The sequence below is a fragment of the Hallella faecis genome, from assembly GCF_018789675.1.
GTDB lineage: Bacteria > Bacteroidota > Bacteroidia > Bacteroidales > Bacteroidaceae > Prevotella > Prevotella faecis.
In genome coordinates, this window is record NZ_JAHKBE010000020.1 from 1 (window position 1) to 48651 (window position 48651).

25 protein-coding genes are annotated in these 48651 nt (G+C 52.4%); 23 read left to right on the forward strand and 2 right to left on the reverse strand.

All coding sequences use genetic code 11. The features are described from left to right. Nucleotides 1–225 precede the first annotated feature (225 nt). The 10 genes from KM934_RS06330 to KM934_RS06375 all read left to right on the forward strand — a co-directional run bounded on the left by KM934_RS06330 (nucleotide 226) and on the right by KM934_RS06375 (nucleotide 12576). Complete coding sequence (locus KM934_RS06330) at nucleotides 226–795, forward strand: hypothetical protein (protein WP_215759782.1); 570 nt, start codon at nucleotides 226–228, stop codon at nucleotides 793–795. Nucleotides 796–1029: 234 nt separating this feature from the next. Next, a complete protein-coding gene (locus tag KM934_RS06335; protein ID WP_215759783.1) occupies nucleotides 1030–1251 on the forward strand; it encodes a DUF2795 domain-containing protein in 222 nt (73 codons plus the stop codon). Between the two features lie 126 nt (nucleotides 1252–1377). Continuing rightward, a complete protein-coding gene (locus KM934_RS06340) occupies nucleotides 1378–2331 on the forward strand; it encodes a PorP/SprF family type IX secretion system membrane protein (RefSeq protein ID WP_215759784.1) in 954 nt (317 codons plus the stop codon). A 70-nt stretch (nucleotides 2332–2401) separates the two neighbouring features. Then, a complete protein-coding gene (gene porK / locus KM934_RS06345) occupies nucleotides 2402–3847 on the forward strand; it encodes a T9SS ring complex lipoprotein PorK/GldK (protein ID WP_215759785.1) in 1446 nt (481 codons plus the stop codon). A 5-nt stretch (nucleotides 3848–3852) separates the two neighbouring features. After that, on the forward strand, nucleotides 3853–4788 hold the full coding sequence (gene porL, locus KM934_RS06350) for a type IX secretion system motor protein PorL/GldL (protein ID WP_215759786.1): 936 nt from the start codon (nucleotides 3853–3855) through the stop codon (nucleotides 4786–4788). 58 nt (nucleotides 4789–4846) lie between these two features. Beyond that, a complete protein-coding gene (gene porM / locus KM934_RS06355; protein ID WP_215759787.1) occupies nucleotides 4847–6403 on the forward strand; it encodes a type IX secretion system motor protein PorM/GldM in 1557 nt (518 codons plus the stop codon). Nucleotides 6404–6467: 64 nt separating this feature from the next. Next, nucleotides 6468–7520, forward strand: a complete 1053-nt coding sequence (porN, locus tag KM934_RS06360) for a type IX secretion system ring subunit PorN/GldN (protein WP_215759788.1) — start codon at nucleotides 6468–6470, stop codon at nucleotides 7518–7520. Nucleotides 7521–7567: 47 nt separating this feature from the next. Next, entirely contained in the window at nucleotides 7568–8194 is a 627-nt protein-coding gene (locus KM934_RS06365) for a porin family protein (protein ID WP_215759789.1), read from the forward strand. Nucleotides 8195–8506: 312 nt separating this feature from the next. After that, nucleotides 8507–10759 carry a replication restart helicase PriA gene (gene priA / locus KM934_RS06370; RefSeq protein ID WP_215759790.1) on the forward strand — a complete coding sequence of 751 codons (2253 nt, stop codon included), beginning with the start codon at nucleotides 8507–8509 and terminating at the stop codon, nucleotides 10757–10759. Between the two features lie 140 nt (nucleotides 10760–10899). Continuing rightward, complete coding sequence (locus tag KM934_RS06375) at nucleotides 10900–12576, forward strand: OmpP1/FadL family transporter (RefSeq protein WP_252344919.1); 1677 nt, start codon at nucleotides 10900–10902, stop codon at nucleotides 12574–12576. Between the two features lie 153 nt (nucleotides 12577–12729). Here the strand turns inward: KM934_RS06375 and KM934_RS06380 are convergent, their stop codons facing one another. Both KM934_RS06380 and KM934_RS06385 read right to left on the reverse strand, forming a co-directional pair. Then, nucleotides 12730–13632, reverse strand: a complete 903-nt coding sequence (locus KM934_RS06380; RefSeq protein WP_215759791.1) for a DUF5030 domain-containing protein — start codon at nucleotides 13630–13632, stop codon at nucleotides 12730–12732. A gap of 1 nt (nucleotide 13633) precedes the next feature. Next, nucleotides 13634–14542 carry a DUF5030 domain-containing protein gene (locus KM934_RS06385; RefSeq protein WP_215759792.1) on the reverse strand — a complete coding sequence of 303 codons (909 nt, stop codon included), beginning with the start codon at nucleotides 14540–14542 and terminating at the stop codon, nucleotides 13634–13636. 851 nt (nucleotides 14543–15393) lie between these two features. Between KM934_RS06385 and KM934_RS06390 the strand changes: the two genes are divergently transcribed. From KM934_RS06390 to KM934_RS06450, 13 genes are all read left to right on the forward strand, one after another. Further along, a complete protein-coding gene (locus tag KM934_RS06390) occupies nucleotides 15394–16236 on the forward strand; it encodes a DUF3737 family protein (RefSeq protein WP_215759793.1) in 843 nt (280 codons plus the stop codon). Next, a complete protein-coding gene (locus KM934_RS06395; RefSeq protein WP_215759794.1) occupies nucleotides 16236–17405 on the forward strand; it encodes a MalY/PatB family protein in 1170 nt (389 codons plus the stop codon). Before KM934_RS06390 ends, KM934_RS06395 begins: the two co-directional genes overlap by 1 nt. Nucleotides 17406–18073: 668 nt before the next feature. Then, a complete protein-coding gene (locus KM934_RS06400; RefSeq protein WP_215759795.1) occupies nucleotides 18074–20962 on the forward strand; it encodes a fasciclin domain-containing protein in 2889 nt (962 codons plus the stop codon). Nucleotides 20963–20977: 15 nt separating this feature from the next. Next, a complete protein-coding gene (locus tag KM934_RS06405; protein ID WP_215759796.1) occupies nucleotides 20978–24385 on the forward strand; it encodes a SusC/RagA family TonB-linked outer membrane protein in 3408 nt (1135 codons plus the stop codon). 15 nt (nucleotides 24386–24400) lie between these two features. Further along, complete coding sequence (locus KM934_RS06410; protein ID WP_215759797.1) at nucleotides 24401–26155, forward strand: RagB/SusD family nutrient uptake outer membrane protein; 1755 nt, start codon at nucleotides 24401–24403, stop codon at nucleotides 26153–26155. A 5-nt stretch (nucleotides 26156–26160) separates the two neighbouring features. Next, on the forward strand, nucleotides 26161–28248 hold the full coding sequence (locus KM934_RS06415) for a fasciclin domain-containing protein (protein WP_215759798.1): 2088 nt from the start codon (nucleotides 26161–26163) through the stop codon (nucleotides 28246–28248). A gap of 21 nt (nucleotides 28249–28269) precedes the next feature. Further along, nucleotides 28270–30039, forward strand: a complete 1770-nt coding sequence (locus KM934_RS06420; protein WP_215759799.1) for a fasciclin domain-containing protein — start codon at nucleotides 28270–28272, stop codon at nucleotides 30037–30039. 25 nt (nucleotides 30040–30064) lie between these two features. Beyond that, entirely contained in the window at nucleotides 30065–33361 is a 3297-nt protein-coding gene (locus KM934_RS06425; protein ID WP_215759800.1) for a SusC/RagA family TonB-linked outer membrane protein, read from the forward strand. 30 nt (nucleotides 33362–33391) lie between these two features. After that, a complete protein-coding gene (locus tag KM934_RS06430) occupies nucleotides 33392–35326 on the forward strand; it encodes a RagB/SusD family nutrient uptake outer membrane protein (RefSeq protein WP_215759801.1) in 1935 nt (644 codons plus the stop codon). 358 nt (nucleotides 35327–35684) lie between these two features. Continuing rightward, a complete protein-coding gene (locus KM934_RS06435) occupies nucleotides 35685–39212 on the forward strand; it encodes a family 20 glycosylhydrolase (RefSeq protein ID WP_215759802.1) in 3528 nt (1175 codons plus the stop codon). Between the two features lie 389 nt (nucleotides 39213–39601). Further along, nucleotides 39602–43141 (forward strand): RICIN domain-containing protein, encoded by a 3540-nt coding sequence (locus KM934_RS06440; protein WP_215759803.1) that lies wholly within the window; start codon nucleotides 39602–39604, stop codon nucleotides 43139–43141. Between the two features lie 260 nt (nucleotides 43142–43401). Then, nucleotides 43402–43905 (forward strand): RNA polymerase sigma factor, encoded by a 504-nt coding sequence (locus tag KM934_RS06445; RefSeq protein WP_215759804.1) that lies wholly within the window; start codon nucleotides 43402–43404, stop codon nucleotides 43903–43905. Nucleotides 43906–44100: 195 nt separating this feature from the next. After that, entirely contained in the window at nucleotides 44101–47595 is a 3495-nt protein-coding gene (locus tag KM934_RS06450) for a hypothetical protein (RefSeq protein WP_215759805.1), read from the forward strand. The last annotated feature ends 1056 nt before the right edge of the window (nucleotides 47596–48651 follow it).

Sequence of the window (48651 nt, forward strand, 5' to 3'; positions counted from 1 at the left end):
CGAGGATTCTAACGAGTCTTCGGGCTTTTTGCTTGTTGTAGGACGTAGGGCTCTTTTCTCTTTGTGTGGTATTTGGCCTTATGCTTGTTTCAAGGTGTAGTGACTATTATCGATACAGGATTCTCGTGGTGGCTCCTTCACCTTTTCGTTGGGATTCACGCTTCTCTTACTTAATTGTTAATAGGCCCTTGTCAGGGCTATCTCTACCTCACTTAGTTCTTACTTATGAAACTGTTTTCAAGCATCAAACGATCTATTTGTCGTATCCTTAGGAAGCCAAGAACTTATGGTTTTGGCGTTCAGTCGCCTTTTGCCTATAATTTTGTTAGGAATGTTGCTGATGGTAAGGACGCTTTCTTGCTTGATGACTTTATATCTAAAGATGGTTTAGCATTAGAGCAATATCCTTTGCGCTTGTATTCTTTGCTCGCTCGTCTTTCTGCATATATTTGTTCTGAGCGATGCTATGTGGCCTGTGATTTGCTTTCTGAGACAATTGAGGTCGTTTTGCAGGCTGGTTATCATCAGGTGAAATGCGAACATGAGCTTGGTGATGCTAATCGTTTTTGCCTTGTCTCAGCCCAGTTCACTGATTGGGATAGATTGCTAAACCACATGGCTGATGATGGGATGCTGGTAGTTGTGGGGCTGCGTAGCAATCGTCAATGTTATGAGGGCTGGAAAGCGTTACTTGCTGATGATCGTACTTGTGTTTCGTTTGACCTTTACGATGCGGGCGTTGTGTTTTTTGACCATAAGATGTTTAAGCGTTCCTATCGCTGCAATTATCGCTGATCGTTTTGCTCATTGGACTATTGAGAGGGCTTGCCTTATATCTAATCATTTGTTGAGTTGGCTTGCTTTTGGGGCGTGTTTTGTGTCAATTTGCCTGTATTTAAGTTGCGTTTCCTTAAAAAGTAATTCATTATCCGTGATATTATGAAAATTCACATCGAATTATTTGGTTTTCAGCAAAAATTGCTTATTTTTGCGTTCATAAATTAAGAATGACGTAAAAACTTTTAGAACATGTATTGGACACTCGACTTGGCCTCGAAGCTTGAAGATGCTCCCTGGCCTGCTACAAAAGAAGAACTCATTGACTATGCCACGCGTTCAGGCGCCCCTGCTGAGGTGCTGGAGAATCTGCAGGAGATTGAGGACGAGGGTGATGTTTATGAGAGTATCGAAGATATTTGGCCCGATTATCCTACAAAGGACGATTTCCTTTGGAACGAGGATGAATATTGATGTTGGCTGATGGTTTCGCTTTGCGAATCATGCTAATCTCATGTTTCCTCTGATTCATACGATTTAGCGATAAAGCCGTTCCTCTTTTGGGAAGAACGGCTTTATCGTACAATAAACGATTCACTTTTGCGTTATCTGATTGTGTTTAAACGCTTTTTTATAGTCATCATCGCACTGACCTTTGGCGCTGTTCAGCTGAAGGCGCAATACGATCCGTCTTTCAGTCATTATTTTGATATGGAGACGTCGTTTAACCCAGGTGCTGCGGGTAAGCAACCGAAACTCAATGTTACGGCTGCTTATGCCCTCGATATGGTCGGTTTTGAGCATAACCCGCAAACGGCTTATGCTTCGGCAGACATGCCTTTCTATGCGATGAAAACCTATCATGGTGCCGGTTTGGTGTTTATGAACGATAAGCTCGGATTGTTTACACATCAGAAGTTGGCGCTTCAGTACGCTCTAAAGTTTAAGTTGTTGGGCGGGCAGATGAGCATGGGTGTGCAGGCTGGTTTCCTTAATGAATCGTTTGATGGAAGTAAGATTGACGTTGAGGACTCGAGCGACCCGGCTTTTACCACGTCGGAAGTGTCGGGCAATGCGCTCGATTTGGGCTTCGGTCTTTATTATATAAATAAGGATTGGTACGCTGGCTTATCAGCCCAACATCTCACGGCTCCCCTTGTCACACTTGGTGAGACCAACGAATTTCAGATTGATCGCACGTATTATTTGACGGGTGGATACAATATTCGGTTAAGGAATCCGTTTTTAACAATAAAGCCATCAGTGTTTGTCAGAACGGACACAAAGGCCTTACGGGCCGATGTGACAGGGCGTCTGGTCTATCATTACGATCAGAAAATGATGTATGGAGGACTGAGTTACAGTCCGTCCAATTCAGTTACCCTATTGGTTGGCGGTAGTTTTCATGGCATAGTCTTGGGCTATAGTTACGAGTTCTATACGTCGGCCATCAATCCGGGCAATGGAAGTCATGAGTTGTTCGTAGGTTATCAGCACGACATTAACCTGACAAAGAAAGGCCGCAACCTGCACAAGAGCATCCGTATTCTGTAAGATGCAACAGAGCATGGGAGGATGGTTCTCTGGTGGACATTAATCATTGAAGAAGGAACAATAAGTCAAGATGAGAAAACATATCATTATCGCATTGAGCTTGTTGGCGGGAGTGTTCGCGCTGACAGGCTGTTTCAGTGCCAAGACGGCTTCGACGTCTGGACGAGGTGGTGAGGTGGTCGGCGTTGCTGGAAAGGCCTTTACCGAGCCCACGCCTTATGGCATGACGCGCATCAATCGTGGCTTCCTGAAGATGGGACTGGACAAGCAGGATAGTCTGTGGGGAAAGTCAACGCCTCGTAAGGACATCTCTGTGGATGGTTTCTGGATGGACGAGACGGAGGTCACCAATTCACAATACAAGCAGTTTGTCATGTGGGTTCGCGACAGCATCCTCCGCACCCGTTTGGCCGATCCTTCATATGGTGGCGACGAGAGTTACATGATTACGGAAGACAAGAATGGCGACCCTGTCACTCCTCATCTCAACTGGAACAAACGCTTGCCGCGTAAGCCCAGTGAGGACGAGTTGCGTGCCATCGAGAGCCTCTATGTCACCAATCCTGTGACGGGCGAGAAACTGCTCGATTGGAGCCAAATGAACTATAAGTACGAGGTGTACGACTATGTAACCGCTGCTTTGCGCCGTAATCGCATGAACCCAGAGCAGCGCAACCTCAACACTGATGTGGTGGTCGATCCCAACGAGACGGTCATGATCAGTAAGGACACCGCTTATGTGGACGACGAGGGACGCATTGTGCGTGAAACCATCAATCGACCCTTGTCGGGACCATGGGACTTCCTCAACACTTACATCGTCAACATTTATCCTGATACCACATGTTGGGTCAACGATTTCAAGAATTCAGAAAACGAGACCTACCTTCGCAATTACTTCTCCAACCCAGCCTACAACGACTATCCTGTTGTGGGTGTTACGTGGGAGCAGGCCAATGCTTTCTGCGCCTGGCGTACCGATTACCTGTTGAAGGGACTCGGTCCTGAGGCGCGTTACATCCAGCGTTATCGCTTGCCGACCGAGGCCGAGTGGGAGTATGCCGCACGCGGTCGAGAGCAGACGGAGTTCCCTTGGGAGAACACCGACGTGGCCAATGGCAATGGTTGCTTCTACGCCAACTTCAAGCCCGACCGTGGCAACTATACCAAGGATGGCAACCTCATCACAAGTAAGGTTGGGGCTTACTCGGCCAATTCCAATGGCCTTTACGACATGGCGGGCAACGTGGCCGAATGGACCAGCACCGTCTATACCGAGGCTGGCGTGGACGCCATGAACGACCTCAACCCGCAGTTGGAGTATAAGGCTGCCAAGGAAGACCCTTACAAGTTGAAGAAGAAGAGTGTGCGTGGCGGATCATGGAAAGATCCAGAGAGTTACATCCGCAGTGCATGGCGCACTTGGGAATATCAGAACCAACCCCGTAGCTACATCGGTTTCCGTTGTGTACGCTCGTTGGCTAATTCAACAACAGGAAAACAGAAAAAGAGATAATCATTATGGCTAATCATAGTAAATACAATCTGGTGTATCGTTTGCAGAAGTGGATTGATACCGTTGATGGTCAAACCTTTCTCAACTACGCCTATAGCTGGGGTGCCTCTGTCGTTATCCTTGGAGCCCTTTTTAAGTTGACGCACCTTCCCCTTGCCAATATCATGCTGTTCATCGGTATGGGCACTGAGGTGTTTGTGTTCTTCATCTCTGCCTTCGACCGTCCGTTCGACAAGACAGCCGACGGCCGTGATCTGCCCACCCATATGACGGAAGAGTATCTTGCCAGTGGCAAGGTCACCTATAGCCGTGGCGAGCAGCAGGCCGCTGAGGAGTTGGCGGAGGAGCAATCTCGCATGGACGGAGCCGCTGTGGCGAGTGCCCAAGGTGGTTCCACCGTTATCTTTGCGGGCGGATCCGCTGGCCAGTCGTCACAGGCCGCATCAGCGTCGGTCGCAGGCCAACCCTTGGACGAGGAGCAATTGCAAGCAGTCCAGGCTGCCGCGGCAGGAGTGGCAGGCGCTACTGTTGTTGGCACTCCCAACTACGTGCCGCAGATGTCGGCCGAGGATGCAGAGAAACTCAATGAGGCTCAGAGTAGCTATGTGGATGAGTTGAAGGAGCTTGTCGAGACCTTGAAGAAGGTCAACGAGCAGAGTGCCCGTCTCACCCGCGACAGCGAGGAAATGGAGAATCTCAACCGTACGCTTACTGGCATTAGCAGAGTCTATGAGATGCAGCTTAAGGGCGCCAGCCAGCAGATTGGCACCATCGACCAGATTAACGACCAGACACGCCGCATGGCTCAGCAGATCGAGCAGCTCAACCAGATCTATGCTCGTATGATTGAGGCCATGACGGTTAACATGCGCGCTGCCGCCCCGGGAGCATCTGTTGCAGGAGCCCCTTCCTCAGTCTCGTCACCGTCCAGCCAGCTCTAAGCTCTGCTACCAACGGTAGCGATGCCTTGCAGGCTGATTCCTATTAAAACAATAAAACATGGCAATAAAGAAAAGACCGGTCACTCCCCGCCAGAAGATGATTAACTTGATGTATATCGTCTTGATGGCCATGCTTGCTTTGAACATCTCAACCGAGGTGCTCAACGGCTTTTCCATCGTGGAGGAGAGCTTGAACCGCACCACAGCCAATACCTCTTCTGAGAACGAGGCCATCTATGGCGATTTCAAAGACCAGATGGCGGCCAACCCAGAGAAGGTGCGCGCTTGGTTTGAGAAGGCCACTGAGGTTAAACGCATGAGCGACTCGCTTTACAACTTCGCGCAGGAGTTGAAGGTGGCTATCGTCAAGGAGGCCGATGGTCCCAAGGGCGACGTGCTCCATATAGAGAACACCGACAATCTCGATGCTGCGGGCACCGTTATGCTGGCTCCCATCACAGGTAAGGGTCAGAAGTTGTACGATGCCATCAACTCTTACCGTGAGCGCATCCTTACCTATATCGCCGATCCTCAGCAACGTAAGATCATCTCAAGCAACCTGTCAACTGCCGTTCCGAAGCGCCCCAACACATTGGGCAAGAACTGGCAGGAATATATGTTCGAGAATATGCCTGTGGCGGCAGCTGTCACCCTTCTGTCTAAGTTGCAGAATGATGTGCGCTACGCCGAGGGCGACGTGCTCCACACCTTGGTGTCGAATGTCGACTTGAAGGATATTCGCGTCAACAAGTTGGAAGCGTTTGTCGTTCCCGAGAAAACGACGCTCTATCCGGGTGAGCGCTTTATGGCCAACATCGTCATGGCCGCCATCGACTCCACCCAACATCCTGAGATTTATGTCAACGGCAGCCGGGTCAACTCTCCCAATGGCCAATACTCGTTCACCGCGGGCGGTGTAGGCGAGCACCAGTTTAGTGGTTACATCCTGATGCGCAACGCCGCTGGCGACATCCTTCGCCGCAACTTCCTGCAGAAGTACAACGTTATCCCCGTTCCCGGTGGTGCCACGGTGGCTGCCGACCTGATGAACGTGCTCTATGCGGGCTACGATAACCCGATGAGCGTTAGTGTTCCTGGCGTCCCCCAGAACTCCGTCTCTATGACCATGACCGGTGGTCGCCTGGTGTCGAAGGGAGCTGGTAAGTATGTTGCCATTCCCACGGCTGTGGGTCACGATGTTACGTTCCACATCACCGCCCGTGATGGCGGTAAGGTTCGCACGTTCCCTGCGTTCACGTTCAAGGTTCGTAAGTTGCCCGATCCTACGCCTTACATCGCTTTGGGCACCGACCGTTTCAAGGGCGGCAACCTTTCGAAGGCCAGTCTGATAGGCTCCTCACACCTGAGCGCCGCCATGGACGACGGCATTCTCGACATCCAGTTCCACGTGCTTGGCTTCTCGGTTGTTTTCTACGACAACATGGGCAACGCCGTTCAGATGGCCTCGCAGGGCAATAACTTCACTGACCGCATGCGAGAGCAGTTCCGCCGCCTGAGCCGCAACAAGCGTTTCTACATCACCGAAATCAAGGCCAAAGGTCCCGACGGCATCACCCGTTCACTGCCTGGTGCCATGGAGGTGAAGGTTAAGTAAACGCCTGCTTCTTTCGAACCCATAACCCATATCATACGAACATTCAAATCAGACCATACAAACCATGAGAAGACTGATATTCATCATCATGATAGGATGCTTCTGCATGGCCGCCCAGGCGCAGCCCGAAGCGCGTCGGCAGCAGCAACAGGCACAGGCCGCCAAGAAGTCTAATGCCAACAAAATGACCACTCGTGCCCAGATATCCTTCCCCACGGAGGCCAAGATGGCGGAGGATGTGGTGTGGCGACGCGACGTTTATCGTGAACTTGACCTCAACGACGACGCCAATGCCGGACTTTATTACCCCACAGAGCCTGTGGGCACCCAGATGAACCTGTTCACCTACCTCTTCAAGCTCATCATGGCTGGTCCGCGCCATGGTGGAATAGCCGCCTACAGCTACGATGTGAACAGCGGCAATGAGCGGTTCGATGAGAGCCTACGCATCCAGCCTTTGAAGTTCCTCGACGATTACCACATCTTCTACGAGCGTGGCGATCGCGGCGTTCATATTGACGATAGCGATATTCCCTCTGCCGAGGTCAAGGGCTATTTCATCAAGGAGAGCGCTTACTTCGACCAGGTGTCGGCCACCTTCCACACCAAGGTGCAAGCTATCTGCCCTGTGATGTACCGCGAGGATGACTTTGGCGATGGCGTTACCAAGTACCCGCTCTTTTGGGTGAAGTACGACGACTTGGCGCCGTTCCTCTCCAAGCAGACCATCATGACGAGCAACCTGAACAACGCCGCCACCATGTCGCTCGACGACTACTTCACCACCAATGCCTATCGTGGTAAGATTTACAAGACCACCAACATGCTCGGCAAGACACTGGCGCAAGTGGCTGGAGGCGACACAGCCAAGTTGTCGCGTGAGCAGAGTCGTATAGAGAAAGAGATTGAGCGCTTTGAGCAAAACGTGTGGGGCGACAAGGCCCGCAAGGACTCGGTCGATTCCATTGCCAAACTCGACAAGAAGCAACTGAAGGCTGTTAAGAACAAGAGCAAGAACCGCCGCACCACGCAGACCACAGTGAAGCGCACCCGTCGTTCTTCATCGCCGTCAACGTCCAGTGCCGCCCGCGTCACCGTGCGCCGTCAGCGCCATTGATGCTTATCACCCATCGTTACAACCAATAATCATCAATAATCCGATTTATGAAAAAGATTTTCGCAACCCTCGTGCTGTCTGCGCTCATGGCTCTTCCGCTGAGCGCCCAGGTGAAGTTTGGTCTCAAGGGAGGCCTTAACGTGACCGATATGTCGCTTTCGAGCGAGGTGTTCGACGCCTCTAACCGCACAGGTTTCTTCATTGGTCCGACCGTGAAGGTTTCTTTGCCGCTCACAGGTCTTGCCATCGACGGTTCGTTGCTTTACGACTTCCGTTCAGCCAAGGTAGACAATGAGTTGAACGAGACCAAGACCATCAAGCAGCAGCAATTGGCTATCCCCATCAACCTGCGTTATGGCGTGGGTCTTGGCAGCGTTGCCAGCGTGTTCCTCTTCGCCGGTCCTCAGGTAGGCTTCAATGTCGGTGAGACCGATTTCAACTGGAAGGACACCAGCAACTATTCGTTGAAGAAGTCAAACTTCAGTGTCAACGTAGGTATGGGTGTCTCTCTGCTCACACACCTGCAGCTCACCGCCAACTACAACATTGCTTGTGGCAAGACCGCCGACGTCACATTGGTCAAGGCAGCTTCCGACGCTTTGGGTCAGGTGGCTGGCACCCAGTCACGAAGCCGCAACAACTCTTGGCAGGTTGGCTTGGCTTATTTCTTCTAATCCAAGCAGCCAACTCATAACGACTGGTCTCCGCATCTGGTAACCGGCCGTCCCTATCGCCTCCTTCCTGCTGTGGAAGGAGGCTTTTTCGTTTATGGTGTAGGGCGAGTGTTTTTTTTCTCGTATGCTTTTGTTTCGGTCGGTCATGGGCATTGGGGTTAGTATCGAAAGTTCTATTTGTGGTTAATAAATGTTCAAAAGCATAGCGTTTCCTTGTTGTTGAGCGATAATTCCATTATCTTTGCGCATCCAAGGCCCATCAAGCATATTCTTTTCCATTTGATGGGCCATGGGCCTTTAATCATCGGAACCATGCATTACGTAGATGTCATCCTTCCTGTGCCGCTCGACGGCACGTTCACTTATACCATCGACGACGCCCAAGCGCTTCGTTGTGGGGTTGGCATGCGCGTATTGGTTCCCTTTGGCGCCAGCAAGACCTATGCGGGAGTGGTGACACGTGTCCATGACGAGGCCCCCGACCTCCCTCCTGAGAAGGTGAAGGGCGTGTTGGCGCTCATGGATGATACGCCCGTGGTGCTGCCCTTGCAACTTCGCTTATGGCGCTGGATAGCTGATTATTATATGTGCACGCTTGGCGATGTGTATGGCGCGGCTCTTCCCGCAGGACTGAAGGCCGACTCGCAGTATCGCCCGAAGATGGAGACCTGCGTGGCCTTGGCCAAGCAGTTTGCCTCGCCTGAAGGCCAAAAGGTGGCGCTTGAGATGTTGCGCCGCTCCTCCAAGCAACTTGAGGTTTACCAGACCTACCTCCAGTTGGCGGCCGCCGATCCATCGGCCTTGCTCACTCGCGAGGCTTTGTTGAATGTCGCCCACGCCACCTCGGCTATCTTTTCCAATCTCGTCAAGCGTGGCATCTTCACCACGTTTGAGCACGAGGTGGGGCGACTCAACCATGCCCTTGAGCCCCATCTTGAGCGTGCCGCCCAACTCAGTGCCGCCCAGGGCGACGCTTACAACCAGATACGCATGCAGTGGATGCAACATCCCGTGGTGCTGCTTCACGGCGTTACGTCGAGTGGCAAGACCGAGGTCTACATCCATCTCATCCTGCAGGCCCTCGCTGAGGGCAAGCAGGTGCTCTACCTCCTTCCTGAGATAGCCCTTACGGTGCAGATCACCCAGCGCCTGCAGCGCATCTTTGGCAACCGCCTGGGCATCTACCACTCGCGTTATAGCGATGCCGAGCGTGTGGAGATATGGCGCAAGCAACTCTCCGCCGATCCTTACGACATCATCCTGGGAGCCCGCAGTGCCGTGTTCCTGCCTTTCCAACGCTTAGGCTTGGTCATCGTCGACGAGGAACACGAGAACTCCTATAAGCAGCAAGACCCAGCCCCACGCTACCATGCCCGCTCGGCTGCCATCGTCCTGGCGCACATGTGTGGGGCCAAGACGCTTCTGGGTACGGCCACCCCGTCGGCCGAGAGCTACCACAATGCTCTCACGGGGAAGTATGGCATGGTTCGCCTCACCACCCGTTTCCGTGATGTACAGTTGCCCGAGATCCATGTGGTCGACGTCAAGGACCTACGCCATCGCAAGATGATGCGCGGCCCGTTCTCGCCCACGCTTCTGGCAGCCATGCGCGATGCGCTCTCCGCCGGTCGTCAGGTTATCCTCTTCCAGAACCGTCGCGGCTTTGCGCCCATGCTCGAGTGTCGGGTGTGTGGGTGGGTGCCCAAGTGTAAGAACTGCGACGTGTCGCTCACGTTCCACAAGCGTCTCAACCTCCTGACGTGCCATTACTGTGGCGCCACCTATGCCGTGCCCCCCATCTGTCCCAATTGCGAGAACCCGCACATCAGTGGTCGTGGTTATGGCACCGAGAACATTGAGGACCAGATACGCGACATCTTCCCCGAGGCACGGGTGGCACGCATGGACCTCGACACCACCCATACGCGCAACGCCTACGAGCGGCTCATCACCGATTTCTCCATGGGCAAGACCGATGTGCTCATTGGTACGCAGATGGTGTCGAAGGGCCTCGACTTCGGCAGGGTGAGTGTGGTGGGCATCCTCGACGCCGACTCGATGCTCAACTATCCTGATTTCCGCGCTTACGAGCATGCTTTCATGATGATGAGTCAGGTGAGTGGGCGTGCTGGGCGCCGTGGCGACCGTGGTCTGGTCATCCTTCAGACCCGCAGTCCGCAGTTGCCGGTGGTCCAACAGGTGGTTTCCAACGATTGCGACACGTTCTACCACGACCTCTTTGTTGAGCGTGAGTTGTTCCATTATCCGCCGTTCACCCATTTGGTTTATGTCTTCTTGCGCCACAAGCAGGAGGCGGTGGTAGAGGCGGCGGCCCTCGAGATGGGGGCACTATTGCGCCGTTCGCTGGCCGATCGTGTGCTGGGCCCCGACAAACCCTCAGTGGCGCGTGTGAAGCAACTCTGCATCCGCAAGCTCGTTATCAAACTTGGTCAAGACGTCGACCTCCGACAGGTGCGCCTCTTCTTGCAACAAACACGTCAGCAACTGCTCTCGCTAAAGAGCTATTCCACCGTGCAAATATTCTTCGACGTAGACCCCCAATAATGTTCGTTTTCCTGCACAAATCAAATTCTTTGTGCAGGAAAGTTTGTCTAAAGTGTTAATACATCTTAATAATCCTTCCTCGTAAGTCTCTATATTGCACAATTGAAATAACTTTGCGCAAAATTTTTAAGGAATTTAAGATGAATAAGTTAAAATTGGCAATTGCCGCGATGGCAATGTTGACCATTCAGAATGCGCACGCTGGTGGCATTCTTACCAACACCAACCAGAGCATTCAGTTTCTTCGCAACCCCGCTCGCGATGCCGCCATTGGCATCGACGGTGTGTATTTTAACCCCGCCGGTGTTGCGTTTCTCAGCGAAGGACTCCATTTATCACTCAACCTGCAGAACGCCACTCAGACGCGTTCTGTGACAGGCATCTTCGCCCCGTTTGTCTTTGGCGCCAAGAACGAGAGCACCACGAAGACTTTCAAGGGTGAGGCCAACGCTCCTGTCCTTCCCACCATCCAGGCAGCTTACAACAAGGACAACTGGAGCTTCCAGTTTGGCTTTGGCATTTTGGGCGGCGGTGGCAAGTGTATCTTCAAGAACGGCTTGCCTTCGTTCGAGAGCACTGTGGCCATGTTGCCCCTGCTGTCGCAGAACCTCGACGCCGTCACCAATAAGTTGGGCCTGGGCTCGCTGGGTCTTCCTGCCGTCGACTCTTACGACATGGACACCTACATGCGTGGTCGCCAGTATTACTTCGGCTTCACGTTTGGTGCCGCATATAAGTTCAATGAGCACTGGTCGGCCTATGGTGGCTTGCGCATGCTCTATGGCAACAGCAACTATTATGGCTACGTTAGCAATATCAAGGCTCGTTTCGCTGGCTCTAACGAGTATGTGAACGCTTCCGAGACTTTCCTCGGTCAGTCGTCGCAGGCTTATGAGGCCGTGGGTCGTTACACCGCCGCCGCTCAGTATGCCGCCCAGAAAGGCGATATGGCAGGAGCCCAGGCCGCTCAGGCCAAGGCTCAGGAGTATGCCGTGAAGGCCGCCATGCTCGGTGCGCTGGGCAATGCCACACAGGATGTTCGCCTTAACTGCGACCAGACTGGCTGGGGTGTGGCACCGATCTTGGGTGTCGACTATAAGGTGGGCGACTTCAATTTCGCCGCCAAGTATGAGTTCAAAACCCGCATGCGCCTGAAGAACAAGGCTGCCAACAGCGAGAGCGCACGCAACCTTGAGATTCTCGACCGTTGGGCCGATAAGGAGAATGTGCCTGAGGATTCGCCCGCGCTGCTCACGCTGGGTGCCCGTTGGAGCGTCATCCCCTCGCTTCGCCTCAATGCCGGTTGGCACCACTATTTCGACAAGGACGCTCATCAGTATAAGAACCATCAGAAGAGTTTGGGCGGCAACACCAATGAGTTCCTCTTTGGTGCCGAGTACGACGTGTCGAAGATGGTGGAGGTCAGCGCCGGTGTGCAGAAGACCAACTATAAGATGACTGGCGACTACATGGAGGATGTCAGCTTTGTGGTGAACAGCTATAGCTACGGCTTTGGCTTCGGCGTTCACCTCAATAAGAAGATGACGCTCAATGTGGCCTACTTCCAGACCAACTATAGCGACTTCACCGCAGCCTCTAACAACTACAACGATTTGGCCAACCTCACGGGTACCATCGTGAAGGGTATGGCTACGCGGCTTGGCCAGAGCGACGAGGTGGCTGCCGGTGCCGCCGAGGAGATCAAGAACATGCTCACCACGCCCGTTACTGAGGACGGAAAGAGCCTGCTCTATGGCAAGAACACCTTCACCCGCACCAACCACGTGTTTGGTTTGGGCTTGAACATCGATTTCTAAGCATACAGCTTAGTGGGTGCGGTGCACTGCCTCACCAACCAAAAGTTTTATAAATGCTAAAGCGCAACCGTTCCCGATGGATGGTTGCGCTTTAGCATTTTTTTGTGGTCCCATTGGTCCGTCTTCGCCCTCGGTCGTTAAGGCATCCTGTTGTTAAGGCTTTCTGTTGTTGATGTCCATGTAGTCTTCCACGAGCCAGCCGCACCGGTTGACCGTCACGCGGTAATAGCGCCCCAGCAGGATGCGCCCGTCAGAGGTGTAATAAGGCTTGAATGTTTGGTAAGGAAATTTTTCCACAAACCAGTTGAATGATAGCAAATAGATCCCTACAGGAGGATTGGGCTTTTCTGGCAACAGCAATTCGGCTTCGTATTTAGGGTAATGCCTGCCATCCTTGTCACGCTTTTCATAGACCAACACGGAGAAGGTGCATTCCGGACTGTCCTGCTTGAATGTGCCATCCAGTTGTAAGATTGTGCCCATCAGTTTGGCTCCGCTTGCGATGCTGTCGCTCCACACCCCGTTGTGCTTCTTCATGGTTTGCTGCGCATAGCTAAAGTAATCGGCTCCCCCACCATAGGGCGTCCCGCAGTGGGCGATGAGTTTTCCTTTCTGGAAAGCCTCGTAGGTGGGGTAGGGTGAGACGATGAACCCCATGTAGTTTTGTGGGTTGTGGAGAAGCAATGCGGCACCCGTGAGCGGACGCTTCTCGTTTTTGCGGTTGTAGAGCTCCTCTGGTTGCGTTCCCTCCGGCCATATCTTGAGCACAAGCGACTTGTCGCCTGGTGTCTCGATGGAGTCGAAGCCCACGTAGGGCGACTTGTACCCAGGCTTGTCGTGGTTTTCAAGGAAGGCGGCTTTCATTTCGTCCACCGTCACCGTATCTCGGAAAAATTTCCATTCTGCCACGGTAAGGTCTGTATTGGAAATGCATTTATACTCACTCCATGTGTTTTCAAGGTCCATCTTACACCAGTCCCATTGCGCATGGCAGAAGGAGCCGTGCAGTCCCATGAAGGCCAAGAGCAATATCGTTTTTTTCATCATTGTCTTCATGCTATCGTTTTTTCTTGTTGATGACCATGTAGTCTTCCACGAGCCAACCACACTTGTTGACCGTTACGCGGTAGTAGCGTGCAGGCAGTATGCGGAAGTCGGTGGTGTAATAGGGCCTGAAGGTGCCCTGTGGCAGTTTTTCCACGAATTGTTTCATCCATAGGAAATCCCTCCGTGTTACGTCATCAGGATCGTTGGGCTCCAGCAGGGCGACGTCGTAACCTTTCTGCGCCCCAGGTTTTTCATACAGCAATACGGAGAAGGTTCGCTCTGGCCTGTTGGGCTGTGGCGGCTCATCCTTGCCCATCAAGATTCCCATCATGAGGGTTCCTCCCCTGAGATGGCCCTCCCATGTGCCGTCGAGATATCCGATCACCCGTTGCGCCTGGCTGAAGAAACTGGCTTCGCCCCACATGATGACGCCTTCGCGCCCCATGATACGCCCTTTGTCGAAGGTCTCCAAGAGAGGTTGGGGTGAGACCACATATCCCATGTAGTGCTGCGGGTATCGGAGGAAGACGAGGTCGCCATCAAGCAGCTTGGCTTCCTCCTTCGTCTTGTTTGGATTCATGTAGAATCTCTTCAGGGGCAAGCCTTTCGCCTTGGGGCGCACCAGGTTGAGCAAGTTGCCACGAAAGCTGAAGATGGAATCGTGCCCACTATAGGGCGAGAAGTTGAAAGGCTTGTCTTTGTTGGTTCGAAAGGCTGCCTTCATCTCGTCTATGGTGATCGTGTCCCTAAAATATTTTTCCCTCAGCAGATACAGGTCGTCCTTCGACCGGTATTGGTATGTCTGCCACTCCTTGTTCAGATTATAGTTCAACCATTCGCCATCCTTCTGTAACTGTGCATAGCAGGTTGCAAACGGCCATAGGGCGAGAAGCAGAACGATGGTTACTCCTTTCTTCATGGTATTCTTGCTTTTGGGTTCTAAGTAGATTGCGTTGGTGCGCTACCGTTCATAGCGCACAGGGTTACTTTGCGAAGATATTAAAAAAATGGATAACTTCCAAACGATGAAGCCCTTTTGTGTTCTTTTGCGAAAAACGTGCCTGCGACGTAGGCCACCCATGTGCATCTGTATGCACTTGCCTGGTTGCCGATGATGCTCCATTGTTCAAATCTTTGGTGTGAAAGTTGTGTTGCGTTTATCGGTGAAATAGGTCGCGATAACCAATTTTTTTTGAGATGAAACCCTCCACGGTCGTTCTTGGTTTCGGGAAAGATGCCTAATCGAGTTGCGAAAGCTAAGCCATCGAGTCTCCATCGGGCGTCTTTCGTGTTGCGGTTAGGCGTCTTTCGTCCCTCGATTAGGCATGTTTCGCAATGAAAAATGTGAAACTTGAAGTGACAAAACGGCCGTTCGGATTGTAAGTGCCTAATGGTCAGGTTGTTGCGAATCTTTTGTGAGAATCGCATATTTGCGCCAAATCATTTGTTGGTGGAAAAGAAACATGTAGTTTTCACTATAGTTTGTTGCATATTTTCCGACCCCATGCGCATTGCGCCGCTGTCCCTGCCGCATGGTGCGGTCGCCCGTTGGGGAGTTCTTGGGATTAAGGAACCATTTTCCCCACTGGGCTTTTTAGGTTTTTTATATGCCCATCCCTTTCAACTTGTGCCTAAAAATGTTATCTTTGCGAAACATAGCCCCAGTGTCGCCGTATGAGGCGGGCGATGGAGTAGGAGCGCTTGCGCCTCGGTCTGGCACGCTCTTTGTTATGTCATATTAGCATATTCACGATTTAACGATTTCATATTATGGATTCTATTCACGACCGTACGTTCGGAGGAGAGCGCCCGCTCTTCGGAGCCCACGATGTGGTGCTCGAGAATATAACGATTACCGATGGTGAGTCGGGCATCAAGTGTTGTCACGATATCGAGTGCCGCGACTCTAAGTTTTATGGCAAATACCCTTGGTGGCACGTCGACCGTAGCTTGATCACCAGTTGCTATTTTGCCGCCGGCAGTCGCTCGGCCATTTGGTATAGCAGCCACATGGTGATGCGCAACTGTGTGATCGATGGCCCTAAGTTCTTCCGCGAGATGAAGCATCTGGAGCTCGAGAATGTAAAGATCAATGATGCTGATGAGACCTTCTGGCGTGTTGATGGACTGAAGTTGAAGAATGTGGAGCTGCATCAAGGAACCTATCCTTTTATGTTCTCTAAAAATATTTACGTTGATGGACTTGTTTCCGACGCCATGTACGTGTTCCAGTATTGCGAGAATGTGGAGATCCACAACGCTAAGATCACTACCAAAGACTCGTTCTGGGAGTGCAACAACGTAACCGTTTACGACTCAGAGCTTGACGGCGAGTATTTGGCTTGGCATTCCAAGAACATTAAGTTGGTGCGCTGCCATATCATGGGTGAGCAGCCCCTGTGCTATATGGATGGCGTTACGTTGGAAGACTGTACGTTTGATGAGGCTTGCGACCGCGTTTTTGAGGACAGCAAGCGCATCGATGCCGTCATTACCGGTGCCATCACCGAGGTGAAGAATCCTATTAGCGGACGCATCGTGGCCGACAAGGTGGGCAAGATAACCTATAACGAGTTTGCCAAGTCGCGTGAGTGCCAGATAGGGGAAAGATAATGAAAAACTACGACTTTTCGAAGGTCATCGACCGTCGGCACAGTGGTTCCGTCAAGTGGGATCACTTTGCCGATGACGAGGTGTTGCCCCTGTGGGTGGCTGACATGGATTTTCAAGCAGCGCCCGCTATCCAGGAAGCGCTCAGGCGACGTGTGGACCATGGCGTTTTTGGCTATGCCCAGGTCGACGATGGCTATTACGATGCCATTATCTCTTGGCAGCAGCGACGCCATCAGTGGACGGTCGATCGCTCGTCTATTCTCTACACCACGGGTGTGGTGCCCGCCGCCAGTTGCGCCATCAAGGCCCTGACGCTCCCCGGCGAGAAGGTGCTTGTGATGACTCCCGTTTACAACTGCTTCTTTTCGTCCATTCGCAACCAGGGCTGCGGCATTGCCGAAAGTGCGCTCAAACGAGATGGCGACAGCTATGTTGTGGATTGGGACCACTTTGAGCGCCAGTGCCAAGACGAGAAAGTAACCGTTTTCCTGCTTTGCAACCCTCATAATCCTGCCGGACGGGTGTGGACGCAAGAGGAGCTGCGCCGCATGGGGGCCATTTGTGCGGAAAACCATGTGCGCGTCATTAGCGACGAGATCCATTGCGAACTGGTGATGCCCGGACACACGTTTGTGCCGTTTGCCGCCGTTTGCGAGCAAAACCAGCGCAACAGTGTTACGTTGTGCTCGCCCTCCAAGTCGTTTAACATCGCTGGCTTGCAAAACGCCTATGTCATTTGCTCCGATGAGGAGATGCGCCGCCGTGTAGACCGAGTGATCAACATCTTTGAGGTGTGCGACGTAAACCCCTTTGGCATTGAGGCGTTGAAGGCCGCATATAACGAGAGTGAGGAGTGGATCGACGACCTATGCCAGTATGTCTGGGACAACTATCTGTGTCTCAAGGAGTTTGTGGCTTGTCGGTTGCCCAAGGTGAGCGTATGCCGACTGGAGGGCACCTATTTGGCTTGGTTGGACATTCGCCAGTTGGGGCTTACAAGCGATGAGGCCACACAGCGCTTGCTGCATGACGGCAAGGTGTTTGTTAGCAGTGGAACGCTCTATGGCCAGCGCGACGGCGATGGCTATCTGCGCATCAACTTAGCCTGCCCCCGAGCTACCTTGGAAGAGGGCTTGAAGCGCATCGAAAAAGTGCTCGCTTATATATAAGGTACGCGCGTACCTTTTATTATTGTACCCTCCTCAGCCGATGGAGCTTTCGTTGCTCCTTCGAAAATGGGTGGGTTTATGTGGGTTCATCCGGTATTTGTAGCTACGTAGGTCGCGCGAAAGTGTTAGCGTGTGTCCTTGGTCGTTGCAATTGCCGGATGAATCGATTCTCCGCCAGCTCATCGGTTTCGTTCCATTCCAAGTAAGCCGTTTTGCGGCAGGATGCCCCATTTCCCCCTGCTGCGACCCGTTTTTTTGTGGATCATCCGACATTTTGGAGTGAAAAATAACACACGTGAGTATTTACGCTCAGACGCGGTAACAACGAATTTCCCGAATTAACGAATTGATATAATCGTTTTACGATTACCAATTTGAACGAATTAAGCTAACGCAATTTGGAAAAATTCGAAAATTCGAGAAATTCGTTGTTACGCCGTCTGAGGCTAAATTAACTATTCGTTGTGAAAGCCGTCTGAGGCCAGAGCTATTAGATGTGATGCGCACTTCAAATCACTCCAAATGTCGGATGAGCCTTTTTTGTGCTAAAAGTAGAAATTTTAGCGTTTTCTTAAAACTTTTTAGGTTTTCTGTGCGGAAAAGGCCTTCGTATTTCGTATTCATTAAGGAATATTCAAAAAGTTATATAACAATAAAACCTTTAATGTATGAACTACCGCTTTTCTGAACTGGCCAGAAAGATAGCAATGTCTCTCTGTTTAGCAGCTTTGGTGGGAGGATTTACAGCATGTCATGACGACTATGACCTCGACGACCCCGGGAACTACCCGAGTTGGTTGGGCCAGAGCATCTATGACGAGTTGAAAAATCCCAACCCCGAGCATCTGACCGGTACCTTTACTAATTACTTGCGTCTCATTGACGACCTCGGTTACACCGAGACGTTGGAGAAAACCGGTTCGAAGACCGTTTTCCCTGCCAATGACGAGGCTTTTGCGCGTTTCTTCGCCAATAACGATTGGGGAGTGAAGAAGTATGAGGATTTGTCTGAAGCACAGAAGAAACTGTTGCTCTACAACTCCATGCTCGACAACGCCATCCTCGTTGAGATGATGTCGAACGTTCCTGACCAGAACACCAGCGTTACCGCCGGTGTGGCCATGAAGCACCAGACGGGTGTGAACGTCATCGACACCATTACCCACTTCTACGGTGCTTCGGAGTTGCCCCGCAACAACGAATACTGGACTAAGTTCTATAAGAGTGGTGTAGACCTCGTCATGGACGCTACCCGTCCGATGATGGTTCACTTCACCGCTGAGCAGTTGACCGCCAACAACATCACAACGATGGGCGCCAACAGCGACTTCGCCGTGGTGACTGGTACCGAGTACAACGACTCGATCAATACGGCTTACATCTTCCGTAACCGTATCATCAGCCCTGACATCACCTGTAAGAACGGTTACATCCATCAGATGGAGAACCTGATCGTGCCGCCGGGCAACCTCGCCGAAATGTTGCGCACCAATGGTGAGACCAACATCTTCAGCCGTATGCTCGACCGCTTCAGCGCTCCGTTCTACAGTGCGCCGCTTACCAACACCTACAACGACTGGGCTATTGTCAATGGTGTCGCCTTGAAGGACTCTATCTTCGAGAAGCGTTACTTCAGCAATCGCTCGCAGGGTGGACTTATCTTGAAGGTCGATCCTAACAACAAGACGCTGAGCACAGACGAGCTGCTGCCCTTCGACCCGGGATGGAACCAGTATTATCCCGACCGCGTGACAAGTTCGCTGAGCGATGTGGCCGCTATGTTCGTTCCTACGGATAGCGCCATGAAGCAGTATTTCTTGCCGGGTGGCTCAGGATCGTTCCTCATCGACCAGTTTGGTAAGAAGCCCAACACGGTCGCCAACCTCATGGAGAACATCGACTCCATTCCTAAGAACATCGTGCAGGCTTTCGTCTCTATGCTGATGAAGCCGCAGTTCGTGGCTACCGTGCCCAGCAAGTTCGACAATGTGATGGACGACTCGCAGGATCCGCTCGGCATTACGCTCAACGACCTCAACCGCACAAAGGATGGTAAGTACGACGTGAAGATCGCCAACAATGGTGTGGCTTACATGACCAACAAGGTGTTCGCCCCCAACCGCTATGTGGCTGTCTCGGCTCCTGCACTGCTCACCGATAACATGCGCGTCATGAACTGGGGTATTCAGGATCAGTCGGTGCTCGGCTTGAACTACTACGCTTACTTGCTCGCCATGGATGCCAACTACGCGTTCTTCATCCCGACCGACGAGGCGTTCGACTTCTACTATGTCGACCCCGTGTATCTCCGTCGCTCACCGCGCGTGCTCCACTTCTACTATCGTAGCGACAAGTCGCCGTACATGTTCTGCTCGCAGTTCGACTATAATCCTTCTACAGGTACGATCGGTCGCGACTCTGTGCAGCTGTCGTCATCGGCTTATCGTTCACAGTTCATCGATATCCTGAACACCCACACCGTCATCCTGAAGGCTGGCGAGAAGTTGGGCTCTAACCACTATTACAAGACAAAGAATGGTGGTGCCATCTATGTGTCTGGTGGTGAGAAGGGTTGCGTGGTGGCCAGTGGCGCTCAGATCGATGGTATCAACATCAATGGTTCTGAGATGCGCCCCGAGAACCTGAAGTATACTCCTAAGATCACAAAGGTCTACAACCAGAAGAACGGTACATCGTATGCGATCGACCGCGTCATCCAGATGCCTATGAAGTCGGTGTATGCTACGTTGGCAAGCGAAAGCAACTTCTCTGAGTTCTACAATCTCTGCTCTGAGGACCGTGTGCAGCTTGGCCTGTTCGCTGGCATCAGCAACAAGACCTCTAACACGCAGCCGATCGCCCCGATACGCCAGTTCACCACCTTCATCGACGCTGGTGGTTTCCATGGTCTGGATCAGGACGTTAGCTACTTCAGTGGTTACAACTATACCGTGTATGCTCCTGATAACAAGGCTATTAAGATAGCCCATGAGGAAAAGGGCCTGCCCACATGGGACGACGTGAAGGCTGTGGCTCAGCCTTGGCTCAACGCGACGACGGGCGAGTATGAGCCTGATGAGACCGAGGCGTGCAAGCTGGCTCAGGCCAAGGTGTACGCCATGATCGAGACCATCAGCGACTTCATCCGTTACCACTTCCAGGACAACTCAGTGTATGCTGACAATCATGTGGAGGGTGGAACCTACTACACTGCCAACACCGATACGCTCGGTATCGCAGCCAAGCTGACGGTGCGGGATGGCAGCAACGGTGAGTTCAAGGTGCACGACGAAAGCGGTCAGTCTGTGACAGTGAGTGCCAACAACGGCACCAAGGTCAACCTGATGACTCGCGACTATGTGTTCAACAACACTGCCGTCAACGCCACACAGCTTCTTTCTTCTTCATTCGCAGTGGTCCACGAGATCAGCACGGCGCTTAACACCCACGCCAGCGGTCGTTACGACGACTTGTGGAGCTCGGCCAAGGCTAAGCGTAAGCTCATCGGTCACCAAAAGGCTGGACTGAAGAGGCTTGCAAGAATGTATAGGAAATAACACACAAAAGAGATTATGAAAACAAATAAGATAAAATATCTGCTTCTCGTGCTCTTTACCATGGTGTCTACCTTCGCCATGGCTCAGGGAACACGTGTCTCGGGTACCGTTAGCGATGCCATGGGACCTATCATGGGAGCAAACGTCACCGAGCGTGATGCCAGCCAGCGTATTATCTCTGCAGTTGTGACCGATATCAACGGTAACTTCTCGATGGAAATCAAGAACACGAACAACAAGCTGCAGATCTCTTACGTAGGTTGCAAGACCCAGAAATTGCCTATCGGGTCGAGAACAACTTTCGATGTCGTGCTGGAGGACCAGAACGTCATCAAGGAGGTAGTCATCAAGGCTAAGAGAAAGTTCAACAACGGTGGTCTGTCCATCCCTGAGAACGAGGTCTCTATGGCTACTCAGAACTTTAACATGGATGAGGTGGAGGGTCTGTCCTTCACATCTGCCGATGAGGCCCTGCAGGGTCAGATCGCTGGTCTCGATATCGTGGCCAACTCTGGTAACCTGGGATCAGGTACTTCTATGCGTCTGCGTGGTGTTACATCTATCAATGGCTCGGCTGAGCCGCTGATCGTTGTCGACGACCAGATCTTCGACAACCCCGACGCCAACTTCGACTTCACCAACGCCAACGAGGAGACTTACGCCTCGCTGCTCTCGGTCAACCCGTCGGATATCCAGAGCATCGACATCCTGAAGGATGCTGCCGCTACTGCCGTTTGGGGTTCACGTGGTGCTAACGGTGTTATCTCCATCCACACAAAGCGTGGTAGCCGTGGTAACACACGCGTCGACTACTCGCTCCGTGTGCAGACCTCTTGGCAGCCAAAGGGTTACAACCTGCTGAATGGTGACGACTACACCATGATGCTGAAGGAGATGTACTACAACCCCAGCCAGAATCCTTCCGCTACGACCAATATCAATGAGATCAACTACAACCGCTCATGGGCTGAGTTTGAGAACTGGAACAACAACACCGACTGGGTGGACGCTGTGCAGCAGACGGGTATCAGCCAGTATCACTACCTCACCATCTCGGGTGGTGGTGAGAAGGCCAACTTCCGTATCTCTGCCGGTTACGACCATCAGAACGGTACCATCATTGAGCAGACCCTCGACCGTTTCTCTACGAAGCTCGCACTCGACTACTTCGTGAGCGACCGTATCACGTTCCGTGTCACATTCCCGTTGACCTACACCGACAACCATCGCAACTACGACGATAACATCCTCGGTCGCGCCCAGAAGATGAGCCCGAACATGAGTATCTATCGTCAGGACGCTCAGGGTAACGACACCAACGAGTTCTACACCATGCTGCCGGGCGGTGCCAATGGCGCTGGCTCATCTGTGGCTGGTACTTCTTCTTACGAGCTGCGTGCTATCCGTGGCTTGGGTAACCCTGTTGCCATCGCTCGCCAGGCATGGCGCGATGAGAAGACCTATCGTATCTCTCCTGAGTTCCGTGTCGACTACGACCTCCTCGGTACCGACGACTCTAAGACGCGTCTGCGTTACACCGGTTCGGTTTACATGGATATCTACTCTTCAAGCACGCCTAAGTACTGGCCTGGATCGCTCGTCGTTCCTTCGTCTCTTTCCGACCAGGCTTGGATTAACAGCAGCTACAACTGTACCAATGAGAGCGATTTCAACTCACTGAGCATCAACACAAAGCACACACTGACCTTCACTCCGCACTTCAAGAACGAGGATTGGTTTGCTACGATGATGCTGCGTGGTGAGCTCAACACGGGTAACAACAACAACCAGTCGGTGATTTCTTACAACAACCCAAACGGTATCCACTCGTCAACGACCAACACTCGTCCTGGTGGAATGGGTACAAGCAACGGTCAGTGGCGTTCTATGTCAGCGCTCTATAGCGGTCACCTTTCTTATAAGGGTCGCTACGCTGTCGACTTCTCTCTGCGTGCCGATGGTACAACCAAGTTCGGTGACTCTAAGAAGTGGGGTTACTTCCCCGGTCTCTCTGGTCGTTGGAACATCTCCGACGAGCCCTTCATGAAGTTTGCCAAGTCATGGCTCTCTATGCTGTCGTTCCGTCCCTCTTGGGGTATCGTGGGTAACCAGCCGGGCTCAGAGTACTTGCAGTATGCCCGTTACGCAGTTAGCAATAATGGATATGGTCAGGCCGACTTTGATAATGTTATCTACCTCGAGGGCTTGCAGCTCAACAAGTTGCAGTGGGAGCGCACCACACAGATCAACCTCGGTGCCGACTTCGGCTTCTTCAATGGTCTGGTTGAGGGTGACTTCAACTACTACTACAAGAAGACTCGCAACCTGCTGATGAGCAATGTGTCGATTCCTTCTTCTACCGGTTTCTCAAGCCTCGCTTACACCAACGTGGGCGATATGGAGAACAAGGGATGGGAGTTCAATGTGGCTCTTAACAAGTTCGTGCGCATCGGTAAGTTCTCTATGGACGCCAACTTCAACATCTCTCAGAACTTCAATAAGATTCTCGAGATGGACCAGAGCGTCTTGGAGAGCATCAACTCTGACTGGGATGCCACAGCACGTGGCACTTACCTGAACCGCATCCAGGTGGGCAACCCGCTCGGTTCTATCTATGGTCTGCGCTATAAGGGCGTTTACCAGTATAGCTACGAGTATCTTGAGAACATGAAGGATCGCAATGGTTGGAGCGGCGAGCAGTTCCGCAACTACATCAACAACGAGTTCCTCGCCAGCGGCAAGACCGCTCCTATCGCCATCGACGATGAGGGCCATGTGTTGATGAACTCTTCAGGTCTGCCCATCCGTCAGGTGTACAACTTCAACGACGGTTCTTCTACTTATAAGTTCCAGGGTGGTGACGCCATCTACGAGGATGTGAACCACGACGGTCAGATCAACTCGCTCGATATCGTTTACCTCGGTAACTCTAACCCGAAGTGGCAGGGCGGTTTCGGCTTCAAGTTCAACTATGGTGACTGGAGCCTCAAGACCTCGTTCACCTATCGTGCTGGTATCGACGTTGTTAACAGCGCCAAGATGAACCTTGAGCGTATGTTCGACGCTTACAACCAGAGCTCGGCAGTTAACTATCGTTGGCGCAAGAACGGTGATGTTACCTACATCCCACGCGCTATGTATGATACGGGTTACAACTTCCTCGGTAGCGACCGCTATGTGGAGGATGCCTCTTTCGTACGTTTGAGCTATGTGCAGCTGGTTTACAACTTCAACAAGAAGATGCTTCAGAAGATCGGTCTCCGTCGTCTGCAGGTCAGCGTGTCAGGTCAGAACCTCCTCTGCTGGTCGAAGTATAGCGGAACGGATCCTGAGCACTCGGCAGGAGCATGGGGTATTGCCTACGATAACTCGCAGACTCCGAGAAGTAAGTCAGTGACATTGAATCTTAATGTAGGTTTCTAAAAACAGATTATCCTTATGAAAGTTAATAATATATTTAGTAAGGTGGTGTTGGGAGCTTGCGCGGTCCTTACGTTGGGTTCGTGCAACGACTTCCTGACCATTTACCCCACGGATAAGACGGTGGCTGAGGACTTCTGGAAGAAGAAGGCGGATGTCGACCAGATGGTCACGGGCGCCTATGCTGCCATGATCGATTATAACGTGACGGAGCGTTGCATCGTGTGGGGAGCATTGCGCTCTGACGAGTTGGTCAAGCGTAATGGCTTGTCTAACAACACGATCGATAACGTGTTGGCCATGAACCTATTGCCTTCTAACGGCTACAACTCATGGTCGGGCTTCTACAACGTCATCAACCGTTGTAACATTGTCCTCAACCACGCTGCTGGCGTGATGGACGAGGATCCTGAGTTCACACAGGGCGACTATGACGCCGTTCGCGGACAGATGTTGGCCCTGCGCTCACTCTGCTATTTCTATCTCGTTCGCGCTTTCCGTGACGTGCCCTACACTACGCAGAGCTACGAGGACGACGACCAGCAGATGCAGGTGGCTCAGATGTGCCCCGATAGCGTGCTCACGTTCTGTATCAAAGACCTCAAGGAGGCTGAGAAGATTGTGATGCGCTCAGGCGCTTACGGATATAACAACTGGCGTAACAAGGGTTACATCACGCGCGACGCTGTGTACGCCATTTTGGCCGACATCTATCTCTGGCGCGCCTCTATGAACCACGACCAGAGCGACTATGAGAGCTGCATCGAGTATGCCGATAAGGTCATCAAGTCGAAGGATGAGTACTATAGGGAGAATCACGGAGCGTCGGTCAGCGGTGCTGATGCCGACCAGTACCATCTCACCGATGGTCGTTTCGTGTCGTCTATGTTAAGCAACAACAACTCTATTGAGAGTATCTTGGAGTGGCAGTACGATGGCGACCACAACTCTAACACGGCCCTGGAGAACTATTATGATATGTCGGGTTCTGAAGGCCAGCACGATGCCAGCGGTAATGTGGAGGCTTCGCAGCTCTTTAACTCGCCCAGCGCTGACGCCAACTCGCTCTCTGGTACCAAGATTTACCATAGCAAGAACGACTACCGTATGTGGAACAACGTATACTTGGCTAACAGTGCTGAGGCATTGCAGCTGGAGATCCGTAAGTTCGTTTCAAGACGTGGCGATCTCACTGATATCGAAAATCGTAACAAGGGTGAAGAGAAGACTGGTAACAACTTCCCCGCCTACCAGCGCAACTGGATTGTGTACCGTCTTACCGACGTGATGCTCATGAAGGCTGAGGCTCTGGTGCAAACGGCTACCAACGACTCTTCGTCTGTGCTTCGTAGCGCTTTCGACCTCGTTCAGACCGTCAACAAGCGTTCTATGTTGCAGACTGCCAAGGATACCTTGACATTCACCGACTTCAAGTCGAAGGTGGGTATGGAAGAGTTGGTGCTCTGCGAGCGCGAGCGCGAGCTCTGCTTCGAGGGCAAGCGTTGGTTCGACCTGGTGCGTTACGCTTATCGCCACATGGATGGCGTGAACAGCCGTCAGAAGTTGGCTGATGTCACCACATGGCCTACACTGCCCCGTAAGTTCACCAGCGTCATCGTGCGTAAGTACGATACCGGTGGCGACGCCGTGGCCTACAAGATGAAGACCGAGCCGTTCCTCTACTGGCCTATCGCAAGGCGGGAGATTCACGTGAACCTCTTACTGAAGCAGAACCCGGTCTATTCGGATAATGAAACCTCAAGTAAAAACTAAAGACAATGAACACTACAGTATATCATAAGCTTGCATGCAGACTGGCTGCACTTTTGATGTTGCCCGCGCTGCTTTTTGTGGCCAGCTGTAAGGAGGATCTTGACGAGGATAACCTCTACACCTTCACCGGTGAGACCATTGAGAGTTACCTGGCCAACCGCCCCGATTCCTTCAGCAACTTCAACTATATCCTCAAGCGTGCCGGCATGGATAAGATCCTGTCTGCATACGGTACCTACACGTGCTTCGCTCCTACCAACGAGGCTGTGATGGCATACATCGACAGCCTGTACGCTGACACTTCTTGTAAGATTGAGCACAACGGTATGACCGCTCCCGGCCTTGAGGGTCTGAGCGACTCGCTCTGCAACGATATCGCCAAGTTCCACCTCGCTGCCTCTGAGGTGATGGCCATCAACATGCAGAACGGTATGACCATCCGCACCATGCTCGGACGCGACGTCAACACCAGCATCGACTCGGTGTCGGGTAGAACGGTTGTCAACTCCTACTCGCTCATTACCAAGATGGATAACGAGATGGAGAATGGTGTGATCCACATCGTCGACAACGTGCTTCGCCGAAGCAACTTGTTGGTAACGGGTGAGATGAGCAACCATCCCGACCTGTTCACCATCTGGAAGGCTGCCATCGACCTCACGGGTCTTGAGGATTCGCTCCTCGACGTGGAACGCAAGACCACCGTTCCCTCGAACGCAGCTACCTATAAGTTCTATTGCCCTGAGAAGGCCGTCCTCGGTTACACCATCTTCGCTGAGACCGACTCGGTGCTCAAGAAGCATGGCATCAACGACATCAACGACCTCATCGCTTACGCCAACCGCGTGTATGAGCATTGCGCTGACCCGGGTACAGGATGGTACGACTACTATCGCAACAAGGGTGTGAAGGTGAGCACGGGCGACGATTATCACAGCCCTTACAACTGCTTGAACATGTTCCTGCGTTACCACATCGCCAAGCTGCGTGTGCCTTACAACAAGTTGGTGACCAGCTACAACGAGGTGAGTGGTGTGCCTCTCTACGACTATTGGGAGACCATGTTGCCTAAGACGTTGTTCAAGACGCTCCGCTCTGCCAAGGTGGCTGCGGGTAAGATCTTCATCAACCGTTACGAGGCCAACAACACGCTGACCGACCAGATCGCTGCGCTGGGTTCCGATGGTATCCACCAGGTGGTCGAAGGCCACGCCGGTATCGAGGTTATGAAGAACAACATCCAGGCGCTGAATGGTTACATCCATCCGATCTCTGATATGATGGTATACGAGGAGTGGGTTCCGAAGGGTGTGCTCAATGAGCGTATCCGTATAGACTTCACGGCCCTGATTCCTGAGATGATGTCGGCTTCTCTCCGTTGCCCCACTTACGAGGAGGTCAAGGCGCTCAACGATGGTGTGTCGGGTAAGGACGGTAACCTCTCGGGCGACTATGTTCGTATTCCTACCGACTTCTCTCCTGAGCACCTGATTCTTTACAACGGCGAGAACACGCGTCTGCTCTACCTCCCCGGTGCCAGCAGCTGGTACAACTACCAGGGCGATGAGTTCAACGGTAAGGGTACTTACGATGTGGCCTTCCGTCTGCCTCCTGTTCCCGATGGCGTTTACGAGATCCGTCTGGGTCTGTCTACCAACGCTCAGCGTGGTATGTATCAGTTCTACCTCGGTGAGGGAACCAACAACCGTACCAAGATGGAAGCCCTCGACATCCCTGTTGACGAGCGACTCATTCCTCAGCAGAACCAGGATGGTACTCCTGACGTTTCTACGGGTTGGTGTCAGTACACGCTTCTCGAGGACCTCGGTGTTGAGAGCGATAAGTCAATGCGTAACCTCGGTTGGATGCGTGGTCCGCTCTACTTCACAACAAAGTCTGGTACCACTCCGATGCGTGGCTTGAACAACAACATCCGCCGCATCGTTACTCGCCACGAGCTGAAGCAGGGCGACAACTGGCTCCGAATCAAGTCGGTGCTTGAGGGCGACCAGTGGCAGCCGTATCTCGACTACATTGAGATCGTTCCGGCTTACATATACAACAACTCTCGTTACCTGGAGGACATGTATTAAACCGCTTCAAAATCATAACAGATGAAAAATAACAAGATATACAGAAATGCAGCAGTAGCCATGGCCTTCCTCGCAGCGGGGGCCATGACCACGGCTTGCTCTGACTGGGACGACCACTACGACAACAATGGCGTCAGTGGTTCGGCTTCAGAAACCATTTGGGAGAATGTTAAGGCCAATGCCAACCTCTCTCAGTTTGCCGACCTCATGCACAAGGCTGGCTATGACGAGGTGATCAACACCACGCAGACCTATACGGTTTGGGCGCCGCTCAACGGCACGTTCAATTACGACTCGCTCAATGCGCTGCCCCTTAACAACCTGAAGCAGCACTTCGCCATGAACCACGTGGCTCGTTTCAACTATCCCGCTTCGGGTAGTGTCGACGCTGCTGTTACCATGCTCAACAAGAAGGTGATGCCTTTCTTAGGCAATGGCACCTATACGTTCAATGGTGTGGAGGTCGTCTCGCCTAACGTGGCTTCGTCCAACGGTATGCTCCATGTCACCAACGGTATGGTGAATTACATGGCCAACCTGTTCGAGAGCCTCGACTCTATGGCGTTGCCTATCGACTCTATCAGCCGCTATTTCCACAACTACGACCAGAAGGTCTTGGATGAGGCTAATAGCGTGAAGGGTCCTGTGGTCGATGGTCGTCTGACCTATCTCGACTCAGTGTTCGTGGAGAAGAACATACTGCTCTATCTGCACAAAGCCATGATCCATCTTGAGGACTCCAACTACACCATGTTGCTGCCCTCCGACGAGGCCTGGCAGAAGGCTTACAAGGCTGTGAAGAGCTGCTTCAATTACAAGCCGTTCACATTCGTGAAGGACATTCCGCAGACTAACTTGAAGAAGGCCACTGCAGAGAACTTTGATACGGGTTCTACCAACCTCGATTTCGATCTGCTCAACGACTCTATCATTCATTACATGATTTGTAAGGACCTGTTCTTCAACAACAACCTTTACCACAATCGTGTGCTCAATGATCTGCAGACCGGCGATCAGCTCAGCGTCGACTCGCTGGTCAACACCGACCGCTCTATCTTCTATGGCAACGACGCTTCTGACATGTTTGCAGGTGCCCGACGCATTGATAAGAGTAATGGTAGCATGTGGCTCACCGATTCGCTCCGCTTACGTCCTTGGCTTACCTACAACCCCATCATTAAGATTCAGGGTGAGTATGGTGCAGCCAAGTCGTACAATGCTGGTGCAACGACGATTGTGCCCATCTCGAAGGCTGAGCAGAATCCCGACATTCAGGGTAATGTGTCTAACGGCTATTACCTGACTGTCACACCGTCAGCTCCGGCTTCTAACCCCGAGGCCATCTTCTACCTCCCGGAGGTGCGCTCTACAACGTATGCGGTTTATGTTTGCTTCGTTCCTGAGAACATCAACGCCAGCACTTACACCGACAATGTGCGTCCTAACATCGTGCAGGTTACCATGGGTTACAACGACCTGAAGGGTAAGCCCCAGGAGCAGGTATTGAAGGTGGGTACGAAATCGTTGTTCCAAAGCGACATCACGAAGGTCGACACCGTCTATGTGGGCGACTTCACATTCCCCCTCTGCTATTACGGCACAGGTATCAGCAACATCACACAGGCATCTTATGCTCCTTACATTCGTATCAACAGCCGCGCCACGGGTAAACCGAACGTGAGCCCGTACGACCGTAACCTCCGCATCGACTACATCATGCTCGTGCCGAAGGATCTCGACAACTACATCAAGGAGCATCCTGGATACAAATATCAACATGAAATTGATTAAGTCTCACTTTTAAATCTGTATGAAAATGAAAAGAAACCATATTCTTTGCTTGAGCATCCTCCTTGCCTCAACCATGGGCTTACCGGCCATGGCTCAGGATGATGCCACTTATGATGATGGAGCTGAGACCGTTGTTGTCAAGAAGAAGGCGCCTGTCGTAAGGAAGGACAAGTATCCTACCATGGAGGTGAAAGGTACGGTGGTCGACGCCGTCACCAACCAGCCCTTGGCAGGTATCCAGGTCCAGACACTCAATGATATTCATTACGCAGCCATGACCAATGAGAAGGGTGAGTTCACCATTAAGGTGCCTACCTTCGCTACGGCTCTTTATTTCCACGCTCCGCAGTTCCTCTCTCAGCAGGTTCCTGTGAGCAAGGAAGGCGTTACGGTGAAGATGCTTGCCGACCACTTCGGTAAGATGTATGGCACCAGCACCGATATTCTTGCTGATCGTGCCATGACTGTGAAGCACACCACGTCGCAGAGCGTGGAGACCGATATCCAGAACATCATGGGTGCCGACGTTCGCACCATCACCCGCAATGGCGGTCCTGGCTACGGTGGCGCCATGTTCATCCGTGGTCTCAACTCGCTCAACTCCAATGCCCAGCCTCTCTTTGTGGTCGACGGCATTGTGCGCGACATGCAGTCTACCCGTACGATGATTCACTATGGTGACTTCAACAACCTGTTGCTCAACATCAATCCTGATGATATCGAAAGTGTGCAGGTGCTGAAGAACGGAACGGCTCTCTATGGTGCCAAGGGTGGTAATGGTGTTATCCTCATCAACACCAAGCGCGGTCACTCTATGGCCACTCGTATCGATGCCAACATCGGCGTAGGTGTCACCACCATGCCTAAGTTGCCCGATATGATGAACGCTTCGGAGTATCGCCTGTATGCCTCTGAGATGCTCGGTACCTATCCGAACATCAGCAGCAAGGTGACTCCCGATCACATCGGCTTCTTGATCGATGATCCCAAGAGCTACTATTATAATATGTACCACAACGACACCGACTGGTCGAAGGAGGTTTATCACACTGCCATGACGCAGAACTACTCCATCAACGTGCAGGGTGGTGATAACATTGGTATGTATAACCTCTCGCTTGGTTACACCGACGCGCAGAGCACAGCTCGTAAGAACGGATTCAACCGTCTGAACGTGCGCTTCAACACCGATATCAACGTCATCAAGAACCTGACTACCAAGTTCGACATGGCCTTCGTGAAGCTCAACCGCGACGTGTTCGATAATGGTGCAGCCGAGGATCTCACTGCAGGTCCTGTGTCATCACCGATCTTCCTCGGTCTGATCAAGGCTCCTATCCTCAGCCCGTACACCTACAACAGCAACGGTAAGCTTTCAAGCACGCTCGCTGGTGCCGACAACTTCCTGACCGGTATCGATGAGACGCTGACGCTGGGTAACCCCACCGCGCTCTTGGCCAATGGTGAGGCCATCAACAAGAACCGCGTGGAGAACACTCAGTTCTACGCTGTGATCGCTCCGACCTATCAGTTCACCAAAGACTTGAAGTTGACGGAGACCTTCAACTATACGCTTGATCGTATCTCTCAGCGCTACTATCGTCCTATCAACGGCATGCCCACCTTCCTGATCGAGGGCCTGGGTCGTGTGCAGAACATGAGTAAGTCGGCTTTCTCTAAGCAGACAAGCGTCATGAGTGACACACGCCTGCAGTGGACCAAGCAGTTGGGTGCTCACTTCCTCGACATCTACGGTGGTTTCCGTTTCACGTCGTTCGCTTACGACACGAGCAATCCTACCGGTCAGTACACCACGGGTGGTAACGATAAGCAGCCGAACATCTCGGCCAACATGACTTACACCGAGGCTACTGGTGTCGACGACACATGGAAGTCGGCTACATGGTATGCTAATGTTGACTACAACTATCGCAACCGTTACTTCTTGAACGCCACATTGGCCGCTGAGACAAGCAGCCGCTTTGGTGAGAACTCTGAGGGCCTTGGCCTCTTCGGTGTGAAGTGGGGCATCTTCCCCAGCATCCAGTTGGGTTGGAACGTCACCAATGAGTCATGGTTCCCCAAGACCAACGCTATCAACTACCTGTTGGTTCGCGCCGGTTACGACATCAGCGGTAACGACGACATCAACAACTATGCCGCTCGCACCTCGTTCACTGTCGGTACTTACTTGAACCGTGCCAACTATGCACAGCTCAGCAACATCGGTAACGATAAGATCTCTTACGAGAAGACAGGTAAGTTCAACGTTGGTCTGCAGTCGTACCTCTTCAACAACCGCGTTGGTTTGAGCTTCGACTTCTATAAGCACCACACCAGCAACCTGCTCACCCTGAAGAGCTTCAACAACCCTGTTGCCGGTATCAACAACTACTGGAGCAATGGTGGTTCGCTCGACAACACTGGTTTCGAGGTTGCCCTCAGCGGTAAGCCTGTTGTGTCGAAGGACTTCAACATCGAGATGGGTGCAAGCCTGGGTCACTACAGCAACAAGATCAAGTCGCTGCCTAACGATAAGAAGCTTTGGGTTGACGGTCAGCAGAGCGTCTCTGGTTTCACCAGCAGCGTCTATGGCATCGACAACGTGGCTACCATCATCGGTCAGGCTGCAGGCGTGTTCTACGGTTACAAGACGGCAGGCGTGTTCTCTAACGACGCTGAGGCCAAGGCCGCAGGCAAGGACGGTTATCTCTACATGGTCGACGCTACGGGCGCTCACAAGAACTTCGTGGCTGGCGACGTCCACTTCGTAGACCTGAACGGTGACGGTCAGATCAGCGAGGCCGATAAGACCATCATCGGTAACCCCAACCCCGATATCTATGGTAACATCTTCGCTAACGTGATGTGGAAGAACTTCACGCTGAGCCTTGGCTTCAACTACAGCCTCGGCAACGACGTGTTCAACTACCAGCGTTCACTGCTCGAGAGTGGCAGCAACTTCTGGAATCAGACCACAGCGGTCAACAACCGTTGGCGCTACGAGGGTCAGCAGACCGATATGCCTCGCCTCAACTACAACGACCCCATGGGCAACAGCCGCTTCAGCGACCGTTGGATCGAGGATGGCAGCTACCTGCGTCTGAAGACTCTGAACCTTACATATAAGGTGCCTGTAAACCTCTCTTGGTTGCAGGGTCTCAGCATCTGGGCTCAGGCCGACAATCTCTTCACACTTACCCACTATCTGGGTGGCGATCCTGAGTTCTCGGCTACCAATAGCGTCCTCTACCAGGGTATCGATCCGGGCAACGTGGCTCTCAGCCGCACGTTCACATTCGGTCTCCGTATCAACCTGTAACTCTCTACGAACCAAAAAGATTTCATAACAATGAAAACATTCAATCATACATTCAGATTTAAAGGTTTGGGTTTGGCCCTTCTGCCTTTCTATCTTTGCAGCCTCTTGGTTTTCTCGAGCTGTCAGGATTTGATGGAGACGGAGTCAAATAGGCAGGTGTTCAATCCTGCACTCGACCAGAAGACGGACTCCATCTTCTACACCTTAGGTATCCTCAAGGGTGTGCAGCAAGCCATCGACCAGTATGTGCTGGTCGGTGAGATGCGCGGTGACCTCACGGCCACCAACCACTACACGGAGACCGACCTGCGTGAGCTCTACAACTTCTCATACGATACCTCCAACAAGTACGATTCTGCTTATGTGTGGTACCGTGTCATCAACAACTGTAACTACTATGTTGCTCACCGCGACACCACGCTGATGACGGGTTCGCGCCCTGTGGCTCGCATGGAGTATGCACAGGCGCTGAGCATCCGTGCATGGGCTTACATGCAGCTGGCCAAGATCTACGGCACCGTGCCTTTCTTCACCAACCCCATCACCTCAATCTCTGAGGCTGAGGAAGCATCTGCTGGTGTGAAGAAGGATCTGCGTGGCATCGTCGACGCCTTGGCTCCTGAGCTCGAGAAGTTCAGTGGCATCGGGGTGCCTAACTATGGTACAATCGATGCCGGTAAGACCAACGCCGGTGAGCAGAAGGACGTTGTCACCAAGCAGACGATGTTCCCTGTCGACTTGGTGTTGGGTGACATGTATCTTGAGACCAACCAGTATGAGAAGGCTGCCAAGAGCTATTGGAATTACATCCGCGACCAGCATCTCACCACTGGCAACTACATGGTTGTGGCTGCTCGCGGTTACACTTACCCCAACAATCAGAAGTTTCCTTCTGATATGACTTACCCCAAAATGTATTCTACTTGGAGTGGAGCCTTCCGACTTACGCAGAGTAAGGATGTGATTACCTATGTTCCTATGGGTGTCAACTCATTGCGTGGTACCACCACCAATCTGCCTAAGCTCTTTGGTTGGGACTACTACACAACCGAAGTGGATACGACCTCTATTTTCCAGGGTACAGGTGTTTATAATCCCACTTCCCAGTATGTGTTGGAACGCCAGATCGATCCCTCGTCAGCCTATATGAACCTGTCTAATAAGCAGGACTACTACTACCAGCCTGAAGGTTCTAATTCTCAGACGGTGTCAGCGGTGCCTCTGGGCGACATGCGTCGTCAGTACACACTGTTGTCTGTGACGAAGACCGACTCTACGTTCTTCCTTATGCAGAAGTACAAGAGTGGAAACATCAACATCTATCGTGCTGGTGTTGTATACCTGCGTTTGGCAGAGGCTCTCAACCGTATGGGTTATCCCGATGCAGCCTTCGCCATCCTGAAGGACGGTATTGGCTATGGTCAGTTGCAGAGCGCCACTTACACGGTCGACTCGCTCACCCATGTGGCATCGGGTTATCTGCGCGACACCACGCGTACCATGCTCACAACCACGATCCCGTTCTTGTCTAACGAGTACAACTATTACTTCTCTCGCATTCCGGGTAGCGCTCAAACCACCTCTTCTCCGGGTAACTTTGGTATCCACTCACGTGGTTGCGGTGAGGCTGTTGAGGGCCAGTATTCAAGTTATCAGTATGCTCTTATGATTATGAAGAAGCGTGCTGAGCTTGGCAACCTCGAGAGTGGTGCTGTTGATAGCACCTTCCTCTATGGCCCTGCTGCCATCGACGCTGTTGAGGATCTGATCTGCGATGAGTATGCGCTCGAGAGCGCTTTCGAGGGCAACCGTTTCGGCGACCTCACGCGTATCGCTCGCCACAAGAATGCTGCCGACTTTGGCGGTGCCAACTATGGTGGCATGTGGTTGGCTCGCAAGCTTGCGTTCAAGAATCCGGTCATCGACCTGACTCAGGAGCGCAACTGGTTCTTGCCGTTCAACTAAACTTCAACTTCTCTTCATAATGATCCCTGTCGGTGCAAAGCCGGCAGGGATTTTTATTCTACCAATTTCTCAAACGAATACCGGTTCTTTCTCAGTGACGGAGACCATGAGTGCGCATCCTGCCTGTTGTTATGATGTTTTTTGTGGGTATGGTTTATAAAAGATGAAAAGGGTGGGGGCTATGTGAGAAATTCTTTTTAACTTTGCCTCAAGTTTCGGCTTTGTTTGTTTTGGCGGTGTTAGCAGCGTCAATTTGAGCGAAGGTAACCGACAACCACAAGTGTTGTGGGCAGATATCCGCCACCGCTTGCCTACTACCTAATCATACCACTGCTAACCAAACGTTAAACCTAACTTTATGACCAAAAAATTACTTACGTTGCTCATGTTCCTCATGGGCGTTTTGCATTTGCAAGCCGCACCTGTCGAACCGAAGGTGAGCACCTCCGTTGAAACGCATTGGTACCTGCTTCAGTTCCTCAATGGCGAGGGCGTGCTTGAGGCATCCACCGATGGCACCAACGTGCATGTGGGCATTCCCACGGGTAAGGCTTCTCAGCTTTGGAAGATTGAGGGTAGCTCCAATAGCGGTTACACCCTTATCAGCAAGAACGGCCTGCAACTCTACACCACATCGGCTTCGACCAATGGCATGTTCCGTGCTGGCACGCATCCCAACAACAACAAACGTTTCGTTTGGCAAACCACGACCAATACCACCTACAAAGACCGTGGTTGGGTGCTCTCACTCAAGAACAACACTGGCGTCTATATGAACCAGTGGGGTGGAGCAGGCGTTGGCAAGGAGATTGGCCTTTGGAATGACCGCGCCGACGGCAACCAGCCCTTCCTGTTTGTCGATGCCGACGAGCTGTCTGGCGTCAGTCCGCTGCCCCTCATTCCTTATCCCGCCAGTGTAACGCGCAACGAGGGCACCCTTCCGCTCCGTTCTCTCGTTAGCATTGTGGCGGTCGATGAGCCCACCACACGTTACGCCACAGAATTCGCCCAGCAGCTTCAGGCTGTGGCTGGCATCACGCTGAGCGTCAACAATGCCGCTGCCACCACAAGTGCCATCCTCATGACAACCGATGCTTCGCTGGCCCATGAGGCTTACACCCTCAACGTCACCGCAGAGGGCATCCGCATCACCGCCGCCGATTCCACTGGCTTCTTCTATGCGCTGCAAACCCTGAAGCAGCTCATGCCCCACGCCATCTATGGCACCCAGGCAGCCCTCGATCTCGATTGGAGCGTGCCCTGCGTCGCTATTGCCGACCAGCCCCAGTTTGGCCATCGTGGTTATATGCTCGATGTGGCTCGCCACTTCTTCTCGAAGGCCGAGGTGAAGCGCGTGCTCGACATCATGGCTTCTTATAAGATGAACCGCTTCCACTGGCATCTCACCGACGACCAGGGTTGGCGCATCGAAATCCCCGAATATCCTAAGCTCACCACCGTAGGCAGCGTTCGCAAGGGATCGTTCTCCAATGCTGGTGGTTCCGCCCATTTCTTCGACGACACCGAGTATGGCCGTGGCATGTTCTTCACTCTCGACGACCTTCGTGAGATCGTGGCTTATGCCAAGGACCGTAACATTGAGATCATGCCCGAGATTGACCTTCCTGGTCACATGGTGGCCGCTGTGGCCGCTTACCCCGAGCTCAGTTGCGACCCCACCAAGAACTATGAGGTGCGTATCGATGGGGGCATCTCCAAGGATGTGCTCAACGTGGGCAAGGACGAGGTCATCGATTTCCTTAAGTGCGTGCTGGGCCATGTGGCCGAGGTGTTCCCCTTCCAGTATATCCACCTTGGTGGCGACGAGTGCCCCACCGACCAGTGGCGTAACAACGCCGACTGCCTCAAACGCGTGGAGCAGGAGGGCCTCAGTGGTGTCAACCAGTTGCAGTCGTGGCTCGTTGAGAAGCTCGGCATTTACCTCAAGGAAAACTACAACAAGGACATAGTTTGCTGGGATGAGCTCCTGGCCCATTGGAACAGCGACAACACCGTGAAGCCTGTCATCATGGCGTGGAACAACATCAACAAGAGTAAGGAGGCCGCCGACAAGGGCTTCATGAGCATCGTCGTTCCCTACCAGTCGCTTTACTTCGATATGATGCAGGTGCCCCTGAGTCGCGTCGATGTTAATGAGAAGTACCAAGGTGGTTGGGGCGACAACTGGGTCAACACCGTTGAGACTGTTTATGGTGTCAACCCCGCAGGCGCGCTTTCAGGCCGCGAAGAGTATTGCTTGGGCGTGCAAGGCAACATGTGGACCGAGACCTGTAACGACAGCATCGAGCTCGAGTATCAGCTCCTGCCCCGTCTGTTGGCGCTCTCCGAGACCGGTTGGTTGCCTGCCTCCAAGAAAAGCTTCATCAATTTCTACCAGCGTTTGCAGCTCAACCGCGACATTCTCGACGCCAAGGGATTGACCTACGCCACCCATTATTTCGAAGAGCCCGACTACACCGAGGCTGAGACCGCTCTCACCGAGGCTAAGGCCATCATCGAGGCTTCCAAGCCCGGTCAGGTGGGCTTCCCCGCCCAGGAGGAGTACGACAAGCTCGTGTCTGCCTACAACGCCCTGAAGGGTCAGGTTGATGATGCTTCACTGCTCACAGCCCTGACCGCCGAGATCGCCGCTTACAAGCAAGCCAACATCGTCCTTCCTCAGGAAGGTAAGACCTATCTGTTGGTGTCAGCCTCTACCTATTACAAGGCCAAGTATGCCGGTTCCACTGCCTATTGTGACGGCCAGCACATCCGTTTCCACTACACCCCGCAGGTGGAGCCCGAGGAGCTCTGGCAGTTTAAGGCCGAGGGCAATGCGTTCCGTCTCACCAATGTGTTGAAGAACCAACAGTTGGTGCTCTCTACGACCAATGGCTCCAATGCCACACTCGCTGAACAGGGAACCATGCTCACCATCGCGTTGCCCACCAAGGCCAGCGGCAAGTACACCTACGTTCCCGGTGCCCTCACGTTGGGCACCAGCGCCACCGCCCTCTTGTCGGCCGACTGCACCGGCTATGTCAAGACCGGCAACAACGGCGCCGTCTGTTATCCTGGCACATGGTTCATCGTAGAGGTCACCGACTTCACCGCTCAGCTCCAGGGCTTGGTGAAGAAGGCCAACCACCTGATCCTCACCGCCAACCCCGGCAAGGCCAATGAGCCCACCGAGGAGGCACTCGAGTTCCTGACAGAGAGCCTTATCACTCCAGCCAAGGCCGCATTGGCCGAAGGCGCCGTGTCGGAGGCCACCTATAAGCAGTTCTTCGACATCTACGCCCAGTTCCTCGCCATGCCCCGCCTCTCGGCCATCGACGCCTTGAAGGAGGATGTGTATTATAAGGTGCGCAACGCATGGTTCACCAACTATTACGCCAAGGCCGACGCCAGTGGCAACATCGCTCCCGCCACCAGTGGCGACGGAGATGGTTACCTGTGGCAGGTCAAGAAGAACGCCGACGGTACCATTGAGCTCATCAATAAGCTCACCAAGAAGGCCGCTTATCCCGCCACCGTCTCCGATGCTGCTGCCATTAAGACCGGCACGTCCTATTCGTGGATGGTCGATGAGTTCACCTGCGCCGAGGACGCCTCGAAGTTTGGCTTGCGTATCATTGCCAAGACAGGCGCCTTAGGTTGGTACATCAACCCCAACGCCTTCCTGAAGGTCATCCTCAAGCCCATCGAGTGGGGTGCCGCCATCTGGAAGTTCGACGAGACCACCATCGCTGTTCCCAACAGCATCAAGGGTGCTACCGTCGACCAGCAGAAGGCCACGAAGTACTACGACCTCCAGGGTCGCCGCGTCAACCCCACGGGCCATGGTGTGTTCATTACCAACACTGGTCGTAAGGTCGTGAAGTAATCGCTTCCCCTTTTACCCTATTATAAAAGGTGCGCATTGCCATTCGTTTGGCGATGCGCACCTTTCGCCTTTTGGGGGGCTTTCCCAAAGATAAGCCCCTTCGATCGATGCCGTCGCATCCAAGTCTGATGACTTCCGTTTTGCCCCATGCAGGACCTTTCGTGGTTGTTTGCCCTTGAGTTTTTGATCAAATTACACTTATTTTTGATATTTCTGTTTTTCCTCCTTAATTATTTGATGTTTATCAAGTTTTTGAGTATCTTTGCCACACCTAACTATCCGAATTAAATTTGAATTCGTTGCCATTGGCGCGTGAGCGTCTTGTATGGCGACAAGCTCAGTGAAGCGTAATCACTTAACTATCATTATTATATTTAAAAACTAAATTTATGAAGCAAAGTTTCCGCACTTTGGCATTATCCGCACTGACTATGCTGGGTTCAGGCGCTGCGTTTGCTGCTGACTGGGTTGTTCCCACACCAGCTTTCCACGCAATGGTTCCTGCAGAGAGCTCTGCGAAAACTGCCGACACGGTTTACGTTTGGAACGTAGGCCAGCAAGGTTTCATCGCTGGTGGCGAGGCTTATGGCACACAGGCTGCCGTAGCTTCCTTGTCGTCAGAGAAGTGGGTCGTCATCAAGACCTCTGAGGACGGTGTCTTCAAGTTGAAGAACGCCGCCCGCTCAGGTAAGTATCTCTTCCGCACCTATGGTGACGGCAATGTGGGCTCAGGAGTCAAGGCTTGTTTTGTTGATGGTGGCGACAACGCCAACACATGGGCTATTGCCAACGTAGCAGGTGATGTCTACACCATCCAGATGTCCGAGACAGCCAGCGATGTCGATGCTGACAAGAATCCTTTCAATGCTGATCAGTTCCTTGGTGTCCAGTTGAATCACGCTTCTAACTGGGCCTCATCTAATAATGGTGGTGTCACGAAGGGTGTTTATTTCGACGTGCCCATCTCTGAGAGCGCAGCCAACTGCCAGTGGGGCTTCGTCTCCAAGGCTGCTTACGATGTGTATGCCGCCAAGACAAGCATGAAGACCTTGCTCGAAGAAGCAGAGAGCCGTGGCTTGGATGTCAGCGCCGAGGGTGCTGTGTTCAACAACGCCAACGCTACCCTGCAGGAGGTCAACGAGGCTATCGACGCCCTGAAGGCTAAGGTTCTGGCTGCGGTTACTCCCGAGAATCCCATGAGCATGACCCATATGTTTAAGAACGCCGACTTCGAGGCCAATAGCGTTTCGGGTTGGACGACCACTACGGGCGCTAAAAACAAAGGTACGGCAACCAATAAGTCGACCGAAACCGCAGCCAACAACGAGGGCGCTTTCAACAACTACTTCTATGAGAACTGGAACGAGTCTAACTTTAAGGGCCGCATGTATCAGACGGTGAAGAACCTTCCTGAGGGCATTTATAAGGTGGGAATCGCTGCCTTCGTTTCTTCGCTCGACGATGACAACGCCACTCACCAGAAGCAGTATGTGTATGCCAACGACGAGAAGGTGCTGCTCACACGTGCCAATCCTCGCGCTTACACCATCACCCTGAGCCTTGCAGGTACCGACACCCTGCAGATTGGCTTGGCTTCCGACTCTACCATCACCAACTGGATGGGTCTCGACAATGTCACCCTGACCTACCTGGGCAATAGCATCGAGAGCTATCGTTACCTCAGCTCACAGCTTCTGCCTGAGATCGAGGCAACCATCTCCGATAACGAGGACGAGTCGTTCAATTATACGGAAAGTGTCTACGAGGCCGCCAAGGCCGCTGCCCAGGAGGGTATCGACGCTTCCGACAAGCAGGCTTCTTACGACGCTTACCTCAAGGCTAAGGCAGGCTTGGCCGACCTGAAGGCCAATGTGGCCGCCTATATCGAGCTCTATAAGGCTGCTGAGGGCGCCAGTGAGGCTTTCTACAACGAATACTCTGACCAACAGGAGTTGCTCGACGCTTCCGAAGAGGGCTTCGAGATGCATGGTGCTCGCACCGCTTCTACTGAGGAGTTGCAGGCTATGATCAAGAAGATTGCCGACGCTTTACAGCAGGCTAAGCTCAACTCATACCAGGTGGGCGACGATGTGACGAACCTCATCGCCAACGCCACTTTCAACGATGAGACCGCCGAGGCTACTTACACACAGCCCCAGAACAAAAAGGGTTGGATCGGTGCCGACGTCATTGGTGCCGGTTGGATTACCGATACCCGTCTGGCAGAGGTCTACAACCTGGATTGCGACATCCACCAGGATCTCAAGGGTCTGAAGAAGGGTGCTTACCGCCTCTCTATCCAGGCCTTCTATCGCCCGTCAGCCGCTTCGTCAGCCGCTTACCAGGCTTACCTCAATGGCGATTCGCTCACACAGGCCTACATCTATATGGGCCTCACGCAGCAGCGCGTGAAGAGCATCTACGCTTGCACCTTCCCCGAGAGCATCACCACCGTATCGCGCGAGAACCACTGGGTCAACGTGGGTGGCGACGATCCTCTCTACGTGCCTAACACGATGGACGAGTCGTATGTGGCCATGAATGGTAGCGTCGATGGCGAGCAGGATCCCGCTTACGACAACAACTACCGCAACGTGGTGTATGGCGTGGTTACCGAGAACGGTGGCAGCATGCCTATCGGCTTCAAGATCGAGAACCACTCAGATCGTAGCTGGGTAATCTTCCGCGACTTCCGCCTGGAGTACCTCGGCAACGATCCTGTCTATATCAAGCCTGTGCTCGACAACAAGATCAAGGAGGCTCAGACCGACTTCGTAGGCCAGAAGATGGCCGCTGCCGACAAGGTCGCCATCGACAAGGCTGTTGCTGAGGGTCAGGCCGCTACGGCTGGCACCGATGGTGACGCCATGATGAACGCGTTTACCGCCATTGCCAACGCTGAGGATCAGGCCAAGGCTTCCATGAAGGCTTACACCGAGCTCACCGCTACTTACGATTCGCTGCAGGCACAGTATGATGGCTCTGATAAGGCCACCGCTGAGGCCAAGGCTTCTGCCCTCAACCTCCTCAACGAGGTGAAGGCCATGCTCAACGACGGCACCATTGCTGCGGCCGACGTTCCCGCCAAGCAGGTGGAGATGAGAGCCGCCATGAAGGCCCTCATGGTCCAGCCCGGATCCGACGACGATCCTACCAAGTACACTGCTTGGATCCAGAACCCGACCTACGGTAGTCAGGACGGTTGGACTGTCAACAAGAAAGCTGGCGACGGCAACCCTGGCATCCAGTACAACACCATGGAGATCTGGAACGCCACAGCCGACGTTTATCAGGTTATCGAGGGTCTGCCCGAGGGTACCTATGAGGTGCGTGTGCAGAGCCTGTTCCGTCCGGTCAGCGCCGATGAGGCTTGGAAGGATCTGCTCGGCGACTCTATCGAGGATTATGGCAAGCGCGCCGTCATCTACGCCAACAGCGACTCCATCACACCGACCTACTGGTGCTCTAAGTACGATCCCGATTCGTACAGCTGGACCACAGGTGGCTACTCTAACATGGTCGACTCAGTGCTCGACACTTCTGCCGACACCCTGATGGCTGTTACTTACCACTTCGCCAACGACCGCCAGGCCGCTGAGTATCAGTTCCAGATGAACTACTATCCTGCGCAGAGCTTCTTTACCTACGTCAACGAGAGTGGTGTGCTCCGCCTGGGCTTCCGCAACAACGCCCACAAGGGACAAGACTGGTTCGTGGTGTCTAACTGGCAGCTCTACTACTACGGTAAGAACAGCGTCCACGCTGAGAGCACAGGTATCGATGAGATTGGTACAGACAGCAACATCCAGTTCAACGAGATCTACACCGTCGACGGACGTCGCGTCAACGCCCTGCAGAAGGGTCTGAACATCGTTCGCGGCAAGGCTGCCAACGGTCGCATCGTCACGAAGAAGATCGTTTTGAAGTAATTATTATTTAACAACCATTCCGTTCACCGCCCCAACGTCGGTGAGATAGGAATTAACCATAAAAAGGTCTCCGAGAGGGTCTCTCGGGGACCTTTTTTTGGTGAATAGGCGGCCCAAATGTTAAAAAGTGGAACATTTTTTGCTTTTTGTTTTGGTAGGATTTTTTTTCTATCTATATTTGCACCTGCAACGAACCTACTGTCGTCAATGTGGGACCTTTAACCCCCACAAGCACCTAAATATTCTACTCAATGAACCAAATGACAAACCGGGTAATACTGATAGACCAGACTTACCGCAAGATGTGGGGCAGCGTCCTTGCCATCTTCCGGCAGGCTTGCCTGTGCGAGGCCGATTGTGAGGACCTTGCCCAGAATGTCTTTCTTCGTCTGATGTCGCTCGATTTGTTGGTGCCCGAGACCATTGAGGGAATGACCGCTACCATCGCCTATCATTTTCGCACCGACTACCTGCGTCGCAGGGCCGCCATTCGCCGCCACTTCACTGAGACGCTCACGGCCGATGCATTCGATAATCGCAGCTCCGACGAGCATGTGCTCATCAAGGAGCTCTATGCCCTCGAGCAGACCGCGCTCGACCGCATGGCACCTGCCAACAGGCAGATCTATCTGCTCAGCCACTATGCCGACAAGACCAACGAGGAAATAGCGCAGACGCTCTCCATGAGTTATCGCGCTGTGGAGTCGAGGCTCTATCGCTCCCGTCAGGAGGTGAGAGAGTATGTCAGGCGGATGGCCATGTGAGGTTCCCCAACTGTAAAGAATGAAAGGAGGATGTGATGACGGGACAAAGGAATGAGAAATCCATGAGCCGATGTAATAAAGGCTTATATATAATAAGGTGGCAAAGCAAACTATTGCGATAAGCCGCCGATACTACTAATAAGAAACCAAATTCAATTAATTATTCAACTTAATTATTTTATTTAACTAAAGCTTATGAAACGAAGTTTACGTTTTCTGTCTATGTTAGTGGTCTTGACGACTACTGCAATGACAGCATGGGCTGCCGACTGGACGGTGAAAATCAAGCCAGTGGCACTCACATTGAACGACACGGTTTACATGCAGAACGTGGCAACCGGTCGTTATTTCAGCTCAGGTGAGGCTTGGGGTGCACAGGCTGTCGTGTCTCCCCTGTCAGGTGCCGCTCAGGTTTGCATTGAGCAGTTTGAGGATGGCACCTATCAGATCAAGAACAATGCCAAGGGTTGGAAGCATTCCAACTATGCCACCAACCACAAGATGAACAGCGCTTGGCGTCATCCTAAGGATGGTATTATGGGCCAGGGCGTAAAGGGTTGCTTCGTCGACTGGAGTACCGGTTGGATTGAGAAGGACGCTAAATGGGCCATCGAGGATGTAGGTGGCAACGTTTATCGTTTCTCTATTCCTAACACTGAGGCCTATCAGCTCACTGAGGAGTCTTCAGCCGCCGACTCTCTGCTTGGTCACATCGATGGTCAGTACCTGGGTGTGAACCGCAGTCATGAGTCACAGGCTAAGGGCAACGGCATCACATGGGGTCTCTACTACGACTGCGTGTACGCCGACTCTGCTGAGAACTGCCAGTTCGTGTTCCTGCCTGTTGCCGTTACCGACGCCAAGGGTAAGTTGCTGGCTCTTGTAGAGCAGGCTTCTGCCGCCGGTATCGACGTGACAGCTGGTGCTGCCCTGTTGGCTGATGAGAACGCCACTGCTGAGGCTGTATTGGCTGAGGCTACCCTTCTGTCAGAAGCTATCGAGAACATCGCTTCTCCCACCAAACCTCAGAACCTGACAGCTAAGTACATCGCTAACGCTACTCCTATCCAGACCAATCCCGAGGGTTGGACTGTTACCAACATGAAGGGTGAGAAGGTTAACGTTGGAGACTCTTCTGACGGTGTGGCTGAGTTCTGGAACCACAAGGGTTACACCTTGAAGACCACTATCAACCAGCTGCCTGCTGGTGTGTATCGTTTCACCTGCGTTGCCCTCACTCGTACTGGCATGCACGGTAAGTTCTTCGTGAACAACGACACCATCGATATCGCTACTGTTCCTACAGACACTGCCAACAACCGTAAACAGGCTGCCAAGTGGTTCACTAACGACGACGATAATGACGGTGTGCTCAATGGCCACAACCTGATTTCTATTGTGTTGCCTGAGCCTACCGATGTAACTATCGGCTTGATGTCTGACACCACTAAGTCTGACTACTGGACTGTATTCCGCGAGTTCAAGCTCGAGAGCTTGGGTAAGAGCCTGGAGACCTTCCAGTATGTTAATAATGATATCCTGAAGCAGGCTACTGCTATCGAGGAGGATGAGGAGGCCAAGTTCACCGGTTCTTTGATGGAAGAGGTGAAGGCTCTCGCTACCGCTGGTGCTGAGGCTACCGATAAGGCTACCTCAGCCGACAAGTACACAGCCGCTAAGGCTAAGTTCGATGAGCTGAAGGAAAATGTTAAGCTTTGGAAGAAGCTTGAGGCCGCTATCGACAAGGCTGAAGAGGCCCAGTGGCAGCTGTCTAACAACGAGAAGCTTTTGGAGGTTGTTGCTGAGGCACAGGAATTCTTCGGCGCCCTTGAGGGTAGCAACGAGGAGATCCAGGCCATGATGGTGAAGGTTAACGACGCTTACGACTATGCTATTAAGACCAGCTACGTTGCTGGCGACGATGTGACAAACCTCATTACGAACCCCACGTTTAACGATGAGACCAAGGAGAACAACAAGGAGCAGCCTCAGTCGAAGGAAGGCTGGGAAGGTGCTACCTTCGGTTCTGGTGGTACCAAGGATCTTCGTCTTTGCGAGGAGTGGGCTCACGACTTCAACACCTATCAGGATATTACAGGTCTGCAGCCCGGTGCTTACAAGCTGAACATTCAGGCTGTGATGCGCCCCGGTACTGCCGCTGAGTCTTGGAAGAACTACCAGGAGGGCAAGAAGGATGTTCCCGCATGGATCTACATGGGTGCCCAGAAGCAGATGGTTCACAACATCTTCGATTGGACATGGACTGAGGCACAGGACGACCAGGAGAGCTGGGAGACTGTAGAGGACGGCGTGGTTGTTCCTAACACCATGGCTACTTTCTACACTGTGATGGACCGTGACGCCGACGTTTACAACAACTCTGTTGTAGGTCTCGTAACTGAGAAGGGTGGTTCAATGCGTATTGGTATCATGGCTAAGGATCCGACTGCTAACGGCAACCGCTGGATGGTGTTCCGCGACTTCACCATGCAGTATCTTGGTAACGACGCTGCCAACGTTTCGCCAGTTGTTGAGGCCAAGGCCAACGAGTATAAGTCTATCGAGGACGCTATGAGCGCCAACGAGAAGGCTCTGATGAACAAGGCTGTTGCTGCTGCCGATGAGGCTGTTGCTGCTTCTGACGTCGACGCTATGCTGAAGGCTTATGCCGACATGGCAGCCCTGGGCGACACTATCGACGCTTCTATCAACGCTTACAAGGCTCTTCAGTCATCACTCGACTCACTGAAGGCTGAGAGCCAGGATGGTTCAATGGCCGATGCTATCGCTAAGGCTAACGCCCTGATCGCTGAGGTTACCGCCGCTATCGAGAATGGTTCAATCGCTATCCTCGACGTTCCTGCTAAGCAGAAGGAGATGAAGGACGCCCGCAAGGGTCTCTGGGTCCGCGAGGGCTCTGACGCCGCTCCTGCTGACTACACTATATGGATCCAGAACCCGACCTTCGCCGCTAAGGATGGTTGGAAGACCATGAACACCGAGGGTGAGGGCAACACATTTGCTATCAGCCAGAACTGCGGTGAGATTTGGAACGCTAAGTCTACTGTCTACCAGACCATCGAGGGTCTGCCCGAGGGTACCTATCAGGTGAAGGTGAAGACATTCTTCCGTCAGATTGGTTCTAAGAAGGCTTGGGAGCAGTTCATCAACGATACTATCGAGAACGTGAGCCGTGTTAAGCTCTTCGCTAACATGGACACTATCGCTCCTTACATGTGGGCTACTCGCGAGTACAAGGACGAGTTCTCTGCTACAGGTTCTAACTGGGTTGAGGCTATCGACTCTACAAATACCGACAGCTTGCACTACTTCTTGCCTAACACGCTCGCAAACGCCCGTGTTGTGTTCGACGCAAACTGCTACCAGAAGGAGTTCTTCACATACGTGAACAACACTGGTATTCTCCAGATCGGTTTCGCTAACAACGAGTTGCGCTCAGCTGACTGGTTGGTAACTTCAGACTGGGAGCTCTGGTACTATGGTAAGAACAGCGAGCACGCTACTTCTACAGGTATCACATCTGTGGGCACAGACGAGAAGGTTCGCTTCGACGAGATCTACACCATCGACGGTCGCCGTGTCAGCACCTTGCAGAAGGGTATCAACATCCTTCGCGGCAAGTCTGCAAGCGGTAAGGTTGTCACCAAGAAAGTCATCGTTAAGAACTAAATTTCCATGCTTACTTGGTCCCACAGGTAAGCAGTGAATTACAATTATAAAAAATCCCCGGTGCTCCAGCGCCGGGGTTTTTTTGTACCAAATGGTGGCCACGAGCGATCGTGTTGGTCCGTAATAATCGTTATGACTCCCTACATATCTTAACCCAAATCTAATGACCGATTGGGGTTAATATATGCTCTGTTTGATATTTTGGTGCATAATTTGTGCGGCATTTTTCGTTGAAAGAGACAACGAAATGGTTGTTTTTCTTAGCTCACCGTTTCAAATCTGCGTTGAGCGTTCACCATTAGCCATCTTTCGTCTTGCGATAGCTACCTAACCGCACCTCGAAACGCCACGTCTCGAGGCGCGAAAGACCCTGTTTCGTACCTCGGTTAGGCATCTTTCGCAGCGCGGATAGTTCTTCTCGCCGCCCCAAAGATCCTCTTTCTGTGCTAACCTGTTGGCTATCAAAGATCTACGTTAGAACCGTGAGAATCGCGTATTTTCGCCCATTCTTTTCGTCTTAGCCACGAACGATGTAGATTTCAATATAGTTTGTTGCAATCATTCGCATCCTGCAATTTCTAAAGAGACACCCATCCAACATTATTTTTGCCGTTTTGGCTTTTCTTTTTACCTCCGAACTAAACCTTCGTAGCGACAGCGGAGAAAGAACAACGAGATTTGTCGTAGACCCACTGACCTTAGGGAAGTAATTTCCCGAGACTCGGCGAAGCCCCACCGAGCGAAGGGAGGTAATTCTCGAATTTTTCCAAAATTCGTTTCGTAATTCGTTCCAATTGGTAATCGTTATACGATTACATGAATTCGTTAATTCGGGAAATTTGTTGTTACCGCGTCTGAGCGTAAATCCTCACTTGTGTCATTTGCCTCTTTGGCTCTGAGCTATGCCTTTACAACGAATATTTTTTTGGCCTCAGACGGCGCAACAACGAATTTCTCGAATTTTCGAATTTTTTCTTATTGCGTTAGCTAAAATTCGTTCCAATTGGTAATCGTAAAACGATTATATCAATTCGCTTTCTATGTTAAAATCCAAAT

Coding starts and splice junctions, on each gene's coding strand:
- KM934_RS06330 (WP_215759782.1), top strand. CDS start 226: ATGAAACTGTTTTCAAGCATCAAACGATCTATTTGTCGTATCCTTAGG.
- KM934_RS06335 (WP_215759783.1), top strand. CDS start 1,030: ATGTATTGGACACTCGACTTGGCCTCGAAGCTTGAAGATGCTCCCTGG.
- porK (WP_215759785.1), top strand. CDS start 2,402: ATGAGAAAACATATCATTATCGCATTGAGCTTGTTGGCGGGAGTGTTC.
- porL (WP_215759786.1), top strand. CDS start 3,853: ATGGCTAATCATAGTAAATACAATCTGGTGTATCGTTTGCAGAAGTGG.
- porM (WP_215759787.1), top strand. CDS start 4,847: ATGGCAATAAAGAAAAGACCGGTCACTCCCCGCCAGAAGATGATTAAC.
- porN (WP_215759788.1), top strand. CDS start 6,468: ATGAGAAGACTGATATTCATCATCATGATAGGATGCTTCTGCATGGCC.
- KM934_RS06365 (WP_215759789.1), top strand. CDS start 7,568: ATGAAAAAGATTTTCGCAACCCTCGTGCTGTCTGCGCTCATGGCTCTT.
- priA (WP_215759790.1), top strand. CDS start 8,507: ATGCATTACGTAGATGTCATCCTTCCTGTGCCGCTCGACGGCACGTTC.
- KM934_RS06375 (WP_252344919.1), top strand. CDS start 10,900: ATGAATAAGTTAAAATTGGCAATTGCCGCGATGGCAATGTTGACCATT.
- KM934_RS06380 (WP_215759791.1), bottom strand. CDS start 13,632: ATGAAGACAATGATGAAAAAAACGATATTGCTCTTGGCCTTCATGGGA.
- KM934_RS06385 (WP_215759792.1), bottom strand. CDS start 14,542: ATGAAGAAAGGAGTAACCATCGTTCTGCTTCTCGCCCTATGGCCGTTT.
- KM934_RS06390 (WP_215759793.1), top strand. CDS start 15,394: ATGGATTCTATTCACGACCGTACGTTCGGAGGAGAGCGCCCGCTCTTC.
- KM934_RS06395 (WP_215759794.1), top strand. CDS start 16,236: ATGAAAAACTACGACTTTTCGAAGGTCATCGACCGTCGGCACAGTGGT.
- KM934_RS06400 (WP_215759795.1), top strand. CDS start 18,074: ATGAACTACCGCTTTTCTGAACTGGCCAGAAAGATAGCAATGTCTCTC.
- KM934_RS06405 (WP_215759796.1), top strand. CDS start 20,978: ATGAAAACAAATAAGATAAAATATCTGCTTCTCGTGCTCTTTACCATG.
- KM934_RS06410 (WP_215759797.1), top strand. CDS start 24,401: ATGAAAGTTAATAATATATTTAGTAAGGTGGTGTTGGGAGCTTGCGCG.
- KM934_RS06415 (WP_215759798.1), top strand. CDS start 26,161: ATGAACACTACAGTATATCATAAGCTTGCATGCAGACTGGCTGCACTT.
- KM934_RS06420 (WP_215759799.1), top strand. CDS start 28,270: ATGAAAAATAACAAGATATACAGAAATGCAGCAGTAGCCATGGCCTTC.
- KM934_RS06425 (WP_215759800.1), top strand. CDS start 30,065: ATGAAAAGAAACCATATTCTTTGCTTGAGCATCCTCCTTGCCTCAACC.
- KM934_RS06430 (WP_215759801.1), top strand. CDS start 33,392: ATGAAAACATTCAATCATACATTCAGATTTAAAGGTTTGGGTTTGGCC.
- KM934_RS06435 (WP_215759802.1), top strand. CDS start 35,685: ATGACCAAAAAATTACTTACGTTGCTCATGTTCCTCATGGGCGTTTTG.
- KM934_RS06440 (WP_215759803.1), top strand. CDS start 39,602: ATGAAGCAAAGTTTCCGCACTTTGGCATTATCCGCACTGACTATGCTG.
- KM934_RS06445 (WP_215759804.1), top strand. CDS start 43,402: ATGACAAACCGGGTAATACTGATAGACCAGACTTACCGCAAGATGTGG.
- KM934_RS06450 (WP_215759805.1), top strand. CDS start 44,101: ATGAAACGAAGTTTACGTTTTCTGTCTATGTTAGTGGTCTTGACGACT.